This is a genomic window from Streptomyces sp. CA2R106, from assembly GCF_037034245.1.
In the GTDB taxonomy this organism is placed as follows: Bacteria; Actinomycetota; Actinomycetes; order Streptomycetales; family Streptomycetaceae; genus Actinacidiphila.
In genome coordinates this window covers 1-56853 of sequence record NZ_JBAGKC010000011.1, presented here as the reverse complement: position 1 = coordinate 56853, position 56853 = coordinate 1, and the positions used below count along the sequence as shown (strand labels likewise).

The following is a 56853-nucleotide window of genomic DNA, read 5'->3' as shown; positions in this document are numbered from 1 at the left end:
CACGAAGATGTAGTCGCCCGGCGAGGTGCGCAGCCGCACCTCCTGCGGCGTGTCGCCGGAGTCGTCGACGAAGACGAACTCCGGGTGCCCGCTGACCACGTGGATCGCGGTCTCCGAGGCGCCGTGGTGGTGGTCGGAGGAGGCGGTCGACGGCGCCACGTGCGTCTGGCCCATCCACAGCTTCTCCGAGCCGACCGTCTTCCCGCTGATCGCGGCGAACCGGCGCATCCCGCCGGTCTGCGCGGTGTCGCCGTCGAGTTCGCCGGCGCGGACGTGGTGCAGGCGGGCCCGCAGCGGCGAGGTCGGGGATGCGGCCGGGGCGTCGGGCAGATGGGGGTGGAAACCTTCACCGGGCTGGGTCGGCGGCGTACTCATGGCTCCGGACGCTAGGCGGCCGCCGAAAAGGATGTCAAGAGGTGTCCATTACGCTTCACCTGCGGCAATGTTCCCGCAATGGTCGGGACACGGCGGGGAGACCCGTAGCGCGGGGGGATCGGGCATGATGAGGACATGCATATCTCCGCGAAGGCGGACTACGCCACGCGCGCCCTCCTGGAACTCGCCAGCGAGCCCGCGCGCCCGCTCAGTTGCGAGGCCATCGCCTCGGCACAGGAGATCCCGTTCCGGTTCCTGAAGTCCGTGGTGGCCGAGTTGCGAAGAGCCGGGCTGGTGCGCAGCCAGCGCGGCTGCGAGGGCGGCTACTGGCTGGGCCGGGCCGCGGAGGAGATCACGCTCCTGGACGTCGTGCGCGCCGTCGACGGCGAGCTGATCACCCTGCGCGGGGAGCCGCTGGCGGGCCTGGCCTACCCCGGCCCCGCGGCCGGGCTCACCGCGGTCTGGCGGCAGGTCGAGGCCGAGGCCGCCGCGGTGCTCGGCGGCGTCACCGTCCACACGCTGCTGGCCTCGGCGAAGGGCGGGCGGCCGGACGGGAAGCGCGCGGCGTGACGCCCCCGCGGGCGGCGGTGCGCACCGGCGGGGCCCCGGGCGCGGGTGGCGTGGCCGGTGCCGAGGCGGGTGCTGAGGCCGGTGTCGTGGCCGGTGCCGAGATGGGTGCTGAGGCCGGTGTCGTGGCCGGTGTCGAGGTCGTGGAGTACACCGACCCGCTGTGCCCGTGGTCGTGGGGCGCCGAGCCGGTGCTGCGGCGGCTGCGGGCCGAGTCGGCGGGGCGGGTGCGGTGGCGGCGGGTGTACGCGGTGATGTTCGACCACGACGACGACCCGCCGCCCGACCCCGCCGCCGAGACGGCCTGGTACACGCGCTACGTCGCGGGCGTGACCGAGCACACCGGGGCACCGTGCGCGGCCCGGCTCAGCCGGGTGGCGGCCAGTTCGTGGCCGGCCTCGCTGGTGGCCGAGGCGGCCGCGCGCCAGGGCGCGGAGGTGGGCGAGGCGGTGCTGCGGCGGCTGCGCGAGACGGTGTTCGTGCTCGGCGAGCCGGCCGACACCCTGCCGCTCGCGCTGGCCGCGGCGCGCGGGGTGCCCGGCCTCGACCCGCGCCGGCTGGCGGCCGACGCCGCCTCGCCGCAGGTGCTGCGGCAGGTGCGCGCGGACCGCGAGGAGGCCCGGCGCCCGGTGCCGGAGGTGCTGGCCGGGCAGACCGGCTCGCCCCACCCCGGCCGGGCCAAGGAGACCGCCGACGGCGGCCACCGCTACGCCCTGCCGACGCTGCTGCTGCGGGCGCCGGCCGGCCACCGAGCCGTGCCCGGCTGGCGGTCGTACGAGGAGTACGCCGCGGCCTTCGACGCCGTGCGCCCGGGCCTGCTGGCCGGCGCGGCGCGCCTGCCCGCCGCGGCGGCGCTGGAGCGCTACCGCAGCCTGACCGACCCCGAGCGGCTGCTGCTGGCCGAGGGGTCCTGGCCGCCGCCGGGCGCGGTGCGGGTGCCGACCGGCAACGGCCCGCTGTGGCTGCACCCGGCCGAGGCGGCGCAGCACCCGGCCGCACCCGGGACGGCCGGTCCGCCGGTTCCGCCCGGTCCGCCGAATGAGACATCAAAAGGTGTCCATTGACAGCCGCTCGCCGTACCCCACAAGATGTGCAGCATGCTTTCGACGCACCCTGGTGTGGTGTGCCGCTACGTGGACCTGCGGCGCACGTGCAGCGCCCTCTGTCGCTGACCACCGGTCACCGACCGTCCACCGGCGCCTGACCGCCCCCCGCGGCACCGGCCCCTCCTTCACGCCGCCCAGCGGCACCGCCGCCGCTCCGCGCCCTTGACGCCCTTCCCCGCCCGGCCCGCCCTCGTGCGACCCGCGCCCTGACCGACCCTCCCGGCAGCCCCCGGGAATCCCGGATTCCTCCGGATTCCCTCTGGGGCAAGCGGAGTCGGCGGTGCGCGGCCCGGCCGACCGATGCCCCGCGCCGTACCGGCGTGCCCGTGCCGTACCGGCGTGCCCGCGCCGACCCGCCCTCCGCCCTGCCGCTCCCGCCTGCCCAGACCGGGCTGGAGTGCGTCGACAGAAAGTACGAGATGTCCATACGTATCGCGCTTCGCCGTACCCCGGCCGGCCCGAGCCGCCGCCCCGGCCGCACCCGGCTCACCGCGCTGTCCGCCGTGCTTGTCACCACCGCGGGCCTCTCGCTCACCGCCTGCGGCGGCCAGTCCGCGTCCGCGGGCGGCGCCGGCACGCTGAAGTGGGCCTCGTCCTCCTTCCCGAGCCACTGGGACCCGGTGGTCAGCGGCAGCGGCGCCCAGTTCCGCGAACTCGCCCTCGTCTACGCCTCCTTGACCCGCACCGACGACACCGGCAAGGCCGTGCCCGACCTCGCCAAGAGCTGGCAGTACAACGCCAAGGGCGACCAGGTCACCTTCCACCTGCGGCCGAACCTCAAGTTCAGCGACGGCACCGCGCTGGACGCGACCGCCGTCAAGGACGCCATCGAGCGGGCCAAGACGCAGAAGAACTCCGCCCTGTTCGGCGACCTGACGTCCATCAGATCCGTGGACGCCGACGGGCTCGACGTCGTCGTCCACCTCACCCAGGTCGACTACCAGATCCCGCAACTGCTCGGCGAGCGCGTCCTCCAGGTCGCCAGCCCCAAGGCCGCGGCGAACCCGGGGAAGCTGGACCAGAGCCCGGTCGGCGCGGGGCCGTTCACCGTCACCCAACTGGTGCCCGGCACCAAGGTGCTGCTGAAGAAGAACCCCGACTACTGGGACGCGAAGGACATCCACATCGACAACGTGGAGCTGACCTCCGCGCCGGACGCGGCCACCGTCGTCTCCGGCCTCCAGACCGGCGTCTACAACTTCGCCGACATCGAGGCCAGCCAGGCCGACGCCGCCAAGAAGGCCGGCCTGGACGTGTTCGTGCAGCCCGGCTTCAACGCCGAGAACATCAGCCTGAACATCAACAAGGCGCCGTTCACGAACTCCAAGGTCGTCGACGCGGTCCGCTACGCCGTCAACCGGCAGGAGTTCGTCGACAAGCTGACCTTCGGCTACGGCTCCGCCACCGACCAGCCCTTCCCCAAGGGCTACGTCGCCTACGACCCGAAGTCCGCCGACCTCTACCCCTACGACCCGGCGAAGTCCAGGCAACTGCTCGCCGAGGCGGGCTACAAGCCCGGCGCGATCAAGCTGACCCTGGACATCCCCGCCGCCGACCCGCAGGCCGAGATCGTCCAGTCCCAACTGGCCAAGGTCGGCATCACCGTCACCATCAAGGTGGACAAGAACTGGGCCACGCCCTTCTTCGCCAAGGACCTCACCTTCTCCCTGTACGGCACCACCGGCCGCGACTCCGCGCTCCAGACGCTCACCGCGCACTTCGGCCCGAACGGCCCGCTGAACCTCAGCACCCCCTACGAGCCGGCCGGGTTCGAGGCGGCCGTGGCCAAGGTCCGGCAGACCAGCATCGACGCACCCGACTACGCACAGGTCCTCCAGGCCGCCACCCGCGCCGGGCTGAAGAGCGAGGCGCTGGTCTTCACCTACTCCGCGCCGAACCTCTTCGCCAAGAGCAAGTCGGTCTCCAACCTGCCCAAGAACCCCGGCCACATCGACTGGACCGGCGTGACCATCGGCAACTGACGCCCACCCCGCACAGAGAGGGGGCCACCCCATGACGACGACAACGACCACGGCGGCGCCAGCCGCCCCCGCCCCCGCCTCGGCGGCCGCGGCCAGGACCCGCCACGCGCTGGTCCGGGTCCTGGCCACCGTCGCCCGGTCCGCCGCGATCTTCGTACCGGTCTTCCTGGTCGCGACGTTCGTGACGTTCGCGCTGCGCTCGCTGAGCGGGCTCAGCCCGGCCCGCATCCAGCTGGGCGAGGACGCGACCCCCGAGGCGATCCACCGGGTCGAGGCCCAATGGGGCCTGGACCGGCCCTTCCTGGTGCAGTACGGGCACTGGTTCAGCGGTGTGCTGCACGGCCAACTCGGCACCAGCTGGACCAACGGCGCCGACATCTCCACCCTCATCGGCCTCGGCCTGGGCGTGAGCCTGTCGGTGGCGACCTTCGCGCTGGTCATCGGCGTCTGCGCCGGCTTCCTGCTCGGCACCGCCGCCGCACTGCGCCACACCACCTGGATCGACCGCGCGATCACCGGTTTCGTCACCCTCATCTCGGTGATGCCCGCGTTCGTGGTCGGCATCGTGCTGGTGGAGGTCTTCGCGGTCGGGCTGCACCTGTTCCCCGCGGCCGGCTACGTGCCCGCCGCGCAGGGCCTGACCCCGTGGCTGGAGCACATCACGCTGCCCGCGATCGCCCTGAGCTTCGACGTGGTCGCCGACGTGGCCCGGCAGTTGCGCACCAGCCTCATCGCCGCCTACCGGGAGAACTACGTCATCGGCGCGATGGTGCGCGGGCTCAGCCCCCGGCGGATCTTCTTCCGCCATGTGCTGCGCAACGGCCTCGGGCCCGCGCTGGCCACCCTCGGGCTGAAGTTCCCCGCGCTGGTCGGCGCCTCCGTGGTCACCGAGTGGGTCTTCGGCCTCCAGGGCTTCGGGCGGTTCGCCAACGACTCGGCCCAGTCCGGCGACGTGCCCGCCGTGCAGGGCGTCCTGGTGGTGTCGATCGTCCTCGTCGTCGTCTTCAACCTGATCGTCAACCTGGTGCTGGCCCGTGTGACGCCGGCGTCCCAGCGGGGGGTGTGAGCGATGTTCCGCCGCGTACTGTCGCTGCCGACCGGCCGGATCGCCCTCGCGATCCTCACCCTGATCGCCCTGCTGGCCGCCTTCGGCCCGCTGCTGGCCCCGCACCCGCCGCTCGCCACCAGCGCCCACACCCTCGCGCCCGCCTCCGGCGCCCACTGGCTGGGCACCGACTACCTCGGCCGGGACGTGCTCAGCCGGCTGCTCGACGGCTCCCGGGTCAGCGTGCTCGGCTCCCTCGAAGTGGCCGGCACCGCCCTGGTGGTCGGGGTGGTCCCCGGCATCCTGTCGGTCTACCTCGGCCGGGTCTTCGAATGGGTCACGCTGCGCGTGGTCGACACGCTGGTGGCGCTGCCGTTCCTGCTCTTCGCCGTCGCGGTGATCGCCCTGCTCGGCAACGGCATCACCCAGGCCATGCTGGTCACCGGGGTGCTCGTCTCCCCGCTGTTCTACCGCGTCGCGCGCGCCGCCACCCTGACCGTCGCCCGCTCCCCGTACGTGGAGGCGGCGCTCATCTCCGGTGCCTCCGTGGGCTGGGTGGTCCGCCGCCACGTGTGGACCAAGGTGCTCCCGCCGATCGCGGTCGCGCTCGCCCAGACCATCGGCGTCGGCTTCGTCATCGTCTCCAGCCTCACCTTCCTCGGCATCGGGGTGCAGCCGCCCAAGCCCACCTGGGGCGGGCTGCTCGCCTCCGACCTCGGCTACCTCAGCTACCAGCCGTGGGCGCCGCTGGCCCCCGCGCTGCTGATCATGGCCACCGTCTGGGCGAGCAACCTGCTCGCCGACGCGATCCGCGACGTCTCCGGCGAGGCGGGCCGCGCCCTGGTCAACCACCGCAAGGTCCGCGCCGGGCGGCGCGACCGGACCGCAACCGCACCGGCCGGAGGCACCTCATGACGGCACCGTCGAAGAACCCGGCCGCGCCCGCGGAGGTGGCCGGGCCCGGCCCCAGGACCGGGGCCGACCCCGCGGACGACGCCGGCCGCACCGCGGAGACGGCGGACACCGCGAACACCGCGAACACCGCGGAGACGGCTGAGACGGCTGAGACGGCGGCCGTGCTGAAGGTCACCGACCTGCACATCACCGACCGGGTCGGCGACCGCGAGATCGTGCACGGCGTCAGCTTCACCCTCACCCCCGGCAAGGCCGTGGGCGTGGTGGGGGAGTCCGGCAGCGGCAAGACCCTCACCTGCCGTGCCGCGCTCGGCATCCTGCCCCCGCACTTCGAGATCTCCGGCGGCTCGGTCGAGATCGCCGGCACCGACACCGCCGCACTCACCGCCCCGCAGTGGACTGCGCTGCGCGGCGCCACCATCAGCGCCGTCTTCCAGGACCCGGCCTCCTACCTCAACCCGTCGATCAAGGTGGGCCCGCAGATCGCCGAGGTGCTGCGGGCCAAGAAGGGCCTGGGGCGCCGCCCGGCCCGGCAGCGCGCCCTGGAACTGCTGCGTGCGGTCCACCTGCGCGACCCCGGACTCGTCTACGGCCAGTACACCTACGAGCTGTCCGGCGGGATGCTCCAGCGCGTCCTGATCGCGGCGGCGATCGCGGCCGGCCCGCGCGTGCTCATCGCCGACGAGGCCACCACCGCGCTCGACGTCACCGTGCAGGCCGAGATCCTCGACCTCCTGACCGACCTGCGCGAAAGCACCGGCCTGGCGCTGGTCGTGGTCTCCCACGACCTGGCCGTGGTGGCCCAGATGTGCGACGAGGTGCTGGTCATGCGGCAGGGCGAGGTCGTCGAGCACGGCCCGACCCGCCAGGTGCTGCACCACCCGCGGCACCCCTACACCCGGCTGCTCGTCGCCGAGCACGAGCAGTACGGACTCGACCGGTTCCGTTCCGCGGCGGCCGGGGAGCCGGCCCCCGCCGCCACCGAACCGGCGGACCCCGAGGAGACGTCATGACGCCCGCCGCAGCCACCCCCGCAGGCACCCCCGCCGACGCCGATGCCGCCGCCACCCCCGCCCCGCGCGGCCCCGTGCTCGCCGTCGAAGGGCTCGACGTCCACTACGGCCACCGCCGCCGGCGGCGGCGCGCCCTGAGCGGAGTGTCGCTGAGCGTCGCGGCCGGCGAGACCGTGGGCGTCATCGGCGAGACCGGCTCCGGCAAGTCCACCCTCGCCCGCGCCGTCCTCGGCCTGGTCCGCACCTCGGCGGGCAGCATCACCGTGGGCGGCGAGGACGTCACCGGGTACGGCGCCGCGAAGTGGCGGGCGCTGCGCCGCCGCGGCGTGGTGCAGTACGTCTTCCAGGACCCGCTGCGCAGCCTCGACCCGGACCTGACCGTCGCCGACTCGCTCACCGAGCCGCTGCTGCTTCGCGGCGTCCCGCGCGCCGAGGCGGCGACGCGGGCCCGCGCCTTCCTCACCCGGGTCCGGCTGGACGAGGAGCTGCTCGACCGGCTGCCCGGCGAGCTGTCCGGCGGCCAGCGCCAGCGCGTCGCGGTCGCCCGGGCCCTGGTCACCGGGCCCGAACTGGTCATCCTCGACGAGCCGGTGAGCGCCCTGGACTCCGCCAACCGGGTCCAGGTGCTGGAGATCCTCAAGGAACTGCGCGCCACCGGCGTGGCCATCGTGCTGATCTCCCACGACCTCGGCTCCGTCGCCGGGATCGCCGACCGCATCGCCGTGCTCTACCGCGGCGAACTGGTGGAGGACGGCCCCGCCCGCGAGGTCATCGACACTCCACAGCACCCCTACACGCGGTTGCTGGTCAGCTCCGCGCCCACCCTGCACACCGCCCCCGCCGACCGGGCCGAACGCGACGCGCTGCGCGCCCTGCTGAACGCCTGACCGCTGCCGTAACGGCCCACGCCGCACCTCGACGAGCCCCGTCGCACCCCCGACGAACCGCCGCACCCGGCCTCCGGGCGGCGCCGACCCACGGAGAGAGCCATGCCCCGCAAGATCCACCTCGCCCTGCACCCCTACGGCGTCGGCGGCCCCGGCCAGCACGGCCTGTGGAAGGACCCGAGCGTCGCGAAGAACGCCAGCATCGACATCAACTACTACATCCGGCAGGCGCAGGCCGCCGAACACGCCCTGTTCGACGCCCTGTTCATCGTGGACAGCCAGTTCATCAACGCCACCTACCCGGCGCACTACCTCAACCGGCTGGAGCCGCTGACCCTGCTGTCCGCGGTCGCCACCCACACCCGGCACGTCGGCCTGGTGGGCACCGCCAGCTCGACGTACAACTCGCCCTTCAACCTCGCCCGCCGCTTCGCCTCGCTCGACCACATCAGCGGCGGCCGCGCCGGGTGGAACGTGGTGACCAGCTTCGACACCGGCGCCTCGCGGAACTTCGGCCTGGAGGAGCACCTCGACTACGCCACCCGCTACGGCCGCGCGCTGGAGTTCGTGCAGGTCGCCCGCGGGCTGTGGGACTCCTACGAGGACGACGCCTTCCCCGCCGACGTCGAGGGCAACGTCTTCCTCGACCCGGACAAGCTGCACGCGCTCGACCACGTCGGCGAGCACCTGCGGGTGGCCGGACCGCTCAACCTCTCGCGCTCCCCGCAGGGCCAGCCGGTGATCTTCCAGGCCGGGGTCTCGCCGGAGGGCCGTGACCTGGCCGCACAGGTCGCCGAGGGCATCTACGCGCCCGGCGGCGGCCTCGAGCAGGCCAAGGAGTACTACGCCGACATCAAGCAGCGCACCGCCGCCTACGGCCGCGACCCGGAGCACATCAAGATCTTCATCCACGGCAGCCCGATCGTGGCCGGCACGGAGGAGGCCGCCCGGCGCCGCGAGCGGGAGATCTTCGAGGAGGACGACGACTTCGACCGCAACCTCGCGCTGCTCGGCCGCTCCTTCGGGGCGTACGACTTCAGCGTGCACGACCTGGACGCCCCCTTCCCGGACGTCGCGCACCTGGCCGAGCGCGGTGGCCGCACCGGCGCGGCCGGCATCATCGCGCGGGCTGCCGAACAAAACCTGACGTTGCGTCAAGTCGCCAACTCCATCCGGGAGTTCCGCCGCTCGCCGTTCGTCGGGACCCCGCAGGGCGTCGCCGACAGCATCGAGGAGTGGTTCCACGCGGGCACCTTCGACGGCATCAACCTCGCCTTCCGCACCGAGGCCGAACTCGCCGCCTTCGTGGACGGCGTGGTGCCGATCCTCCAGCAGCGCGGGCTGTTCCGCACCGAGTACGAGGCCGACACCCTGCGCGGCAACCTCGGCCTGCCGATCCCGGCCAACCGCTACACGCGCGAGCGCCAGCTCGTGAACGACTGAGGCCGGCCGATGACTGCCACGTCCACCGCCACCTCCGCCTCCCCAGCCGCCGCCGAAGAGCTGTTGTCCCCGACCGGCGGGCGCGACGTGCACACCGTCCGCTTCCCGGTCGCCACACCCCCCGCCGCCGTCGACGTGCTGATCGTCGGCGGCGGCCCGACCGGCCTGGCCGCGGCGGTCGAACTGACCTCCCGCGGGGTGCGGGTGGCCGTCGTCGAGCGGGCCCGCACCGCCACGCTGGTCCGGGCCGGTGCGATGGGCCACACCCCGCGCGTGGTCGAACACCTGCGCCGCTGGGGGCTGCTGCAACGGGTCCGCGACGCGTGGACCTTCCCGCCGGAGTGGAACCAGGGCATCCGGCTGGTCACCTCGCTGGCCGGCCACGAACTGGTGCCGGTGCCCCGCCCCCAGTTCCGCGCTACGCCCGGCACCCGCCCCGCGGGCCCCTCAGCGGACGAGGCGCTGCGCCGCCCGCAGACCGTCCTCCAGCACGTCTTCCTCGAGCACCTCCGCGAGCGCGGGGTGAGCGTGGCCGGCGGGTGGGAGCTGCGGGCGCTGCGGCAGGACGCGGACGGGGTGGACGCCGAGGTCACCGGCACGGGCACGGGCACCGGCACCGGCACCGGCTCCGGCACCGGCGAACAGCGGGTGATCCGGGCCCGCTACGTGCTGGCCGCCGACGGCGGCCGCAGCACCACCCGCACCCTGGCCGGCATCGAGCGCGAGGGGGAGCACGCCACCGAGAAGCGGCTGCGGCTGATCGTGCGCACCGGCGACATCACCGACCGGGTCGGCCCCGCGCCCAGCGGCACCAACATCGTCTTCAACCCGCACGCGTCCGGCTTCCTCGCCGCCGTGAGCACCCGCGAGTGGCGGGTGTACGCGGGGCCGTACCCGCTGCACCACGAACCCACCGAGGACGAGTTGCTGGCCACCGCCCGGGCCGCCTTCGGCTTCGACGCGGAGCTGGAACTGGTGTCGGCCACGACCTTCTACCACGCCACCCGGATCGCCCGGACCTTCCGCGCCGGCCGGGTGCTGCTCGTGGGCGACGCCGCCCATGTGCGCACCCCGGGCGGCAACCTCGGCGAAGGCATCGGCGACGTGGTGAACCTCGGCTGGAAGCTCGCCGCCGTCCTCGGCGGCCAGGCGCCGCCCGAACTGCTCGACTCCTACGACCAGGAGCGCCGCCGCCACAACCACCGCGTCGCCGACCACGCGCTGGAGCGGGCCCGCAGGGCCCAGGCCACCCTGGCCGACATCCGCGCCGGCGGCATCCCCGACGACGCCGACCTCGGCCCCGCGGCCACCGCCCGCCGCGCCGAGATCGGCGCCCGCCTGCGCCGGGAGCGGACCGGCGCGGACGGCGTCACCTTCGACGAGCGGTACGACGACTCGGCCGTCGTCTGGTACGAGCCGGACCAGCTCGCCACCGAACCCGCCTGGCGCCCGGACGTCTACACCGACGACCCGCGCCCCGGCCACCGGGCGCCCGACGGGATCGTGGACCCCTACGGCGGCACCCTCCACGACCGGATCGGCACCTCCTTCGCCCTGCTGGTCCTCACCGAGGACCGCGCCGTCGAGCGGGACTTCGCCGCACAGGCGGCGGCGCGGGCCCTGCCGTTCACGGTGGTCCACCTCACCGACCCGGCCGCCCGCGCGCTGTACGGCACGGCGAACGTGCTGGTCCGCCCGGACCAGCACGTCGCCTGGCGCGGTGCGCGCCTGCCGGCCGGCGGCGCGGCCGCGGTCCTGGACCGGGTACTGGGCGCGGGCGGTTAGCCGCGCGGGGGCGGACCCGTACCGACCGCTGCGGGCCCGCCCCCGCAAAGGGCTCCCCCGACCGTCCGCGCCGCGCGGGAGGGAGCGGCGGGCTCTGCGAGAATCGACCTGCCGCCGCACCCTGGGAGGAACCACGTGCCACCTGCATCGCAGCCGCTGCGGAAGCTGGGCTTCCTGACGATCGGGCTCTTCGACGAGGCCGACCCGCGCGCCGGCCACGAAACGACGCTCCGCATCATCGAGTTGGGCGAGCAGCTGGGCTTCGACAGCGCCTGGGTGCGCCACCGGCACCTCCAGTACGGCATCTCCTCGCCGGTGGCGGTGCTCGCCGCGGCCTCGCAGCGCACCCGCCGGATCGAGTTGGGCACCGCGGTGATCCCGCTCGGCTGGGAGAACCCGCTGCGCCTGGCGGAGGACCTGGCCACTGTGGACCTGCTGTCCGGCGGCCGGCTCAACCCGGGGGTCAGCGTCGGGCCGCCCGCCCGGTACGACCAGGTCAAGGACGCCCTCTACCCGGACACCGCCGACGCCGAGGACTTCGGGTACGAGCGGGTGCGGCGGCTGCTGTCCTTCGTCCGCGGCGAACCGGCGACAGCGACCGCCGCGACCGAGGGCTTCGAGGTGTTCTCGCCGCGCGTCCAGCCGCACTCCGCCGGGCTCGCCGAGCGGATGTGGTACGGCGGCGCCAGCCTGCGGTCGGCCCGCTGGGCCGGTGAGCAGGGCATCAACTTCCTGACCAGCAGCGTCATCAAGGCCGAGGAGCCGCAGGCGGACGCATCCGGGACCGGCACCGGCACGACCGCGCAACCGGACGCGGCCGCGGAGCCTGACGGCGGCGCGGCCGCGGCCACCGCCCGGTTCGCCGCGCTCCAGCAGGCGCAGATCCGCGCGTTCCGCGCCCACCACCCGGCAGGCGACCGGGCCCGGGTCTCCCAGGGGCTCGTGGTCATCCCCACCGACAGCGCGACCCCCGAACAGCGCGCCAGGTACGAGGAGTTCGCCCGCAAGCGGCTGCCGCGCACCGCCACCCCGCAGGGTCCCGGGCGGCTGCTGTTCGCGCCCGACCTGGTCGGCGGGTCCAGCGAGATCGCCGAGGCGCTGCACGCGCACGCCGGGTTCCGCGAGGTCGACGAGGTCGCCTTCGCGCTGCCCTTCACCTTCGAGCACGCCGACTACGTCCAGATCCTCACCGACATCGCCACCCGCCTCGGCCCCGCCCTGGGCTGGCGCCCCGCCGCGTCCTGAACCGGCGGGCCGCGACCTACTGCGCCGACCCGCGGCGCGGGGGCGCCGGCCGACCGCGGCCGGCCGGCGCCCCCGTACGGGTGGCGGTGCGTCAGTCCTGGTGGACGATGTTCGTGCCCGGGCCGCCGGACAGGAAGTCCGTGTCGGGGCCGCCGTAGAGCTGGTCGTCGCCGCTGTTCCCGTACAGGGTGTCGGCGCCGCTGTTGCCGTAGAGGACGTCGTCGCCCTTGCCGCCGTACAGGTAGTCGTCGCCCTTCCCGCCGTAGAGGTGGTCGTTGTCGTCGCCCCCGTACAGGTCCTGGCGGCCGTCGCCCCCGTACAGGTAGTCGTTGCCCGCGCCGCCGTCGGCGGCGGTGCCGCTGCCGTCGGCGTAGATCGTGTCGTTGCCGTTGTTGCCCTGCGCGATGGCGCCCGCGGAGGTGTGGATGACGTCGTTGCCGTCGTCGCCGCGCACCACCGAGTACCTGCCGGCGGTGAGCTGGTCGTCGCCGGTGCCGCCGTCGATGTCGTTGCCCTGCACCGATCCGGTCTCGGTGTAGGTGTCCTTGCCCGCGCCCAGGTCGATCCCGGCGAAGTAGTACGTCTGGCCGGTGGTGTTGTCGTACGCGGCGGTGTCGTCCTCGTCGCCGAGGTCGACGTTCAGGGCCGCGTACGGGTCCTGGCTGTCCAGGGTGGTGACGGTGCAGGAGACCTTGGTGTGGTCGGTGCCGCTGGGATACGTGCAGCCGTCGCCCGCGGTGATCGTGACGTCGTCGTCGATCACGTAGGTGATCTCGGTGGAGCCCGCGGCCTGGGTGGCGGTGATCGTCACCTTGTTGACCTGGCCCGCGGCGGCCGTGTAGTCGATCGCGTGGTCGGACGGGCTGAAGGCGGCGGTGGCCGGCGCCGCCGCGCTCGCCGGCCCGGCGGCGAGGAACGTGGCGGCCAGGCCGCTACCGAGTGTGAGCGTCAGTGCCGACGCGGTACGCAGCGCCCGGCGGCCGGAGAAAGGGGAGGACATCGCACAACCTCACTGGTGGGTATCGGTGGCTTACGGGTGCTTGTGACTCACCGAGTTCGCGGTTGGTTGTATGCGGCCTGCTCGTGAATGCGGCGCCGGGTGCGGTGCGCGGGGCTGCGGAAACCCGGTGAACTGGGGTGTTGTGCGGGGCATTTACCGGTCGGCGCATTGTGTTAAGGCGTAATTGGGCGGGAATTCATCGGCGGCGGCGGGCTGTGCGGATGAATTCGGGTGTGGACATGGGCGATCGGCGGACGTGTTCGGCGGGGGCGGGGTGCGGGAAAAGGCGCGCGCGGGCAACTCGGCTCATCCGGCGGCGTGGTGACTTTCGGTCACTGTTACGCGTCGTCGCGGGGAGCCGTGGTGGCCGTCGGGGCCGTCGTGTTGGCGGTGTTCGCCGTGTCCGCGACCTCCGCCGCCTGGCGGCGCCGGCCCTCGGCGACCGCGGCGGCGACGAACGACGCGACCAGCGGCCGCTGGTCGAGCTGCGACCAGGCGACGACGAGCCGGCTCGGGGGCGCGTCGACCACCGGCACGCACACCAGCCCCGGGTAGACGGGGCCGACGAGCGAGCGCGGCAGCACCGCGATGGTCCGGCCGAGCAGGATCATCTGCACCAGCTGCGGCACATCCGCGATCTCCGGCCCGGCGGCGGAGCGGTCGGGTTCGCCGGGCACCCCCGGCCACGGCACCCCCTTCCAGCGCGGCAGCGGCTCGCCCGCGAGGTCGGCCCCCCGCACCTCGGCGCGCCCGGCCAGCCGGTGGCCGCGGGGCAGCAGCGCGACCCGCCCCTCCACGTACAGCGTCTCGCTGGCGAGCCCGGTCAGGTCGTCGAACGGCGCGTACAGCAGGGCCAGGTCCGCCCGGCCGTCGCGTACGTGGTCGGCGCGGTCGGTGGCGCCGCCGAACACGACCTCCACCCGGCGCGCGTCGGGCTGCTCGGCGTACCCGGCGAGGATGCCGGAGAGCAGGTTGGCGTCGCCGCCGGGCTTGATCACCAGCCGCAGCCGGGTGCGGGCGTCGCCCGCCCGGCGGGCGGCCTCGGCCGCGGCGCCGACCGCGGTGAGCGCGTGGCGGCCGTGCCGCAGCAGCGCCTCGCCCGCCGGGGTCAGCGCCACGTGGCGGCTGGAGCGGACCAGCAACTGCACGCCGAGCCGCGCCTCGACCCGCCGGACCGCCTTCGACAGCGCCGGCTGCGCGATGGACAGGCGGGCCGCGGCCCGGCCGAAGTGCAGTTCCTCGGCGACCGCGACGACGTACTCGAGTTCCCGTGTCTCCAGCTCGATCATGCCTCCAGGTTATCGCCGAAGAACCGATCGATCTTGGACTTCCGCCGTCGGCCGGAGTTCGATGGACCACATGATCCAGCACACGATGATCGTCTCGTTCAACGACCCCGTACCCGACGCCGACCTGGACCAGTTCCTGGCGGACATGGAAGAGCTGATGCGTGCCTCCGGGCAGCTGAAGGGCTTCGCGGCCCGGCACAACATCCGCGTACCCGCCGACGACCACAGTCCGGTCTTCGCGGCCACCGCGATCGTGCGGTTCGAGCTCGCCGACGTCGAAGCGCTCAACGCCGCCTTCCAGGCGCCGGGGCTGGAGGACCTGATCGGGCGCTGGCAGGCGCGCTACCCGTACCGGGTCGTCTGGGCCAACCACGAGCCGCTGGACTGACGGCGGGCGGCCGTCCTCAGCGGGCGGGGACGGCAGGCCGCGGGGGCCGGGGCGCGATCGGCGTCGCGGCCCCCGCGGTGTCCGCCCGGCCCGGCGTCCTACGGCCCGGCGTCGTACGGGTCCGGGCCGGGACGCGGGGAGGCGCGGTGCGGCCCGGGCCCGTACGGGCGCCGGTTCCTACCGGGTCGGGACCCCGGCGAGCACTTCGGCCGCCGCCACGCCGGACGCCGCGGTGGCGCCGTGGGTGAAGACCCGGACCGCGCCCGCGCGGGAGTCGTCCGGCAGCCCCATCTCCACGACGACGGCGTCCGGGCGCGCGGCGGTGAGGTCCGCCAGCGCCCGGCCCATCCACTTGTTGCGCGCGGCGTCCCGGACGACGACGACCAGCGGGCGGCCCACGGCGGGGGCGAGGGCGTGCTCGTCGAGGACCTCGGGCCGGTCGGCGAGCTGCTGCGGGTGGACCCGGACGAAGGTGGTTCCGGGCAGCCGTTCGCGCAGCGGCACGGCGACGCCCCAGGGGGTCTCCTTGCCGATCGCGAGGTTGGTGGCCGGCACCAGCTCCACCACGTGCGGCGCGGCGGGCAGCGGCAGCGCGCCCTGCGCCGGGCCGGCGACCCGGACGGCGCGGCGGGCGGCGGCGTAGCCGATGTCGCGGCTGACCGGGTCGACCGGCACGGACCGGGACAGCCCGCTCGACCAGCCGGCGAACTCCCGTACCCGGCCGGAGGCTTCGGCGAGCCGGTCGGCGGCCAGGGCGCCGGTGCGGACCGCGTCGGCGAGCGCGCCGGCGAGCAGCTCGAAGGTGTCCTCGCCGGCGTGCTCACCGCCCACGCAGATGGCGTCGGCCCCGGCGGCGATCGCGCGTACGGTCGCGCCGTCGATGCCGTACCGGTCGGTGACCGCGCCCATCTCGATCGCGTCGGTGACGATCAGGCCGTCGAAGCCGAGTTCCGCGCGCAGCAGGTCTTCCAGGATGCGCCGGCTGAGGGTCGCCGGGACGTGCGGGTCGTACGCGGGCACCAGCAGGTGGCCGCTCATGACCGCGCGCACGCCCGCGTCGATCGCGGCGCGGAAGGGCGGCAGCGCCTGGGCGGCGATGGTGTCCGGGTCCGCTTCGTAGCTCGGCAGGCCGTGGTGGGAGTCGACGGCGACGTCGCCGTGGCCGGGGAAGTGCTTGGCGCACGCGGCCACCCCGCCGGACTGGAGGCCGCGCACCCAGGCGGCGGCGTGCCGGGCCACCCGGTCGGGCTCGACGCCGAAGGACCGGACGCCGATGATCGGGTTGTCCGGGTTGGAGTTGACGTCCACACTGGGCGCGTAGTCCAAGGTCACCCCGGCGGCGTGCAGTTCGCGGGCGAGGTCCCGGGAGACGGCCTCGGTCAGCTCCGTGTCGTCGACGGCGCCGAGGGCGAAGCTGCCCGGCCGGGTGGAGCCGGTGGCGGACTCGATCCGGGTGACGTCGCCGGCCTCCTCGTCGATCGCGATGATCAACGACGGGTTCGCGGCGCGCAGTTGGGCGGTCAGCCGGGCGACCTGCTCGGGCGAGGCGATGTTGCGGGAGAAGAGCACGACCGACGACAGGCCGTCAGCGATGGCCCGCAGCACCCAGTCGGGCGCCTCCGTGCCGACGAACCCCGGCTGGAGGACGGAGAGCGCGAGCGCTCGCAACTCGTTGCTCTGCTTGCTGGTGGACACCAACTTGCTGGCGGGCATCAACGGGGCCTTTCGCGTGGGGCCGACGCACCGACCGCATCCGGCGGGTGATTGGTACAGACCAACGGATACTGGCTCAGCCGTTCGGGGGTGTCAAGGAGATGAGTGAGCGCCGCCCGTCCTCACTTCGGGTGCGGGGGTGATCGCGGAACGCGACCAAAGTGCGAGGTGGGGCGCGGATATTCACCAAGCGGCCGGTTGACAGCTCCAGTTGGTCTAGTCCAACTTAGGAGAGCGCGAGTTCAGCGAGCGGCACCCGTTGCACAAGTGACGACGGATGCGCGGATCGACTGGCGAAGCACCGGCCCACCCCGGCATCCGTGCTGCCCTGTCCCGCTGGACCCGCACAGTCGAAAGGCCCACGTGTGCACCCCCCATCGCGCGGCGGACCGCTCAGGAACTTCCACCCTTGGAGCGACTGTTTTGATGGCGCCTCAGAGCCCGTTCCGGGCATCATCGGAGAACCCGTACTACAGCTCGGACGGCGAGATCTACAGCGCCGCCGTGCCGCTGCGCGACATCCGCAAGACGCAGAAGCTGCGCGTGCTGTCCGACGAGGACTTCGCCTTCTGGCAGAAGTACGGCTACGTGGTGGTCGAGCAGGCGATCCCCGCGGCCGCCGCGCAGGAACTGCTCGACTTCGCCTGGGACTTCCAGGGCCTGGACCCGAAGCGGCCCGAGACCTGGTACGAGGAGCGGGAGTTCCGCTCCGACCTCGACCGTGAGCTGCACATCTACGGCTTCGTCGAGGCCTACCAGCACCAGCTGATCTGGAACAGCCGCCAGGCGCAGCGGGTCTACGACGCGTTCGTGGACGTCTGGGACTGCGAGGAGCTGTGGGTCACCCTGGACCGGCTCAACCTCAACCCGCCGAACATCAAGAACCGCGACCGCGCGCTCATCGCGCCCACCGAGCGCGGCTTCGACATCCGGCTGCACTGGGACATCGACAGCACCCTCGAGGTGCTGCCGCAGCGCGTGCAGGGCATCATCGCGCTCGCCGACACCGGGCCCGACCAGGGCGGCTTCCAGTGCTGCCCGGAGCTCTTCCACAGGTTCGACCAATGGAAGACGACGCAGCCGGAGGACCGCGACCCGATCCGGCCCGACATCGACACCGACCAGTACCCGGTCATCCGGCCGGAGCTGCGCGCCGGCGACCTGCTGATCTGGAACGGCGCGCTGGCGCACGGCGTGGCGCCCAACACCTCGGCCGACGGCGTCCGCGCCGCGCAGTACCTGTCGATGATGCCCGCGCTGGAGAGCCACGAGGAGCTGCGCCGCTCCCGGATCGAGTCCTGGCGCACCCTCAGCACGCCGGAGTGGAACGCGACGCTCGTCGGCGACGCCGACAAGCACGAGTCGCTGCGCTACGGCCCGGCCGAACTCACCGAGCTGGGCGAGAAGCTGCTCGGGCTGCGGTCCTGGCACCCGAAGGGCACCGCAGCTGGTGCCGTGGCCGGTGCCGCGACCAATGGTGCGACCGGTGGCGCCGAGGACCGTGCCGACCACGCCGCCGCGGTGGCGGCCGGGGAGTCCGGAGAGTAGCGATGCGCCGAATCTGCCTTGCGCTGCCCACCAACAGATCCTGCCTGCCGGCGATCTCCGCACTGCACGACGAAGCGGTGTACGCCGTCACCCACTTCGACGTCGAAGTGCATGTGCTGGTCCTCGACTCCTGCGGGCCGCGGGAGTTCGGGCAGCACGCGGCAGCCGTCCGCGCGCTGCCCGCGACGGCCGGTGTCGTCACCCACCACGTCGGGGAGGCGGAGCAGCGGGAGTTCCTGCGGGAGGTGATCGCCGCCTCGGACGCGGACAAGCCCGAGGTGCTGCTCGACCTGATGCTCCCGGCGGCGCTGTCCTACGGCGCCTGCACCAACCGCGCGTTCCTCGTCGCGGCGGCGCTCGGCTGCACCTCGGTGCACCGGCGGGACTCCGACAGCAGGTACCAGGTCGTCGCCGGAACGGCCGGGCCGCACGGGGCGATCACCGAGCCCGGCGCGGACGGCGGGCGGTCGCTGACGGCGTACCCGATCCACCACGAACTGCTCACCCTCGGCCGGCGCGCCGCCGACGCGGCCGGCTCCGTCACCACCGCGGACCTCGACCCGCGGCACGCCGGCAAGCCGGTGTCGATGGTGGGCGCCTCCTTCGTCGGCGAGATGTCCGTGGACATCGCGGAGATGCGCGCGATCGACGCCGACGCCTACCGCGAAGTCGTCGGCCTGTGGGCACCCTTCGACTGGAGCGCGGAGCAGAAGGCGGAGTTCGCCGACGACTCCTTCCGGGGCGCGGGCACCGAGCAGTTCACCGCCGACCACTCGCTGCTCACCCATGTCGACCCCATGCGCGTGGACATGTGCAACATCGCCTTCCACGGCGTGCAGGAGGCGGTGCCGCTGCTCCCGGCGACCGACACCATCGGCAGCGACTACTTCCTCATCCACCTGGTGCACGACGCGACGCTGCCCGGTGTGCTGCACAACCGGAACATCGTCAACTTCTACACCCCCGAGCGCCGGACCGGCCCCGGGTTCACCGCCTACCAGACCCGGTTCGCGAAGTTCTTCCTGTCGATGCTCTACCTGAACTTCGTCTACGACCGGATGGAGCGGGCCGGCGAGGCACTTCTCGACGACCGGCACCAGGTCAGGACCGAGGCGGTCGTCGAACTGCTGTGGGAGAGCAGCCGGCTGGACCAGACCGAGAACGTCCGGCGGCTCGAGGTGCTGGACCGCGCCTACCGCCGGCTCGGCGGCAGGTACGCGGAGTTCGCGGACGTGCTGGCCGCCGGCCGGGCCCGGCTGCTCGACGAGGCCAGGCGCGACATCGAGGAGTTCGCGGTGCTCACCGAGGTCTGGCCGGCGCTGGTGCGCGGCGCGAGAACCACCGGACCGGCCCTGCTCCAGCGGCAGCCGGACTGACGTCGGTGATCTACGACGAGACGCTGCTCGCCGCACTGGCGGCGGCCGACGAGGACCGGATCGTCTTCGACCTGAGCGGCATCGAGGACCGCTACGCGTCCCTGCTGGCCGAACTGCCCGGCGTCGCCGTGCGGTTCGCCCTCAAGGCGTGCCCGGTGGACGAGGTGCTGGACTGCCTGGCCCGCAAGGGCAGCGGGGTGGACGCCGCGAGCGTGCCGGAGATCGAGCAGGCGCTGCGCGCGGGCGTGCCCCCGGAACGCATCCACTACGGCAACACGATCAAGTCCGACCCGGACATCGCGCGGGCCCACCGGCTCGGCATCCGGGACTTCGCGACCGACAGCCCGCAGGACGTCGCCGCGCTGGCCCGGCACGCGCCGGGCGCCCGGGTCTTCTGCCGGCTGGCGACCGACGGCGGCGGCGCGCTGTGGGGGCTGAGCCGGAAGTTCGGCTGCTCGGCGCGCGACGCGGTGGCCGTGCTGGAGCAGGCCCGCGCCGCGGGCCTGGTGCCGGCCGGGCTGTCCGTGCACGTCGGGTCCCAGCAGATGACCGCCGGGGCGTGGCGCCGGGCGTTCGACCAACTCACCGAGGTCATCGCCGAGCTGGCCGGGAACGGGATACGGCTGCGGTACGTCGACATCGGCGGCGGCCTGCCCGCGCTGGGCTACCTCGACGAGCGCGGCGAGGTGCTCGACCCGCCGCTGGACAAGATGTTCGCGGTGATCCGGGAGGGCATGCAGCGCTGCCGGGACGTGGGCGGCCCGCTGGAGTTCGTGGTCGAGCCCGGCCGCTACCTCGTGGCAGACCACGGCGCGGTCCGGGCGCACGTGGTGCGGATGTCGCTGCGGCACACCGCGGCGGGCGAGCCGCACCACTGGCTCTACCTGAGCTGCGGGAAGTTCAACGGCCTGTACGAGATGGACGCGTTGCAGTACCGGCTGGTCTTCCCCGGCAGGCGAGGCGGCCCGTACGTCCAGGCGACCGTCGCGGGCCCCACCTGCGACAGCGACGACGCGTACCCGGGCGGCCACCGGCCGGTCCAGGTACCCGCGGGGATCGCGTCGGGCGACCCGGTGTGGGTGCTGTCCAGCGGCGCCTACGCGGTCAGCTACATGACGCAGGGCTTCAACGGCTTCGGCCCGCTGCCGTGGACGTGCGTACGGCGGGCGGAGGACGGGCGCCCGGCGGAAGGCGCGGTGCAGGGTGCGGGTGTGGAGCCGGCGGCAGGGCCGGGTGCGGGGGCAGGGGCGGAGCCGGGTGCAGGGACGGGCGGCGGATGAGCGGCGACGCGGCCGGCGTGCGGGTCCGGCGGATCGCCCCGGGGGACTGGGACGCGATCGTGGACCTGGAGGCCGGCACGTACGCGGCCGCGGGCCTGTCCGAGGGGCGGGCGGCGCTGGAGTCCAAGGCGCGGGTCTCCCCGGACACGTGCTTCGCCCTGGAGTGGGCGGCGGGCGGGCCGGGGCAGCGGGGTCCGTCGGGCGGGCCGCGGCAGCCGGGCGGGCCGGGGCCGCGGCTGGCCGGCTACCTGCTGGCACTGCCCTACCCGGAGGGCGCCTACCCGGGCCTCGCCGACCGCGAGAGCGCCGCACACGCCTCGCGCCACCTGCACTTGCACGACATGGTGATCGCCGAGCACGCCCGCGGCCGCGGCCTCGGCCGGCGGCTGCTCGGCCGGCTCACCGCGGCCGCCCCCGCCCAGGGCTACGACCGGATCTCGCTGATCGCGGTCGCCGGCAGCCACACCTTCTGGTCCGCCAACGGCTTCACCACCCGCCCCGGCGCGGTGGACGTCCACGGCTACGGCCCGGACGCCGTGTACATGACGATGCCGCTGCCGCACCGGACACCGGCCCGAGACGAAGTGGGATGAGCCCGATGCTGCGCGTTCACGATCCGTTCCGCCGCGGCCAGACGGCCACGGCCGCACTGTTCTTCTCGCTGGGCTTCCAGTACGCGACCTGGGCGGCGCGGCTGCCCGCGATCAAGTCGCACCTGGACCTGACCGCCGCCGAGGTCGGCCTGCTGCTGATGGCCACCGGCATCGGCGCGGTGGCGACCTTCCCGGTGGTGGCCGTGCTGATGCGGCGGCTGGGCTCGCGCACCCTCGCGCTCGGCTCCGCCGCGTGCCTGGCACTGCTGCTCCTGGCGATGTCGGCGCTGCCGGACTACCCGGTGGCGCTGCTGGTCATGCTCTGCGACGGCGCCCTGGTCGGCGCGCTGAACGTGTCGATGAACGCGCAGGGCGCGGCGCTCGAGGCCGTCCACGAGCGCAACGCGATGGCGCGGCTGCACGCCGTCTTCAGCGGCGGCTCGCTCGTCGCGGCGCTGCTGGCGTCGGCGATGAACTCCCTGACGTCCACGCTGGTCGTCCACTTCGCGGTCGCCGCCGCCCTGATCCTGCTGCTGCTCGGCCTCGCCCGGGACGGCCTGCTCACCCGGGACCAGCAGCCGGCGGAGAAGACGGAGCCGGGCGAGCAGGGGAAGCCGGGGGAGAACGGGGAACCGGGGGCGCGCCCGCGCGGACGGCGGTGGATCCTGCCGTCGCGCGTGACGCTGTGGCTGGGCGCCGCGATGGTGTTCGGCACGGTGACCGAGGGCGCCATGAACGACTGGTCCGCCCTGTACATGAAGGACGTCGCCAAGGCGTCGGCCGAACTGGCGCCCATGGGGATCGCGGTCGTGTCGGTGATGATGGTGCTCGCCCGGGTCTTCGCCGACTCCTGGCGCAGCCGCTGGGGCGACGGCCCCATCGTCCGCGGCGGCAGCGCGCTCGCGGCCGTCGGCCTCGCGCTGGCGCTGCTCAGCGGGGGAGTGGCGCCCGCGCTGATCGGCTTCGCGTGCGTGGGCCTGGGCATCGCGTCGGTCACCCCCTGCGTGTACGTGGCCGCCGCGAAGAACGGCTCCGACGCGCTCACCGTGGTGGCCACCATGGGGACCACCGGGCTGCTCGCCGGGCCGCCGCTGATCGGCTTCATCGCCAACGCCAGCGGGCTGGTCTGGGCGCTCGGCGTGGTCGCGGCGACCGCGATGCTGGTGTCCGTGTGCGCCACCCGCATCCGCTGGACCCCGGTCGCGGCCGAGCCGGAGACCGTTGCCGAGGCGGGCGTACCGGCCGGCTCCGCCTGAGCGCGGCGGCCACCGTACGGGCACGGCGGTTCGCCGCCGTACGCCCGTTCCCGCCCGCCCGGCGGCCCGACCTTTCACGGCGGTGCGGCTCGTCGCGCTAGCCTGATCGCGCTGCCGGCGGTCCGGTACGCGGGCGGGGAAGCGAGAGAGGGCAGGGGGCGAGCGCGGTGCAGGGTCCGGGTCGACGGGTGCCGCTGCCGCTGGCCGACGACCACGAGAGCTGGCGGACCGTGCGCGCCGAGCGCACCGTCCTTGCCGTCGCGCACAACGTCACCTCGGCGACCCGCCTGCTCGACCTGCTCGCCCTCTTCGACGGTGACCGGCGGGTCGAGACCGTCTTCACCTGCCCCGGCTCCTCGGCGCTGGACGGCGGCACCCTCGAACTGCTCCAGCACCGCGGTGCGCTCCTGGTGGGCTGGGAGGAGGCCAAGCGGCGGAAGTTCGACCTGGCCATCGCCACCAGCCGCGGCGGCGACCTCTACCACCTGCACGCCCCCCTGATCGGCACCCCGCACGGCGCCGGCTACAACAAACTCCTCGGCGGCGGCAGCGAGGCGTTCGGCCTCACCCGGGAGTGGCTGATGCATGACGGCCGCGTGGTGCCGTCCGCGATCGTGCTGTCCCACGACGAGCAGCGCGCCCGGCTCGCCGCGGGCTGCCCCGAGGCGCTGCCGCTCAGCCGGGTGGCCGGCGACCCCTGCTTCGACGAACTGGCCGCGAGCGCCCCCTTCCGGCCCGACTACCGGCACGCGCTGGGCGTCCGGCCCGGCCAGAAGCTCCTCGTGGTCTCCTCCACCTGGGGCAAGGACGCGCTGCTGGACGCCGACGACCCGGAACACGACACGCTGCGCCGGGCCCTGGCGGAGCTGCCGGCCGACGAGTACCGCGTGCTCGCCGCGATCCACCCCAACGCCTACTACGGCCACGGCGCGTGGCAACTGCACTCCTGGCTCGCCCCGCTGCTCGCCTGCGGGCTGCTGCTGCCGCGCCCCGACACGCAGACGTGGAAGGCCGCGCTGGTCGCCGCGGACGCGCTGTGCGGCGACGGCGGATCGGTCACGCAGTACGGCGTGTCCCTCGGCCTGCCCACCGTCCTCGGCGCCTTCGCCGACAGCCGCAGCGCGCCCGGCTCGCCCATGGCGCGGCTCGCCCGGGCGGTGCCCAGGCTCTCCCCGCACCGCCCGCTGCCGGCCCAACTGAAGGACGCCGCCCGCCGCCAGGCCGCCGACCGCGAACTGCCCTACCTGCGCTCCCTGGTCACCTCCCGCCCGGGGCAGGCCGCCGCCCTGCTGCGCGCCCTGTTCTACGAGCGGCTCGGGCTGCCCGAACCGGCCGCACCGGCCACCACCCGCGCCGTGCCCGTCCCCACCGGCGAAGGGGCGGCCGGGCACCTCGCACCGCGCCACTCACCCGTCCTGCCGCCCATGTACGTCACCGTGCCCCCCGACGGCACCCCCGCCGTCGTCCGCCGCTACCACGCCGCCCTCCAACGCCCCAGCCAGGAAGCCCACCTCGCGGACGCCCACCTCGTGGCCGACATCGACGACCCCGACACGCGCTGGCCCCGCGCCGCCGACGTCCTGGTCGTGCCCGCGCGCCGCGCGGCCGCCGCGGCGCAGGCCGCCGCCCGCTTCCCGGGGTGCGCGCTGGTCGCCACGGAAGAACCCGACGGGGGATGCGTGGCGCTGCTGACCCGCAGCGGCGCCCGGGTGCGCGCGACCTGGTCCGGGCCGCGCCCCTGGTGGGCCTGTGCGGCCCTGGCGGCCTCGGTCGTCTTCGACCGGGCGCTGTGCGGCACCCGCCCACCCGCGCAGGTGCCCGTCACCATCGGCGCGGACGCGCCACCCGCGCTCCTCACCCTCACCGTGCTCTGAACCGCGCCGCGCGTCCGGGCCGCACATCCCGTGCGGCTCCCGGCCCGCGGCACCGGTGGTGCGTCAGACGCCGTCCGGCCCCTCGCCCTGTCCCCGGCTCCGCCCCGGGTCCGGGTGGTCGGCCAGGCGCTGTTCCGCCTCGGCGGCCCGGGCGCTGTTGGCCGCGCGGAACAGCTCCGCCGCCTCCGCCCAGTCCCCGCGGGCCCGCCCCGCCTCGCCCCGGGCGTGCAGCAGATCGCCCCGGGAGAGCAGCACGCCCGCGCGCTGGTAGCCGTGCCGGGGACCGCCCAGGCCCCCCACCGCCGTGGCGAACGCCGCCAGCGCCTCGTCGGTCCGCCCCGCCGCCACCAGCACCTCGGCCATCCGCGCGCTCGCCTTGGCCGCGTTGAACCGGTCCGGCCGCGGCGGCGCCAGGAACTCCTGACGGGCCGTCACCAAAACCGCCTCCGCATCGGCATACCGACCCAGCCGCCCCAGCACCGGCCCGCGGTGCAGTGCGATCAGCGCCCAGCCGCGCGGGTGGTCCACGCCCTCCAGCGCCGCCACCGCCGCGTCGAACCGCGCCAGCGCCTGCTCCGGGCGGCCGAGCCCGTCCTCCAGCTTCCCCAGGCCCTCCAGCACGCTGGACCAGGTGCGCCGCCACCCCTCGGCCTCCCGCGCCGGCGTCTCCGGGCGCGCCAGCGCCGGGCCGACCAGCTCCAGCGCCTGCCCGAACGCGCCGCGGGCCGCCTCGGGATCACCGGGACCCGACCGGTCGAGGTGCGCGAACCCCAGGCCGTACTGCATCCGGGCCAGCATCAGCAGGTCGCCGCGCTCCAGCGACTCCAGCGCCGCCCGGCACCCCAGGTCGTACACCTCGATCCAGTCCGAGTGGAACCCGCAGCGCAGATAGAACGTCCACAGGCCCTGCGCCAGCCGGCACGTCGCGTCATAGAACCACGGGTCGCGCGCCCCGGCCTCGTAGGCGGCCCGCACCGCGGCCCGCAGGACCTCCCGGCGCCGGGTCAGCGCCTCCACCAGGACGTCCTGCGCCTCCGCCGCCAGCGGCTCGTACCGGGCGTAGGCGCCCGGCGGGTCGTGCCGGTAGCGCGGCGACAGCCCGGCGTCGGTCCGCTCCGCCAGGTCCACGTAGTACCCGACGCCGCGCCGCCGCGCCGCCTCCCGCTCGGCCGCCGGCAGGTCCGCCCGCGCCCGCTCGGCCGCGTGCGCGTGCACCAGCCCGCTGATCACCCGGTACATCCCGCCGTCGACCCGTTCGACCAGGCTGGAGTCCCGCAGGGTGCGCAGCGCCTTCGCCCGGGTGCGGCCACCCAGGTCCGGCGCCATCGCCGCCACCACGTCCTCGTCGAACTCCGCCGTCGGGTGCAGCCCCAGATACCGGTACACCTCCGCCGCCTCCGGGTGCCGGCGGCACAGCTCCCGGTACCCGGCGTCGAAGATCTCCGCGCCACTGCGCTCGTCCACGTCGAAGGCTCCCAACCTGATCCCCGGGCGGCGGTCCGACAGCGCCGTGGCGAACTCGCCGATGCCGTACGGCTGGTCGAAGCGCATCTGCGCCCCGGCGATCCGCACCAGCAGCGGGTTGCCCTCGCAGACGCTGACCGCCTTGTCGATCTCCGCCTCGTGCGACGTCGCGTACGGGGCGAGCCGGCCGGAGCTGATCAGCAGCCGCCGGCTGTACTCGGGCAGCAGCGGCCCGACCTTGAACGCCGCCGCGTGCAGGTCCGACACGAGGCTGCGCATCAGCTCCCTGCCGGTCACCACCACCACGCCCAGCGACGAACCGGGCAGCAGGTGGCGGGCCAGCGACGCCAGCGCGACATCCTCCAGCAGCACGAACACCGGGCCCTCGGCGGTGAGCTGCTGGAACTTCGCCACCTTCGCCGCCAGTTCCGACGGCACCTCCTCCACCGGCACGTGCAGCAGCCGGAACCACGTGTCGAGCACCGCGGCCGGGTCCGGCGGCGCCCCGTCGGCGTCCCGGGCCAGCACCGCGGACAGCTGCGGACCCGCGCCGAAGGTGTCCCGGTGCCGGAGCAGCCACTGCCGGGCCAGCGTGGTGAGCCCGATGCCGCGCGGCCCGTACAGGAACAGCAGCGTCGGCCCCGCCGCACCGCGGCCCGCCTCCCACGCGGCGTCCATGCCCCGCAGTTCCGCCTCGTGGTTCTCGAAGTCCGACACGGCGGACACCGGAATCCGGGGGAGCCGGCGGGCCCGGGCGTCGCGCGTGGCCGCGAGCAACTCCCGCACCTCGGCGGCCAGCGACGTCTGCTCGGCGGCGAGCGTGCCGAGCGTCTCGCGCAGGGCCTCCTCCACCCGCTCCCGCGCCTCGGCCGGCGAACCGGCCGCGCTCGCCGCCCGGGCGTCCTCCAGGTCGCCGAGCACCCGCGCGTCACCGTCGCCGCCCCGCAGCCGGAGCAACGCGGCCAGTCGCGGCTTCACCGCGGACCAGGCGTCGCTGAGCACCTCCCCGGCGAGATTCGTCAGCAACGACGCGATCTCCGGTTCCAACACGCCCAGCCCCCTCGGTTCGCCCAGTCGTGACCGACTGCCCGTACCCCGTCACCGTACGGTGTCGGCGCCGCCCACCTCCAGACGGCCGAGCCGGCGAGATCGAGCGCCGCGCAGGACGCGCCACGCACGCGGGCGGGACAAGGCCCCGGGCCGAGCGCCCTTTCCCGGCTTACCGGTTGCGGCCCGCGACCGCCCAGGAGGCCGCCGCTATACCGCCGGCCACCGCGAACACCGCCGGCCAGGCGCCGACCTTCTTCGCCAGCGGGTGCGACCCCGCGAACGCCACCACATAGGCCCCCGTCAGAACCGCCGCCTGCGTGGCCCCGCTGCTGCGCCGCCACTCGCGCGCCGCCACCACACCGGCTGCGGCCAGCGCCGCGCCGCCCAGCTCGCGCCGCCTGGTCCAGCGGGCCACTCCATAGCCCCCGATCAGTCCGGCTGCCGCCACGGCACCCGCGTTCACCCCGGCCATCACGTCCTCCTTCGCCCCGCGCCACGCCCGCGACCCGCGCCGCGGACCCCCCTTGATCTCGACTCCCCGAGACTAACCCTCGGCCCCTCCACCCCGTCGGCGGCCCGGTGGAAACCTGTGGACAACCCGTATCCGCCCTGGTCACACAGCTGGCCACCCGCCTGCCACGTGCCTGCGACCTACCCGGCCACGGACCGCGCCGCCCGCTGTGCGCACCGTGCGCGAAGCGGCCGCCGCCCCCCGCGGCAGCGCCGCCGAGGGAATGGATTTGGCGAGCGGGCATCCACCCCGTAAAGTGGTGTTCACCGACGCGGGGTGGAGCAGCTCGGTAGCTCGCTGGGCTCATAACCCAGAGGTCGCAGGTTCAAATCCTGTCCCCGCTACGAAACGAAGGGCCCGGCACAGTGTGCCGGGCCCTTCGCGCATGCCGACATGGCCGACGCGGCCTGCGCGGCCTACCCGTCCCCGTCTCCGGTGCGCCGCCGGGTCCCGACCGGCGGGCCGGGCGGCACGTCGCGGCCCGGCTGGTAGCGGGACCCCTGCCGTATCCGGTGCACGACGACGAGGACGTCCGCCACCGCGATCAGCGCGACGAACGCGCACACCCCCGCCCAGCCCGGCTCGCCCGCGAACGCGAACCCCACCGCGGCCCCGACGCCCCAGACCAGGCCGAGCAGCGCCAGCGCCAGCCGCAGCCGCAGCGCGCTGCGCGCCTTCGTCGGCTCGTATCCGGTCCTGGTGTTCCCGAACAACCCCGGGCGCACGGAGTTCCGCGGGCCCCCGGTCGTTCCCGGCCTCCCGGTCGTTCCCGGCCTCCCGGTCGTCCCCGGGCCGCCGGACGCCCCCGGGGTCCCGGAGTTCCGTGAAGCGGAGGTTCTGGACATGTGCCCGCCTCCTCGAAGAGCGCTCCACCCCTTCCCTTCCAGGGTCCACCCATCGGGCCCCCGCCGGAAAACCCACACCGGCCGGCCGGGTCGGCGCGTAAGGTGCGGCAGCATGGTGGCGACGAGGGACCGCGGTGCCGTGACCGTCAGGGCGTACGAACCCGCGGACGCCGAGGCGGTGTGCGCGCTGTTGCGCGCCGAGGAGCCCCAGCAGGTCGCCACCCCGCGCAGCGTGCACGCGCAGGCGGTGGCCATGCCCGCACGGCAGCACTGCCGGCTGCTGGTGGCGCTGCTGGACGGGCGGATCGCCGGCTGCGCGCGGACCGGGCTGTTCGCCGACGCCAAGGACGCGGGCGCGGCCTTCGTGAACATCAACGTCGCCGCCGCCGACCGCGGGCGCGGCGCCGGCCGGGCGCTGCTGGCCGCCGCCGAGACGCACCTCGACGCGGTCGGCGCGACCACCTGCTACGCGTGGGCGCACCCCGAGCCCGGGTCCGAGAACTTCGCGACCGCGCACGGCTACCGGCCCGGCCGCGAGGCGCGCTTCATGCGGCTCGACCTGGGCCCGCGCAGCCCGCTGCCGGCCCGCCCGCGGCTGCCGCGCGGCGTGTTGCTGCTGCCCGCGGTCGCCTGGGAGCGCGACCCGCGGCCGCTGTGGCGCACGGACGTGGAGTGCTTCCGCGACGAGCCGGGCGACGTGGCCGCCGACCACCTCAGCTACACCGACTGGCGCACCCTGAACTGGGACCGCCCCGACTTCGACGCCGACCTGACCACGGTCGCCGTGGTGGACGGCGAGGTCGCCGGGCTGGTCATCGCGCAGACCGACGGCGAGCGGCACTACGCCTCCGGCGGCACCGGAATCCGGCGTGCCTTCCGTGGCCGCGGCCTGGCCAAGGCCGCCAAGGCGCACTCCCTGCACCTGGCCCGCGCGAAGGGCTACCGCGAGGCCAGCACCACCAACGACGACGGCAACGCGCCCATGCTCGCGGTCAACATCTGGCTCGGGTACCAACTCATCGGATCGGAACGGCGGTACATACGTGACCTCTCCCCAGGACGCCCCGCGTGACCTGCCCTGGTCGCAGGCGCAGTGGCTCAACCCGCCGCAGGACACGGCCACCGACGGCACCGACCTGCTGGTCACCGCCCGCGCGGGCAGCGACTTCTGGCGCACCACGAGCTACGGCTTCGTCCGCGACGACGGCCACGCCCTGCTCACCGGACTCCCGCCCGGTACCGCCGTCGAGGTCGGCTTCCGGGCCGACTTCACCGAGTTGTACGACCAGGCCGGCGCCCTGGTGCGGGTGGACGCCTCGACCTGGATCAAGGCGGGCGTCGAGGTGTCCGACGGCCACCCCCAACTCGGCGCGGTCGTCACCCACGGCACCTCCGACTGGTCGCTCGCGCCGGTGCCCGAGTGGGCGGGCCACGAGGTGACGATCCGGGTCAGCCGCTCCGGCGACGCGGTCACCGTACGGGCCCGCCGTGCGGCCGAACCCTGGCGGATGGTGCGGCTGTCCTACCTCGACCCGGCGGCCGAGGCGAGCGCCGGCCTGTTCTGCTGCAGCCCCGAACGGGACGGGCTGACCGTACGGTTCACCCGGCTGGCCACCGGCCCGGCGGACACGTCCCTGCACTGACGCGAGGCGCGCGGGCGAGGTACGTGCGTGCGGGATCGCCGCCGTACGCGGCCTCAGGGCCCGGGCCGCAGCACCGTGTCCAGGGTGCGCGACCACTGCCGGACGATCCCGGCCCGGCGCGCCGAGTCGTCGCTGAGCAGGTTCGCCAGGCCCAGGCCGCGCGCCATGTCCAAGGTGCCCTGCACGGTCTCGCGTACGCCCGGCACCGACTCGTCGGCCGCCAGGAACTCCACCGCCAACTGGTGCGCCTCCCGCCCGATGCGGGCCTCCAGCGCGGCGACCCGGGGCCGCAGCGCCGGCTCGTCGGTGGCGGCCACCCACAGGTGCAGGGCGGCGCGGAACAGCGGCCCGGTGTGCACGTCGACGAGCATGTCCACCACCGCGTACGTACGGTCCTGGCCATGCCCGGGCAGGGCGCGGGCGCGTTCGCGGACGGCGGCGAGCCACTCCTCGGCCATGTGCGCGATGGCCGCGGTGAACAGCTCCTCGCGGGTGCGGAAGTGGTGCTGGGCGGCGCCGCGGGTCACCCCGGCCCGCGCGCACACCACGGCCACGGTGCTGCCGGACCAGCCGCGTTCGGCCAGGCACGCGACGGCGGCGGCCAGGATGCGCTGCCGGGTGGCGCGCGCCCGGTCCTGCTTGGGTTCGCGGTCGGCGGCTGCCGGGTCGGTCACAACGCCCATGGCGGGTCCCGTCGTTCGAGGAAGGCGCGCATGCCCTCGGCGGCGTCGGCGGACGCGAAGAGCCGGCCGCTGAGGTCGGCCATCGCGTCGGTGCCGGCGGCGAGCGCCGCCAGCAGCGCCGCCGCGGTCAACTCCTTGGTCGCGGAGAGGCCCTGCGGAGCGGCGGCCCGCAACCCGGCGAGGATACCCTCCAGTTCCTCGTCCCGCGCGGTGACCAGCCCGGTCCTGATCGCCTCCGCGGTGCCGAAGCGCTCGCCGGTCAGGAAGTAGCGGGCCATGGCGCGCCGGTCGGCCGCGGCCAGCACCGGGATCGAGGCGACCGCGGGGGCCAGGCCGAGCCGGGACTCGGTGAAGGCGAAGTCGGCGGCGCCGGTCGCCACGGAGATGTCGCACGCGGCCAGCAGCCCCAGCCCGCCGGCCCGCACATGCCCGCGCACCCGCGCCACCACCGGCTTGGGCAGGGCCGCCATCTGCCGCATCAGCGCGGCCAGTCGGGCCGGTCCCTGCCGGGCCCGGCGGTCGGCGAGGTCGGCGCCGGAGCAGAAGGTGGTGCCGGTGTGGGTGAGCAGCACCGCGCGGACCGCGCCGTCCGCACCGGCCTGCTCGAACTCCGCCGCCAGCCCGTCGAGCAGGTCGGCGGACAGCGCGTTGCGGTTGTGCGGCGAGTCGAGGGTCACGACGGCGATGCCCCGGTCGAGGTGCCGGTGGACCAGCGGCGCGGTTGCAGCCACGTGCGGACTCCTGTCGGTCGGGAGGGGGTACGGGTACGGTTCCGGCGGGTACGGCTACGGTTCCGGCGGCGACGACTGCGGGTACGACCGCGGATACGCCTGCGGTTCCGGCGCCACGGGTCCGATCACGGCGCTACGGGCCCGGGGTCAGTACGACTTGGGCAGGCCGAGCGTGTGGTGCGAGACGAAGTTCAGGATCATCTCGCGGCTGACCGGCGCGATGCGGCCCACCCGGGAGGCGGTGAGCAGCGTCGCGAGCCCGTACTCGGCCGTCAGACCGTTCCCGCCGAGGGTGTGCACGGCCTGGTCGACGGCCTTCGCCCCGGCCTCCGCGGCGGCGTACTTCGCCATGTTGGCGGCCTCGCCGGCGCCCATGTCGTCGCCGGCGTCGTACAAATGCGCGGCCTTCTGCATCATCAACCGGGCGAGTTCCAGCTCGATGTGGGCCTGCGCGAGGGGGTGCGCGATCGCCTGGTGCGCGCCGATCGGGGCCTGCCAGACCTGCCGGGTGCGGGCGTACTCCACCGCCTGGGACAGGGCGTAGCGGCCCATCCCGATGGAGAAGGCGGCGGTCATCACGCGTTCGGGGTTGAGCCCGGCGAAGAGCTGGAGCAGCCCGGCGTCCTCGTCGCCGACCAGGGCGTCGGCGGGCAGCGCCACGTCGTCCAGGAAGAGCTGGAACTGCTTCTCGGGAGCGGCGACCTCCATGTCGATCTGCCGGAACTCGAAGCCGGGGGTGCCGCGTTCGACGATGAACAGGCAGGGCTTGAGCTTCCCGGTGCGGGCGTCCGCGGTGCGGCCGACGACCAGCGTCGCGTCGGCGATGTCCACCCCGGAGATGAACACCTTGCGGCCGGACAGCAGCCAGCCGCCGGTGTCCGGGTCGCGGCGCGCGGTGGTGGAGATGCGGTGGGAGTTGGAGCCGGCGTCCGGCTCGGTGATGGCGAACGCCATCCGCCGCGAGCCGTCGGCCAGGCCGGGCAGCCAGCGCTCCTTCTGCGCCCGGGTGCCGAACCGGGCGATCACGGTGCCGCAGATCGCGGGCGAGACCACGAGCAGCAGCAGCGGGCTTCCGGCGGCGCCCAACTCCTCCAGCACGATCGCGAGTTCGGCCAGTCCCTGGCCGCCGCCGCCGTACTCCTCGGGCAGGTTCACCCCGAGGTAGCCGAGCGCGCCGGCCTCCTGCCACAGCTCCTCCGGCTGCCGGCCGGCGCGGACGGTGTCGGTGAAGTAGGTCCGGCCGTAGCGGCGGCCGAGCGCGCCGACGGCGGTGCGCAGCGCGCGCCGTTCCTCGCTCTCCAGCAGTGCCCGGTCGAAGGTGGGTGCTTCGGTGTCGCCCATGTCGCTCTTCCTCCCGTTGCGTTGGCGGTGCGTCCGGTGTGCGCGGTGCGGGGGGCCGGCGGACCTGGGGGTCATGGCTCCTGGGACGGGGTGTCGGCGTCCGCCGTGACGACGGCCAGTACGGCGCCCGGTTCGACCTGGCGGCCCACCACGGCGGTGAGTTCGGCGAGGGTGCCCGCCGCGGGCGCGGTGACCACGTGCTCCATCTTCATCGCCTCCAGCCACAGCAGCGGTTCGCCGCGGGCCACCCGGTCGCCCGGCGCGAACCGGCCCAGCCGGACCACGGTGCCGGGCATCGGCGCCCGCAGCGAGCCGGGCGCGACCTGCTCGGCCGGGTCGGGGAAGCGCGGCAGCGCGACCAGCGAGGTGCCGCCGTCCGGCCCGTCGACGAACACCTGCTCGCCGTAGCGGGCCACCTCCGACGTCCGCCGCACACCGTCGACTTCGAGCACCACCCGGTCCGGTGCGGCGGACACCACCACGACGCCGTCGTGGCCCTCGGCCCGCAGGCCGTCGCGGGTCAGGCGGTAGCGGACCTCGTACTCGGTGCCGGAGGGCACGGCGCGGTAGCGCTTGAGCTGGGGCTGCGACGGGAGGTTGCGCCAGCCGCCGAGCCGGGCGGCGACCGGTGCCGCGCGGGCCGGGGGAGCGGGGGCGGCGGTGCGTGCGGCCGCGTCGGCGAGCGCGGCGGCCAGCGCGGCCGTCCGCTCCACCTCACCGTCCTCGCCGCCGTCGCTGTCGCTGTCCGCGGCTGCGGTCAGTGCGGTCAACTCCCTCTCCAGCCAGCCGGTGTCGAACCGTACGGCGGCGAAGTCGGGATGGCGCAGGACCGCCACCAGGAGCCGCCGGTTGGTGGGCGGGCCGTGGAGGCGGGCCTCGTGCAGGGCGCGGGCCAAGCGGCGGACCGCCTCGGCGCGGGTCGGCGCCCAGGCGACGGCCTTCGCGAGCATCGGGTCGTAGTGCACCCCGACGGTGTCGCCCGCGGTCACCCCCGAGTCCAGCCGCAGACCCGTCTCCCGTCCCGGCGGGAGCGCGAACCGCGCGTCCACGCCCGGCAGTTCGAGCCGGTGGACCGCGCCGGTCTGCGGCTGCCAGCCACGCGCCGGGTCCTCCGCGTACAGCCGCGCCTCGACCGCGTGGCCGCGCGGCGCCGGCGGCTCGGGCGGCAGCGCGGCGCCCTCGGCGATCCTGATCTGCCACGCCACCAGGTCCACGCCGAAGACGCACTCGGTGACCGGGTGCTCCACCTGGAGGCGGGTGTTCATCTCCAGGAAGTACGGCCGGCCATCCGCGCCGACCAGGAACTCCACGGTGCCCGCGCCCTCGTAGCCGATCGCGCGGGCCGCCCGGGCGGCGGCGTCGTGCAGGGCGGTGCGTACGGTCGCGGGCAGGCCGGGCGCCGGGGTCTCCTCGACCACCTTCTGGTGCCGCCGCTGCACCGAGCAGTCCCGCTCACCCAGCACCCACACGGTGCCGTGCGCGTCGGCCAGCACCTGTGCCTCGATGTGCCGCGCGCCTTCCGCGTACGGCTCGACGAACACCTCGCCGTCGCCGAAGGCCGCCGCGGCCTCCGCCCGGGCCGCCGCCAACTCGTCTTCGAGCGCGGCGAGTTCACGGACGACCCGCATACCGCGGCCGCCTCCGCCCGCGGCGGCCTTCACCAGCACCGGCAGGTCGGCCGGGCCGACCCGGGCCGGGTCGAGCGCGGCGAACAGCGGCACCCCGGCCGCCGCCATCAGCTCCTTCGCCCGCGTCTTGGAGCCCATCGCGGCCACGGCCCGCGGCGACGGGCCGATCCAGGTCAGCCCCGCCTCCTGCACGGCCGCCGCGAACGACGCGCTCTCGGACAGGAATCCGTACCCCGGGTGCACCGCGTCCGCGCCCGCCGCCAGCGCCGCGGCGACCACCGCCTCCCCGCGCAGGTAGGTGTCCGCGGCCGCGTCGCCCGGCAGCCGCACCGCGCCGTCCGCCTCCCGTACGTGGGCGGCGCCCGCGTCCGGGTCGGAGTACACCGCCACGGTGCCGATGCCCAGGGTGCGGCAGGTGCGCAGCACCCGGCGGGCGATCTCCCCGCGGTTGGCCACCAGGACGGTGCGGACGGGCGCCCGTTCGGCCGGGTGGACGGGTCCGCCTCCGGCCGGGTGGACGGGCTCGGGTTCGGCCGGGTGGACGGGCCTGCCTTCGGCCGGGTGCGCGGCCTGTTCGGTCACCGGGTCCAACTCCCCACGATCCTGACGCCGTTGAGCACCTTCGACATCGCTCACCTCTCACATCCGGAAGACGCCGAAGCCGCCCCGCGCGCCCTCGACCGGGGCGTTGTGGATGGCGGACAGGCACAGGGCCAGCACAGTGCGGGTGTCCCGCGGGTCGATCACGCCGTCGTCGTACAGCCGCCCGGACAGGAACATCGGCAGCGACTCGGCCTCGATCTGCTGCTCGACCATGGCCCGCAGCGCCGCGTCGGCCTCCTCGTCGTACGGCCGGCCCTTCGCGGCGGCGGACTGGCGGGCGACGATCGACAGCACCCCGGCGAGCTGCGCGGGCCCCATCACCGCGGACTTCGCGCTGGGCCAGGAGAAGAGGAAGCGCGGGTCGTAGGCGCGGCCGCACATGCCGTAGTGGCCGGCGCCGTAACTCGCGCCCATCAGCAGCGAGATGTGCGGCACCCGGGAGTTCGAGACGGCGTTGATCATCATCGCGCCGTGCTTGATGATGCCGCCCTCCTCGTACGCGCGGCCGACCATGTAGCCGGTGGTGTTGTGGAGGAACAGCAGCGGGATGTCCCGCTGGTTGGCCAACTGGATGAACTGCGCGGCCTTCTGGGACTCCGCGCTGAACAGCACGCCCTGGGCGTTGGCGAGGATGCCGACCGGGTAGCCGTGCACCCGCGCCCAACCGGTCGCCAGGCTCGGCCCGTACAGCGGCTTGAACTCGTCGAAGTCCGAGCCGTCCACCACCCGGGCGATCACCTCGCGCGGGTCGAACGGGGTGCGCAGGTCGCCCGGCACGATGCCGAGCAGCTCCTCCTCGTCGAACAGCGGCGGGCACGGGTCCGGTTGCGGATCGGGGCCCTGCTTGCGCCAGTTGAGGCGGGCGACCACCCGGCGGGCGGTGCGCAGCGCGTCCGGCTCGTCCAGCGCGAAGTAGTCGGCGAGGCCGGAGACCCGCGCGTGCATGTCGGCGCCGCCCAGCGACTCGTCGTCGCTCTCCTCGCCGGTCGCCATCTTCACCAGCGGCGGCCCGCCGAGGAACACCTTCGCGCGCTCCTTGACCATGATCACGTGGTCGGACATGCCCGGGACGTACGCCCCGCCGGCCGTGGAGTTGCCGAACACCACCGCGACGGTGGGGATGCCGGCCGCCGACAGCCGGGTCAGGTCGCGGAAGAGGGCGCCGCCGGGGATGAAGATCTCCTTCTGGCTGGGCAGGTCCGCGCCGCCGGACTCCACCAGGCTGATCAGCGGGAGCCGGTTGGCGAGCGCGATCTCGTCGGCCCGCAGCGCCTTGCGCAGCGTCCACGGGTTGCTCGAACCGCCGCGTACCGTCGGGTCGTTGGCGCTCACCAGGCACTCCACGCCCTCGACCACGCCGATCCCGGTCACCAGCGACGCGCCGGTGGTGTAGTCGCTGCCCCAGCCGGCCAGCGGCGACAGCTCCAGGAACGGCGTGTCCGGGTCGAGCAGCAGCTCGATCCGCTCGCGCGCGGTCAACTTGCCGCGGCGCCGGTGCCGTTCGGCGTACTTTGGGCCGCCCCCGGCCAGCGCCTCCTGGTGGGCGGCCTCGACCTCCGCCAGCCGCTCCAGCATCGCCGCGCGCCGCTCGTCGTACTCCGTGCCCTGCACGGTGCCCCGTACCGCGTTCATGCCGCACCGCCGTCCGCCGCCGGCGCCCGCCCCGCGCCGGGCGGCCCCGCGAACGCCTGCGCCACCGACAGCCACCGGTCCGCGTCCGGGCCCTGCGCCCGCACCGCCGTGTCGTCGCGGTGCCGCCGCCGGACCGCCAGCAGGCAGAAGTCCAGGGCGGGGCCGGTCACCCGCTGCGCCGCGTCCGGCGGCCCGTACGTCCACAACCCGCCGTCCGGCGCGGCCAGTTCGACCCGGAACTCCTCCGCCGGCGGCGCCATCCCGTGCACCGCGAAGGCGTAGTCCCGCGCGCGCACCGCGATCCGCGCCACATGCCGCAGCCGCGCGGTCGGCGCCCGCCGCACCCCGAACGTGTCGGCGACGTCCTCGCCGTGCGCCCAGGTCTCCATCAGCCGGCCCGTCGCCACCGACGCGGTGCTCATCGGCGGCCCGTACCAGGGGAAGCGCGCTCCCGGCGGCGCCGCGCCCAGCGCCTCCAGCAGCGCGTCCCGGCCCGCCCGCCAGCGCGCCAGCAACCGCGCGTACGGCTCGGCCGCGCCCGCGGCCGCGCCCTTGTCCACCGACGCGGCCAACTCCCCGAGGTCGCCGCCGAGTTCCGCGGTGAACCCGTCCGGGTCCCGCACCGCCAGCAGCGCCCGCCCGTCCGTCCACGCCAGGTGCGCGACCTGGTGCGCCACCGTCCACCCGGCAGCAGGCGTCCCCGCCGCCCACCCCTCCGCCCCGAGCGGCGCGACCAGCGCGTCCAGCGCCTCGCCCTCCGCCCGCAGGTCCTCCAACACGGCCTGTACCGCCCGCACTTCGACCACGGCCACCCCTCGCAGACCCCGCCCCGGACCGGACATGTGACAGCTCCCCCGAGCGTGCCAGCCCCCCATAAAACATTCAAGCACGCATGCATGTTTTTCGCCCCGGACCGCGGGATGCCGCGCGCACCCCGTGCAAGTTCGCGCAAGGCTGTGTGGCGGCCGGGCGAACGGGAGCAGGACAGCGGTGCAGCTGTGCGCGGAGGCCTTCGCCGCGGCTTGGCAGCGCGCGGTTCCGCATGCCGACTGCAAGATCGGCTGAGGCGGGCACAGCCGCAGTGGTGTCCCCGTCTTCCGGTGCCCCGTCCTCAAGCGTCCAGGGCGCGCGCCACGCGCTTGGCCGGCGTCTGCGGGAGATCCGGAAGGAGCCGGGTCTCACCGGCAGAGAGCCGGCCAGGCGCGCCGGCCGGCACGAGCCCCTCCGCACCCGCCTCCTCAGCCGGACCCTGCCCGGCTGATCCATGACACCCTCAGCGGCAGGCGCCGACAGCGGACGGGGCCGGGGAGGGGTGGTCGTGGGGGTGCGGGGGGTGCTGTTCGATGTGGACGGGACGTTGTTCGACTACGCGGGGGCCGAGGCCGCCGGGCTCCGGGCGCATCTCGGGGCGGAGCCGGTGGCGGGGGTGGGGTCGGCGGGGGAGGCGCTGGTGCGGTGGCGGGAGCTGATGGCCGAGGAGTACGGGCGGTTCCTGGCCGGGGAAGTGGGGTTCGCCGAGCAGCAGCGGGCGCGGGTGCGGCGGTTCCTGGGGCGGCCGGGGCTGTCCGACGAGGAGGCCTCGGCGTGGTTCGGCCGGTACGCGGAGCGGCGGGACCTGGCCGGGGCGGCCTTCGCGGACGCCGAACCGGTGCTGCGGCGGCTCGCCGCGGACTACCGGCTCGGGGTGGTCTCGAACGCGGGCGCCGAGGGCCAGCGCCACAAGCTCGCCGCGGTCGGCCTGCTGCCCTACCTGCGCGGGGCGTTCGTCTGCTGTGACGAGTACGGCGCCGCCAAGCCCGCGGCCGGGATCTTCCACGCCGCCTGCGCCGCCCTGGGCCTGCCGCCCGGGCAGGTCGCGTACGTCGGCGACGACTACACCGCGGACGCGCTGGGCGCGCGCGACGCGGGCCTGCGGTCGTACTGGCTGTGCCGCGGCGAGCAGCGGCCGGGCGCCGCCGGGCCCGCCTCCGGCGTCCACGTCCTGCGCACCCTGCACGCCCTGCCGGCGGCGCTGGCCGCGCTCGCTGCGCCGACCGGCCCGCACCCCCGCAGGGGCGAAAAGGGCGCGATCCGGGGGCGGGGGAGCGGGTAGAGTCCGCGGTCTGATGAGCGCGACACTTGTAGCGAAGAACCTCGCGGCCGGGCACGGCGACCGGGCACTGTTCAGCGGCCTCGACCTGGTGGTCGCCGGAGGCGACGTGGTGGGGCTGGTGGGGGCCAACGGCGCCGGCAAGTCCACGCTGCTGCGGCTGCTCGCCGGACTCGGCACCCCCGAGGAGGGCTCGGTGCGGCGCTCGCCCGCCACCGCGAACATCGGGTACCTGCCGCAGGAACCCGACCGCAGGGAGGGCGAGACCGTACGGGCGTTCCTGGCCCGCCGCACCGGCGTCGCGGCCGCGCAGGCCGCGCTGGACGCCGCCACCCAGGCGCTGGTCGACGAGGCGCCCGGCGCCGACGACGCCTACGCCGAGAGCCTGGACCGCTGGCTGGACCTCGGCGGCGCCGACCTGGACGAGCGGGCCGAGGAGGCCGCGGGCTCCCTCGGCCTCGGGGTGGACCTCGACACGCAGATGCGGGCGCTGTCCGGCGGCCAGGCCGCCCGCGCCGGGCTCGCCTCGCTCCTGCTCAGCCGCTACGACGTCTTCCTCCTCGACGAGCCCACCAACGACCTGGACCTGGCCGGCCTGGAACGCCTGGAGAAGTTCGTCACCGGCCTGCGCGCCGGCACCGTCCTGGTCAGCCACGACCGCGAGTTCCTGGCCCGCACCGTCAACCGCGTCGTCGAACTCGACCTCGCCCAGCAGCAGGTGGCCAGTTACGGCGGCGGCTACGCGGCCTACCTGGAGGAGCGGGAGACCGCCCGCCGCCACGCCCGCGAGGAGTACGACGAGTACGCCGACACGAAGGCGGGCCTGGAGGCCCGGGCCCGGATGCAGCGCGGCTGGATGGACAAGGGCCTGCGCAACGCCGTCCGCAAGCAGCCCGACAACGACAAGATCGCCCGCAAGGCGCGCACCGAGGGCAGCGAGAAGCAGGCCGCCAAGGCCCGCCAGACCGACCGGATGATCGAGCGGCTGGAGGTCGTGGAGGAGCCCCGCAAGGAGTGGGAGCTGCGGATGGAGATCGCCGCCGCGCCCCGTTCCGGCGCCGTGGTCGCCACCCTGCGGCAGGCCCGGGTCCGGCGCGGCGACTTCACCTTCGGGCCGGTCGACCTCCAGATCGACTGGGCGGACCGGGTGGCGATCACCGGCGCCAACGGCGCGGGCAAGTCCACCCTGCTCGCCGCCCTCCTCGGGCGGCTCCCGCTGGACGAGGGCCACGCCTCGCTCGGCCCGGGCGTGGTGGTCGGCGAGATCGACCAGGCCCGCGGGCTCTTCCGCGGCGACGCCACCCTGCTCGACGCCTTCCGGGTGCCCGCGCCCGACCTCGAGCCCGCCGAGATCCGCACCCTGCTTGCCAAGTTCGGCCTCAAGGCCGCGCACGTGCTGCGCCCGGCCGCCACGCTCTCCCCGGGCGAGCGCACCCGCGCCGCCCTCGCCCTGCTCCAGGCCCGCGGCGTGAACCTCCTGGTCCTCGACGAGCCCACCAACCACCTCGACCTGCCCGCGATCGAGCAGTTGGAGTCCGCGCTCGCCTCCTACGAGGGCACGCTCCTGCTCGTCACCCACGACCGCCGCATGCTGGAGGCGGTGCACACCACCCGCCGGATCGAGGTCGACGGCGGCCGCGTCACGGAAGCCTGACCCCCGGCCCGCCGACCGGACGCAAGCGGCGGGCGGGGACCGCGGCGGGTCACCAACTCGGCATCACCGCCGCGGGGTAGCGCGAACCGGCCGCGCCGTGCGGCAGGATCTGCCGGATCTCGGCCAGGTCGGCCGCGGTCAGCTCGACCGCGGCCGCCGCGGTGTTCTCCGCCACCCGGCGCGGGCTGCGGGTGCCCGGGATCGGCACGATGTCCGGGCCCTGGGCCAGCAGCCAGGCCAGTGCGAGCTGCGTCACCGTGGCGCCCTTGCGCTCCGCGAGGGCGCCCAGCGCCCGGACCGCGGCCGCGTTGCGCTCGTAGTTGCCCGGCTGCCAGCGGTCGTCCCAGCTGCGCATGTCGTCCGCCGGGTAGTCCGCGGCCGGCTTCCACGCGCTGGTGAGGAACCCGCGGCCCAGCGGGGAGTACGGCACGAAGCCGATGCCCAGCTCGCGCACCACCGGCAGTACGTCGGCCTCCACGGCCCGCTCGAAGAGCGAGTACTCCGTCTGGAGGACCGACACCGGGTGCTCCGCGTGCGCGCGCCGGATGGTCTCCGGGCCCGCCTCGCTGAGCCCGAGGAAGCGCACCTTGCCTTCGGCGATCAGCTCGCCGACCGTGCCGGCCACGTCCTCGATGGGGACGTCCGGGTCGACCCGGTGCTGGTAGAGCACGTCGATGCGGTCCGTGCCGAGGTGGCGCAGGCTGTTCTCGGCGACCTCGCGGATGTGCTCGGGCCGGCTGTCCAGCGCGGTGCCGTACCGCTGTGGGTCGCTGAGGTCGAAGCCGAACTTGGTGGCGAGCACCACCTCGTCGCGGAAGCCCCGCACCGCGTCGCCGAGCAGGCGCTCGTTGGAGCCGTCGCCGGTGTTGTACAGCTCGGCGGTGTCGAAGAGGGTGACGCCGAGCTCCCACGCCCGGCGGATGGTCGCGGCGCCGTCCGCCGCGTCGCCGCCCGGGCCGTACGCCATCGTCATGCCCATGGTGCCGAGCCCGATCGCGCCGACCTGAAGGCCCTGCGTGCCGAGCCGGCGCTGAGGCAGCCGTCCGCTGCCGGAGCTGCCGGAGCTGTCGGAGTTGCCGGGGGAGCCCGCCGGGTTGCCCGTGCCGTTCATCTGGTCCTGGCCGCGCACGTCGCCCGTGCCGGCCTTGTCGCTGTGTGCCATACCTCCACGCTAGGAAGACACCCGCTGCGCCGCATGGGGCGCTGATCGCATATTCTTGCCTGATCCTCTCAAGCAGGGGGCGCTCGTACGACGGCGCAGGAGCCCGGCATGGACCAACTCGCGGCGGCGATCGCCCGCCACAGCGCAGGCGGCTACGGCAGCGCAGGCAGTGGCGGCAGTCCGGACGGCGTCGGCAGCGGGGGCGACACGCAGGTGCCGCGCCTGACCCTCGTCGCCCTCGACGAGCCCGTACCCCCGGCGGACCTGCTCTACGAGCCGATGATCTGCTTCATCGCCGAAGGCGCCAAGCACTCCGCCGCGGGCGAGCGCAGCTGGCGCACCCGGCGCGGCGAGATGTTCCTCAACGCCCTGGTGCTGCCGGTCACGGTCGTCTTCGAACGCCTCCCGTACCGCGCCGCGGTGATGCGGCTGGACGGCGGCGTGCTCGCGGACCTGCTGCTGGAACTGGACGGCGCCGGCGGGCCGCCGCCCCCGCCGGTGCCCGCCGCCTTCGAGGGGCAGGTCTCCGCGCCGATGACCCCGCAGGTCGTGGACGCGGTCACCCGCTGGGTGCGACTGCTGGACACCCCCGGCGACATCCGCGCGCTCGCCCCCAGAGTCGAGGCGGAGATCCTCTACCGGCTGCTCGGCAGCCCGCTCGGCCCGATGCTGCGCCGGCTGGCCACGGCCGGCACGGCCGCCGCCAGGGTGCGCGCGGCCGCCGCGTGGATCAGCGCGCACTTCCGCGAACCGCTCACCGTGGAGGCGGTCGCCGCCGTCGCGCACATGAGCCCCGCCACGCTGCACCGGCACTTCAAGGCGGCCACCGGCATGGGGCCGCTGCGCTTCCAGAAGGACCTGCGGCTCCAGGAGGCCCGCCGCCGCCTGGTGTCCGGCGACGCCACCGCTGCCATGGTCGCCGAGGCGGTCGGCTACGCCAGCGCCACCCAGTTCAGCCGCGAGTACCGCCGCCGCTACGGCCTGCCGCCCGCGCGTGACGCGGTCCGGCTGCGCGCCCGCATGGCCGCGCCCGCCCCGCCCCGCCCCGGCACCTGACGGGCACCTGACGGCCAGGACGGCCCCGGACGGCCCCGGACATGGTCACGTGGTCCGGGTCGCCTCGCAGGCGACCCGGACCACGTGGTCTACGGTGCGGCGGACCGCGGTGGGTTCAGACGGTCAGCTGACGTTGACCGCCGTGTCGTCCAGCAGGAAGGACGTGGCGAGCGAGGAGTCCTCGGCGCCGGTGAACTTCAGCGTGAAGGTCTTGCCGATCTGCGAGGACACGTCGATCGTCTTCAGCACGTAGCCGCTGGAGGCGTTGACGTTGGAGTACGTGGCGAGGGTGGTGGAACCGGCCGCGACGGTGAACTTGTCGTAGGCGGTCGAGCCGCTCTCGTCGGTGCTGATGTAGACGTAGAAGCTCAGGCTCGCGCTGGTGCAGGTCGACGGGATGGTCACCGACTGGGAGAGCGTGTCGGTGTGGGTGGAGCCGTAGCCGTCGAACCACGCCTTGTACGAGCCGCTGTGCGCCGGGGCGTCGGTGCTGCTGTCGATGACGCCGGAGGACGCGGTCCACCCGGTGGCACCGGACTCGAAGCCCGGGTTGGTCAGGAGCTGCGTGGCGGTGCAGCCGGTGCCGCCGCCGGAGGTGCTGACCGTCCAGGTGAAGGAGGTCGAGCCGGTGGCGCCGGTGCCGTCGGTGGCGGTGACCGTCACGGACGAGGTGCCCGCGGTGGTCGGGGTGCCGGAGATCAGGCCGGAGGAGCTGATCGACAGGCCGGCCGGCAGGCCGGACGCGCTGTAGCTGAGGGTCTGGCCGGAGGCGGAGTCGCTGCCGCTGATCTGGAGGCTCACCGCGGTGCCGGTCTTGGTGCTCTGGCTGCCGGGGTTGGTGACCGTCACGGTGTTGCCGCCGGTGGAGGTGCCGTTGGTGAAGGCGGCCGTGCCCTTGGGCGTGCCGAGGCCGGTCGGGCCGTCGTAGCCGGTGCCCGCGGTGCACAGGTAGCTGCCGCTGCAGCTGCCGTTGGAGCCGCTGGTCACGTCGTTGAGCGAGCTGGTGTGGGCGTAGGGGTAGGACGCCGGGGTGGTGCCGGAGGCCGGGGTGCCGGCCAGCGCGTAGACCGAGGCGATGATCGGCGACGAGGCGCTGGTGCCGCCGTAGACCTGCCAGCCGCTGGCGCCGTAGGAGTCGTAGACGGCCAGGCCGGTGGCCGGGTCGGCGACCGCGGAGACGTCGGCGATGGTGCGCTTGGAGCAGCCGGTGTCGGTCTGCCAGGTGGGCTTGGCGTCGTAGGACGAGCAGCCGGAGCCGGTGCCCTCGCTGCTGGAGGTGTTCCAGACCGACTCGGTCCAGCCGCGGGTGGTGCCGCTGGCGCGGCTGAGCGCGGTGCCGCCGACGGCGGTGACGTACTTCGACGCCGCCGGGTACTCCGCGCCGTAGCCCTCGTCACCGGAGCTGACGGTGATCGCGACGCCGGGGTGGTTGAAGTACGAGGTGTCGTACGACGTGTCCGAGGAGGACTCGCTGCCGCCGTAGCTGTTGGAGACGTACTTCGCGCCCAGCGACACCGCGGTGTTCACGGCGGTGCCCAGGTTGGTCATGCTCGCGCTGGTCGCCTCGACGAGCAGGATGTGGCACTGCGGGCAGACCGCGCTGACCATGTCGAGGTCGAGCGAGATCTCGCCGGCCCAGCCGGAGTCCGCGCTCGGCAGCGAGGTGGTGCTGCCGCTCTGGCCGACCTTCTTGAAGCAGCCGTTGGCCGTGGTGCAGGACGCCAGCCCGTACTGCGAGCGGTAGGTGGCGAGGTCCGCCTCGGCGTTGGGGTCGTCGTAGGCGTCGACGATCGCCACGGTCTGGCCGGAGCCGCCGCTCGGCAGCGCGTAGGCGCTGGCCAGGTCGGTGGGGCCGTAGCCGGACGGGGTGGCGTTCGGCGTGATGCCGAGGTGGTGCGCGACGTCGGTACGGGCCAGCCCCATGCACGACATCTGGCCGTCGGCCGGCGACGCGCACAGGTGCTGGACGTCCTTGCCCGCGGAGGGGCCGGTGGCGGCGGTGCCGTTGCTGTTCGCGGCGGCGGCCGTGGTGGTGGCGGGCGCCGCGGTGGCGGCGGTGGCGGCGTACATGCCGCCGGTCACGAGCGCGCCCGCGGCGAGGGCCGCGACGGCCGTGCGCCGGAAGGCCCGTCTGAACGGGCCGGTACTGAGCTGCAAGGAACTGCCCTCCATGGGGGGTGTATCGGGCGGACGAGGGCGGCCAGGGCGGATATGTCAAGAGCATGACAACGAACGCCGCGGCGTCGCCTCGACTTCAACGTGGCGCACGTTCACTGGTGGGGCGGAGGTGCGGGGGGTGCGTGGAACTCCGGCGGCCCGAGGGCCCTGGGTGGGGCGAGTGACGCGTGTACAACTCGTGGAACACATGGAGCATGTGTCAACTCGCGTTCACTGACACCCCGTTGAGTGGTGACCAGATGAAGGTAGTGAGGACTATCGTCAAGGAACTACCGGGTGTTGGTAAAGGATTGCTCTTGACTTGACCCCGGGGTGCCACGGGACCGGCACCCGGAGCCACCGGATCGCTTCCGCGGGACGATCTTTGGCGTATACGGTCGGGACTCATGGAGACGGAGGACGGACCGGTCGGCGACCTGGTCGCGCTGGGGCTGGCGCGCTACGAGGCCCGCGTCTACCTCGCCCTGGTCCGCCGCGAGTCCTACACCGCCGCGGAGGTCGCCCGCGAGGCGGACGTGCCCCGGCAGCGGGTCTACGACGTGCTCGACGCGCTGGTCAGGCGGCGGCTGGCGACCACCAGGCCCGGCCGGGTCGCCACCTTCTCCGCGGTCGCGCCCGAACTCGCCGTCGCCCGGCTGATGGCCCACCAGCGCGAGACGCTGGAACGGCTGGACCGGATGTCCTCCGCGCTCACCTCAGCGCTGCTGCCGGTGTGGACCGAGGGGCGCACCCAGACGGTGCCGATGGACTACGTGGAGATCCTGCGCGACCCGAAGTCCATCGCCGAGGCGTTCGCCGACATCCAGGCGCAGGCCCGGCACGAGCTGCTGAGCTTCTGCAAGCCGCCGTTCGTCTCCTCCCCGACCAACGCCACCGGCATCAAGGTCGTACGGCGGATGCGCCGCTCCGGCGGCACGGTCCGGGCGATCTACACCAACGAAGCGCTGGACGACCGCGAAGTGCTGGAGAACGTGCGGAGGTTCGGCGCCGCGGGCGAGGAGAGCCGGTTCGCGGCCGAGCTGCCGCTGAAGCTGGTGGTGGCCGACGCGTCGCTGGTGCTGTGCGACATGCCCGACCCGGTGGCCGGCACCGACGCGACCACCGCGCTCTACATCGAGCACCCCGCGCTCGCCGCGTGCCTGCGGATGGCCTTTCTCACGGTGTGGGAGAGCGCGCGGTCCGCGGCGACCGACCCGGCCTGACCGCCCCCGCCCGACCGCCCCGCCCGACCGCCCCGCGCGGCGCCACGCACCCGGCGGCCGGGCGCCAACGCCGGACGCGCCCAGGTCCGGGAGCTACAGTGACGGCGTGGCCGTGTTCCTGCTGGGCGTGGGTGCCGCCTGCTGCCTGGGTCTGGGATTCGTGTTGCAGCAGCGCGCGGCCGCCCGTGCCCCGCGGTCGGACATCCTGACCTTCCGGCTGCTGCTCGACCTGATCCGGATGCCCGACTGGCTGATGGGCGTCGGCTTCATGGTCGCCGGGCAGGTGCTCAGCGCCGTCGCGCTCACCCATGGCGAGGTCTCGCTCGTCGAGCCGCTCACCGCGACCAACCTGCTCTTCGCGATGGCGCTGTCGCGCTGGCTGACCCGGCAGCCCCTGGGGTGGAGCGGCTGGGGCGGGGTGGCGCTGCTCGCGCTCGGGGTGACCGCCTTCATCGTCGCCGGGCAGCCGCACGGCGGCGGGCACGTCGCGAGCGCGCTGCGGCACTGGCTGGTCTTCGGGATCGTGGCCGGGCTGGCGGTGCTGGTCACCCTCTACGCCAAGGGGTTGCAGCCGTCCTCGGAGGCCACCTTCCTCGCGCTCGCCGCCGGACTGATCTACGGGTTGCAGGACGCGCTCACCCGGATCTGCGGGTCCATCGCGGAGGACGACGGGGTCGCGCAGCTCCTGGTGAGCTGGCAGCCCTACGGTGTGCTCGTCATCGGGATCACCGGGATACTGCTGGTCCAGTCGGCGTTCGAGGCGGCGCCGCTGCGGATGTCGCTGCCCGCGCTCACCGCGGCGCAGCCGCTGGCCGGGATCGCGTGCGGGATCGGGTTCCTCGGGGACCAGATCCGGGTCACGCCGCTGGCGCTCGCCTTCCAGGCGGCCGGGCTGGCGGCGGTGGTCGTCGGGGTGCTGCTGCTCGGGCGGCACCCGGCGATGCCGCAGGGGCCGCAGCGACGCGAGCGCCGAGGCGCAACGCGGGTCGCGTAGCGGGCCGCCCGCCCCCGCCGCGCCGGGTTTCCGGCGGCGGGCCGGTTCGTGGGGCGGTCGCGCGGTACGGGCTCGGGCCGGTATTCGGGCTCACCGGTGGTGTCGGCTGGGCGCGCAGTTCCCCGCGCCCCTTCGGCTTCGCGCCGTTCTGGCTGGGTGGGGTTTCCGGCCGCGGGCCGGTTGGTGGCTGGGCGCGCAGTTCCCCGCGCCCCTGGGGTGCCGTTTGGTCAGGGGGTCCAGGTGAAGGTGGGGGTGCGGCCGGTGAGGAAGGCGGTGGCGCCCTCGTCGGTGTCGGGGGTGGTGGCGGCCTGGTGGGCCCAGTAGGCGGCGCGTTCGGGGGTGGGCGGGCCGGCGGCGAACTCCTTGGCCGCGGTCTGGGTGAGCCGGGAGCGGGTGGTCAGGGTGGCGGCGAAGGCGCGGACACGGGCGTCGAGGTGGTCGGCGTCGGGCAGCACCTCGTCGACCAGGCCGGTGCGCAGCGCCCGCTCGTCGTCGATCAGCTCGGCGGAGAACAGCAGGTACTTCGCGGTGGCGGGACCGGCGACGGCGACCAGGCGCCGGGTGGAGGAGGCGGCGTAGACGATGCCGAGCCGGGCCGGCGTCACCCCGAAGCGCGCCCCCCGCGCGGCGAACCGCAGGTCGCAGGCGACCGCCAGCTGGCAGCCGCCGCCGACGCAGAAGCCGCGGACCGCGGCCACCGTGGGCTTCGGGAAGGCGGCGAGGGCCTCCTCGGCGGCGAGCGCGGCCTCCTGCACCGCCTGCCGCCCCTCGGCGTCGGTCAGCTCGCCGATGTCGGCGCCCGCGCTGAACGCCTCGCCCTCGCCGGTGAGCACCAGCACCCGTACGCCGGGGTCGGCGGCGAGCCCGGCCAGCACCCGGGGCAGCGCCAGCCACATGCCGAGCGTCATGGCGTTGCGCCGGGCGGGGTTGCTGATCGCGACGGTGGCGACGCCGCCCTCGGTGCTCACCAGCAGGCCGGGGCCGAACCGGGACGTCATCTGCTATTCGCTCCTTCGATCGGTGCACATGCACCGACCAGGTGCAGCCGGTCGATCCTAACCACGCGTGTCGCCCCGGCCTCGACCGCCCCAACCACGCACCCGGCGGTCGGAAGGGGCGCCCCCGGCGATCCCCGCCGGTCCGACCCGGTCGGGAAACGCGCAAAGTCGCGGATTTGCGGTCTCCCGCATGTGCGGGTCGCAAGGGCGCGGACACTCGACGGGTGAGGTCGATTCTCCCGGTCCCCCCGGTGCGCCCGTTTTCCCCGGCGCGCGCGGCGGGCATGTCGGCAGGCCCTGTCGGACGAGGTCACGCGAAAGCGATGGTGGGTGCGGTCATGGAGGTCCGCGGGAGTGTCCCGCTCGGTCAGGCCCCGATCCCTGCTCCGGTGCCGGTGCCCCGGCCGTACGAGGGGGTCTGGCGGTTCACCGCCCCCACGGTCGACGCCTCGGTGCCCGAGGTGCGGCACGGCGTACGCGCGCTGGTGCGGGAACAGGGCGTCCCCATCGACGACGACATGCTCTTCGGCCTGCTGCTGATCGTCTCCGAGCTGGTCACCAACGCGGTGAAGCACGCCGCGGTGCTCTCCGCGGAGTTCGCGGTGGAGCTCGCGGTGGGGCCGGAGTGGATCAGGATCGCGGTGGAGGACAACCACCCGTACCGGCCGAAGGCGCTGGAGGCCGACCACGGGCGCACCGGCGGGCGCGGCCTGGTGCTGGTCAAGACGATCACCGACGAGGCGGGCGGCTCCTGCGACATCGCCAAGACCCCGACCGGCGGGAAGGTGGTCTGGGCCGCGCTCCCGCTGCGCGCGCCCCGGTACTGACCGCCACGGCAGCCGCAGGGCCGCAGGCCGGGCGGTGCAGGAACGGTACGGCAAGGGCGCGGCCGGGGACTCCCGGCCGCGCCCTTCCACGCGTCGCGGCGCCGCGCGGGGCGCCGTACGGCGGCTCTACCAGCCCGCGGCCGCCCCGGTCACCTCGCGGACGGCCGGCAGCGCCGCGTCCAGCACCGTCTGGAACCACGCCGAGAACGGGCCCTCCGTACGCAGCTTCGCCAGCTCCTCCGGGGTGACGAAGACGGTCTCGCCGATCTCCGCCGGGTCCGGCCGCAGCGGGGCGCGGACCACGCCGACGTAGAGGTGGTTGTACTCCTGCTCGACCAGGCCCGAGGCCGGGTCCGGGTGGTTGTAGCGGACGGTGCCCGCCTCGCGCATGAGCACGGGGGCGACGCCCAGCTCCTCGGCGGTGCGCCGGGCCGCGGCCACGAACGGCTGCTCGTCGGGGTAGGGGTGCCCGCAGCAGGTGTTGGACCACACGCCGGGGGAGTGGTACTTGCTCAGGGCCCGGCGCTGGAGCAGCAGCCGGCCCTCGTCGTCGAAGAGGAAGACCGAGAACGCCCGGTGCAGCCGGCCGGGTGCGAGGTGTGCCGACAGCTTCTCCGCCGTGCCGATGGTGACGCCGTCCTCGTCGACGAGTTCGAGCATGATCGGTTCTTCGACCCCGGTCGGGGCCGCCACGGGGGAGGGGGAGCCGGGTCGGGCGGTGGCAGGACTGGTGGGCATTTCCATCCTTCGCGTTCGACGACGAGTTCTTAGTCTGCCGCACGTCCGGCGCGCCGCCGCGCGCGCACCGCCCTGGCCGTACCGGCGTGCGGAAGGCCCGCGGGGGTCAGCCGGCGGTGGCGGGCGCCGCTGCCCGCCGGCGGGAGGCCGTCACGCTGAGGTGGAGGGCCGTCACCGGCACATGCCTGGTTCGTGCGCGGCGTGCCCGGCCGGTTCGAGCTGGAAGGTGCAGTGCGCCACGTCGAAGTGCGCGCCGAGGCAGCCCTGGAGGTCGTGCAGCATCTTCTCGTACCCCACCGCGTCCAGGACGTCCTGGCTGACCACCACGTGCGCGGACAGCACCGGCAGGCCCGAGGTGATGGTCCAGGCGTGCAGGTCGTGCAGCCCCTCGACGCCCGCCAGCCCCTCGATGTGGCGGCGCACCTGCCGCATGTCCACCCCGCGCGGCGCCGCCTCCAGCAGCACGTCCAGCGCCTCCCGCATCAGCTGCCAGGTGCGCGGCACGATCAGCACGCCGATCAGCAGCGAGGCCACCGCGTCGGCCTGCCGCCAGCCGCTGACCAGGTAGACCGCGGCGGCGGCCACCACCGCGAGCGACCCGAACGCGTCGGAGAGCACCTCCAGGAAGGCGGCGCGCACGTTGAGGCTCTCCTTCTGCCCGGCCATCAGCACCACCAGCGACACCGAGTTCGCCACCAGGCCGATCACACCGAAGACGATGGTCGGCCCGCCGTCGATGCCGTGCGGGGTGATCAGGCGGCGGATGCCCTCGTAGAAGATGAAGACGCCGACGGCGAGCAGCAGCAGGGCGTTGAGCCCGGCGGCCAGGATCTCCGCGCGGGCGTAGCCGAAGGTGCGGCGCTCGCTCGGCGGACGGGCCGCGACATGGACGGCGAGCAGCGCCATCGCCAGGCCGACCGCGTCGGTGGCCATGTGGCCCGCGTCGGCGAGCAGCGCGAGCGAGCCGGTGAGCAGGCTGCCGGCCACCTCGGTGGCCAGGACCAGCAGCGTGATCGACAGCGCGATCCGCAGCCGGCCGCGGTGCGCCCCGCCCGCGGTCGCCAGGCCGTGGCTGTGCCCGTGCCCGTGCCCGTGCCCATGACCGTGCCCGCGGCCCTGGGCCTGGCCGTCGCCGCCTGCGGCCCCCTGGCCCGGTCCGTGGTGGTGGCCGATCCCTGCCCCCATCGGCGGGGCCCCCTTCCGCATCTCCCGGTGTCCGCTGAACGCCCGCTCGCGTGGTCCGGCGGCCAGTCAACACCGGTTACCCACCGTGGGCAAGCCGATACTGGAGACCGTTGTCATGTGCGGTGACCTGCGGTGGTGAGGTGACCCTCAGCTGTCGCGGAGGGTCACCCGAAAGGGTGGCGGAAGGCGGGTCCGCCCCAATGTTGTGGCAGGCGACCGGAATCGAGGATGATGATCACACCGGACGGGCCAAGTTCAGGCGAACACGCAGTGAACGACTGCCGACCCGCATCCGATAACCTCGCCGTCGTGTTTCCGGCCCGCAGCCGCCCGCCGCGGCCACGTCGGTGCGCCTTCGTACGTATTCAGGGAGTGGGTTCCTCTGCCGACCGCAATTCTCACCGGCCCGCCCGCCGCCGGGACGCCGTCGCCGCTCGCGGACGACCTGCGGGCCCTGGGATTCCAGGTGGTCGAGGCCGACGGGCCGCAGGCCGTGGCCGCGCACGTCGCCGACGCGCCGCCCGCCGAGCGCGTCGCGGTCGTCGACCGCCGCTTCCGCGGCCACCGCCACGCCCTGCGCCTGGCGCTGACCGACCCCCGCTTCGACGCCGGCGCCGTGCCCGGCGCGCTCGCCGTGCAGGCCGCCGCCCGGCCCGCGCTGACCCGGGCGCTCGGCGCGCTGGCCGGCGAGGGCGCCGCAGGCCGCTCCGCAGCGCCCGGCGGCGCCACCGCCACCGTCGCCTCCGGCGCCGTCCTCGCCGACGCGCTCGCCGAGGAGCTCGGCCGCCAGGGCGCCGAACCGTACCGGCCCGAACTGGGCGTGCTGGTCGCCAGGGTGGCCCGCACCCCGCAGGAGCAGGCCGCCGCGGCCGACGCCGTCGCCGACGTCGACGAGGAAGCGGTCCGGCTGCGCAGCGCGGTCAAGTCCCGCGACGGCTTCTTCACCACCCACTTCATCAGCCCGTACTCCCGCTACATCGCGCGCTGGTGCGCCCGGCGCGGCCTGACCCCCAACCAGGTCACCACCGCCTCGCTGCTGGTCGCGCTGATCGCCGCCGGGTGCGCGGCCACCGGCACCCGCGCCGGCTACGTCGCCGCGGGCGTGCTGCTGCTCGCCTCGTTCGTCCTGGACTGCACCGACGGCCAGCTCGCCCGCTACTCGCTCCAGTACTCCACCCTCGGCGCCTGGCTCGACGCGACCTTCGACCGCGCCAAGGAGTACGCCTACTACGCGGGCCTGGCGCTGGGCGCGGCCCGCGGCGGCCACGACGACGTGTGGGCCCTCGCGCTGGGCGCGATGGTGCTCCAGACCTGCCGGCACGTCGTGGACTTCGCCTTCAACGAGGCCAACCACGACGCCGCCGCCAACACCAGCCCCACCGCCGCCCTGTCCGGGCGGCTGGACAGCGTCGGCTGGACGGTGTGGGTGCGCCGGATGATCGTGCTGCCGATCGGCGAGCGCTGGTTCCTCATCGCGGTCCTCACCGCCGCCACCACCCCCCGGATCACCTTCGTGGTGCTGCTGATCGGCTGCGGCCTGGCCGCCTGCTACACCACCGCCGGCCGGGTGCTGCGCTCCCTGACCAGGAAGGCCCAGCGCACCGACCGCGCCGCCCGGGCGCTCGCCGACCTCGCCGACAGCGGCCCGCTCGCCGAAGCGGTGGCGCGCGCCACCGCGCCGCTCGCGCGCCGGCTGCCCGCCGTCGCGCCGCCGCTGCTCGCCGCGATCGGCGCCGGCGCCCTGACCGCGACCGCGGCGCTGGCCGCCCGCGGCTCCTGGTGGGTCGTCGCGGCCGCCGCGCTCTACGTCGTGACCAGCGGGATATCCGTCGCCCGCCCGCTGAAGGGCGCGCTGGACTGGCTGGTCCCGCCGTTCTTCCGGGCCGGCGAGTACGGCGCCGTGCTGGCACTGGCGGCCGTCTCCGAGGTGAACGGGGCGTTGCCCGCCGCCTTCGGGCTGGTGGCCGCGGTCGCCTACCATCACTACGACACGGTGTACCGCATCCGCGGCGGCACCGGGGCCCCGCCCCGCGCACTGGTGCGGGCGGCGGGCGGCCACGAGGGCCGGGCGCTGCTGGTGGCCGTGCTGTCGGCGGCCCTGGTCGCGGGCGCGCACCGGCACGGCTTCACCGTCGCGCTGACGGTGCTCGCCGCCGTACTCGCGCTGCTGGTCCTCACCGAGAGCATCCGCTTCTGGGTGTCCTCGGGGGCACCCGCCGTACACGACGAGTCAGGAGAACCCACATGATCGGCCTGGTGCTGGCGGCAGGCGCAGGACGGCGCCTGCGGCCGTACACGGACACGCTGCCGAAGGCGCTGGTGCCGGTCGGGCCGGACGGCGCGGCGGACGGCCCCACCGTGCTCGACCTCACGCTGGGCAACTTCGCGGCGGTCGGCCTCACCCGCGCCGCGGTGGTCGTCGGCTACCGCAAGGAGGCGGTGTACGCCCGCAAGGAGGCCCTGGAGGCCCGCTACGGCGTCGAGCTGACCCTCATCGACAACGACAAGGCCGAGGAGTGGAACAACGCCTACTCCCTGTGGTGCGCGCGCGACGTGCTCCACGAGGGAGTGATTCTGGCCAACGGCGACACCGTCCACCCGGTCTCCGTCGAGCAGACCCTGCTGGCCGCCCGCGGTGACGGCCGCCGGGTCATCCTCGCGCTGGACACCGTCAAGAAGCTCGCCGACGAGGAGATGAAGGTCGTCGCCGAGCCCGGCCGCGGGGTGCGCCGGATCACCAAGCTGATGGACCCGGCCGAGGCCACCGGCGAGTACATCGGCGTCACCCTCATCGAGGCCGACGCCGCCGCCGACCTCGCCGACGCGCTCAAGGCCACCTACGAGCGCGACCCCGACCTGTACTACGAGGACGGCTACCAGGAAATGGTCCACCGCGGCCACACCCTGGACGTGGCGCCGGTCGGCGACATCCCCTGGGTCGAGATCGACAACCACGCCGACCTCGCCCGCGGACGGGAGATCGCGTGCCAGTACTGACCCGGCTGATCCCCTCGCCGGTCGTCGTCGACATCCGCGGCGGCGCCCTCGCCGACCTCTCCCAGCTCCTGGCCGACGAGCGGATCTCGCCGTCCGGCAAGATCGCCATAGCCGTCAGCGACGGCTCCGGCACCCGCCTGAGCGAGCGGCTGGCCCCCGAACTGCCGGGCGCCGCCTGGTTCCCGGTGGCCGGCGGCACCATCGACGCCGCCGTCAAGCTCGCCGACGCCATGCGCGGCGAGCGCTACGACGCGGTGGTCGCGCTGGGCGGCGGGAAGATCATCGACGCCGCGAAGTACGCCGCGGCCCGGGTCGGGCTGCCGCTGGTCGCGGTCGCCACCAACCTCTCGCACGACGGCATCTGCTCGCCGGTCTCCACCCTCGACAACGACAACGGCCGCGGCTCGTACGGCGTGCCCGGCCCGATCGCGGTCGTCATCGACCTGGACGTCATCCGCGAGGCCCCGGACCGCTACCTGCGGGCCGGCATCGGCGACGCGGTCTCCAACCTCTCCGCCCTCGCCGACTGGGAGCTGTCGCACCGCGAGACCGGCGAGCGGATCGACGGCCTGGCCGCGGCGATGGCGCGCGGCGCGGGCGAGGCGGTGCTGCGCCACCCCGGCACCGTCGCCGACGACGCCTTCCTCGTCACCCTCGCCGAGGGCCTGGTACTCACCGGCATCGCCATGTCCATCAGCGGCGACTCCCGGCCCTCCTCCGGCGCCTGCCACGAGATCAGCCACGCCTTCGACCTGCTCCACCCGCAGCGCGCCGCCGCGCACGGCGAGCAGGTCGGCATCGGCGCCGCCTTCGCGACCTACCTGCGCGGCGCCCGCGAGCAGTCCGCGCTGATCGCCGCCACCCTGCGCCGGCACGGACTGCCGGTGCTGTCCGAGGAGATCGGCTTCTCCGCGCAGGAGTTCGTCGAGGCGGTGCGCTACGCACCGCGGACCCGCCCCGGGCGCTACACGATTCTGGAACACCTCGACCTGTCCGCCACCGACATCAGGGACGCGTACGCCGACTATGCCAAAACCATCAGTAGCTGAGCTGCGCCCCGTCGTTCACCCGGCGGGCGTCAAGGACCGGCGCAGCGGCGAGCACTGGGCCGGCCGGCTGTACATGCGCGAGGTGTCGCTGCGCATCGACCGCCACCTGGTGAACACCCGCGTCACGCCCAACCAGCTGACCTACCTGATGACCGTGTGCGGCGCGCTCGCCGCACCGGCCCTGCTGGTGCCCGGCATAGCCGGCGCCGTGCTCGGCGTGGTCGCCGTCCAGCTCTACCTGCTGCTGGACTGCGTCGACGGCGAGATCGCCCGCTGGAAGAAGCAGTACTCGCTGGCCGGCGTCTACCTCGACCGGGTGGGCGCCTACCTGACGGACGCGGCCGTGCTGGTCGGCTTCGGCATGCGCGCCGCCGACATCTTCGGCAGCGGCCGGATCGACTGGCTGTGGGCGTTCCTCGGCACCCTGGCCGCGCTCGGCGCGGTGCTGATCAAGGCCGAGACCGACCTGGTCGGCGTGGCCCGGCACCAGACCGGGCGGCCGCCGGTCCAGGAGTCGGCCTCCGAGCTGCGCTCGTCCGGGATGGCGCTGGCCCGCCGTGCCGCGTCCGCGCTCCAGTTCCACCGCCTGGTGCTCGGCATCGAGGCGTCGCTGCTCATCCTGGTGCTGGCCGTGATCGACCAGGTCCGCGGCGACCTGTTCTTCACCCGGCTCGGCGTGGCGGTGCTGGCCGCCATCGCCCTGCTCCAGACCCTGCTCCACCTCGTCTCCGTCCTCGCGTCGAGCAGGCTGAAGTGACCGCCCCGCTGACGGTCGGCGCCGTCATCATCACCATGGGCACCCGCCCGGCCGAGCTCCAGGACCTGCTCGATTCCGTCGCCAAGCAGCAGGGCGCCCCGGTGGAGGTGGCGCTCGTCGGCAACGGCTCGCCGCTGCCGGTGATGGAGCGCGAGCACCTGCGCACCGCCGAGCTGCCGGAGAACCTCGGCATCCCCGGCGGCCGCAACGTCGGCGTCGAGCTGTTCGGCCCCGGCGGCCGCGACGTGGACATCGTGATGTACCTCGACGACGACGGCCTGCTGCCCGGCGACGACACCGCCGAGCTGGTCCGCAGGGCCTTCGAGCAGGACCCCGAGCTGGGCATCATCAGCTTCCGGATCGCCGACCCGCAGACCGGTGAGACCCAGCGCCGGCACGTGCCGCGGCTGCGCGCGTCCGACCCGATGCGCAACTCCCGGGTCACCACCTTCCTCGGCGGTGCCAGCGCGGTGCGCACCGAGGTGCTCCGGCAGGTCGGCGGGCTGCCCGAGCAGTTCTTCTACGCGCACGAGGAGACGGATCTGGCCTGGCGGGCGCTGGACGCCGGCTGGATGATCGACTACCGCTCCGACCTGGTGCTGCTGCACCCGGCCACCTCGCCGGCCCGGCACGCGGTCTACCACCGGCTGGTGGCCAGAAACCGCGTGTGGCTGGCCCGGCGCAACTTGCCCTGGCCCCTGGTGCCGGTGTATCTCGGCGTATGGATGGCGCTCACCTTGGTGCGCAGGCCGTCGGGCAGCGCCTTGCGCGCGTGGTTCGGCGGCTTCCGGGAGGGTTGGGCCACTTCGTGCGGACCCCGGCGCCCGATGCGCTGGCGTACGGTGTGGCGGTTGACCCGGCTGGGCCGACCCCCGATCATCTGACAAGCTCGGATCTGAGAGCATCAGGCGCAGTCGGGAACCCCCTGCACCCGGCGCGCATCTTGAGGACGAAAGTGTCAACTGTGAGTGATACAACGCACAATGGCGCGGTCGCCGTCGGCGCCTCGCCGGTGCCCTCGGCCTTCGACGACGGCCTCAGCGCCGCCGAACTCGCCGCCAAGTACGGTCTGTCGGTCAGTGGTGCTCGGCCGGGGTTGTTGGCCTACACGCGGCAGTTGTGGGGTCGGCGACATTTCATCAACGAGTTCGCGAAA

At 74.5% G+C, this 56853-nt stretch carries 48 protein-coding genes, 1 tRNA gene and 1 pseudogene (1 of these 50 only partly in view); 32 read left to right on the top strand and 18 right to left on the bottom strand.

Features of this window, described 5'->3' with window-relative positions:
* Positions 1-375, bottom strand: the 5' portion of a protein-coding gene (locus WA788_RS18440; RefSeq protein ID WP_335978623.1) for a cupin domain-containing protein. Its footprint begins 147 nt before the window's first position; only the first 375 of its 522 coding nucleotides appear in the window; it begins with the start codon at positions 373-375; its stop codon lies beyond the left edge, outside the window.
* A 135-nt stretch (positions 376-510) separates the two neighbouring features.
* Here WA788_RS18440 and WA788_RS18435 point away from each other — a divergent pair, with 135 nt between their 5' ends.
* The 10 genes from WA788_RS18435 (at position 511) to WA788_RS18390 (ending at position 12363) form a co-directional block, all read left to right on the top strand.
* Positions 511-945, top strand: coding sequence for an RrF2 family transcriptional regulator (locus WA788_RS18435; protein WP_335978621.1), 435 nt, complete (start codon positions 511-513; stop codon positions 943-945).
* Positions 946-1046: 101 nt separating this feature from the next.
* Positions 1047-2006 carry a DsbA family oxidoreductase gene (locus WA788_RS18430; RefSeq protein ID WP_335978830.1) on the top strand — a complete coding sequence of 320 codons (960 nt, stop codon included), beginning with the start codon at positions 1047-1049 and terminating at the stop codon, positions 2004-2006.
* A gap of 461 nt (positions 2007-2467) precedes the next feature.
* A complete protein-coding gene (locus tag WA788_RS18425; protein ID WP_335978828.1) occupies positions 2468-4030 on the top strand; it encodes an ABC transporter substrate-binding protein in 1563 nt (520 codons plus the stop codon).
* Between the two features lie 31 nt (positions 4031-4061).
* Positions 4062-5096 carry an ABC transporter permease gene (locus WA788_RS18420; RefSeq protein WP_335978619.1) on the top strand — a complete coding sequence of 345 codons (1035 nt, stop codon included), beginning with the start codon at positions 4062-4064 and terminating at the stop codon, positions 5094-5096.
* Positions 5097-5099: 3 nt separating this feature from the next.
* Positions 5100-5990 carry an ABC transporter permease gene (locus tag WA788_RS18415; RefSeq protein WP_335978617.1) on the top strand — a complete coding sequence of 297 codons (891 nt, stop codon included), beginning with the start codon at positions 5100-5102 and terminating at the stop codon, positions 5988-5990.
* On the top strand, positions 5987-7003 hold the full coding sequence (locus tag WA788_RS18410) for an ABC transporter ATP-binding protein (protein ID WP_335978615.1): 1017 nt from the start codon (positions 5987-5989) through the stop codon (positions 7001-7003). Before WA788_RS18415 ends, WA788_RS18410 begins: the two co-directional genes overlap by 4 nt.
* The gene (locus tag WA788_RS18405; protein WP_335978613.1) at positions 7000-7890 is read left to right on the top strand and encodes an ABC transporter ATP-binding protein; all 891 of its coding nucleotides are present in this window, start codon (positions 7000-7002) and stop codon (positions 7888-7890) included. The genes WA788_RS18410 and WA788_RS18405 overlap by 4 nt, the downstream gene beginning before the upstream one ends.
* Before the next feature lie 102 nt (positions 7891-7992).
* Positions 7993-9333, top strand: coding sequence for an NtaA/DmoA family FMN-dependent monooxygenase (locus tag WA788_RS18400; protein WP_335978611.1), 1341 nt, complete (start codon positions 7993-7995; stop codon positions 9331-9333).
* Between the two features lie 9 nt (positions 9334-9342).
* Complete coding sequence (locus WA788_RS18395) at positions 9343-11118, top strand: FAD-dependent monooxygenase (protein ID WP_335978609.1); 1776 nt, start codon at positions 9343-9345, stop codon at positions 11116-11118.
* 135 nt (positions 11119-11253) lie between these two features.
* Complete coding sequence (locus WA788_RS18390) at positions 11254-12363, top strand: LLM class flavin-dependent oxidoreductase (RefSeq protein WP_335978607.1); 1110 nt, start codon at positions 11254-11256, stop codon at positions 12361-12363.
* Between the two features lie 91 nt (positions 12364-12454).
* Here the strand turns inward: WA788_RS18390 and WA788_RS18385 are convergent, their stop codons facing one another.
* Both WA788_RS18385 and WA788_RS18380 read right to left on the bottom strand, forming a co-directional pair.
* Positions 12455-13363, bottom strand: a complete 909-nt coding sequence (locus tag WA788_RS18385) for a calcium-binding protein (protein WP_335978605.1) — start codon at positions 13361-13363, stop codon at positions 12455-12457.
* A gap of 338 nt (positions 13364-13701) precedes the next feature.
* The gene (locus WA788_RS18380) at positions 13702-14652 is read right to left on the bottom strand and encodes a LysR family transcriptional regulator (protein WP_335978603.1); all 951 of its coding nucleotides are present in this window, start codon (positions 14650-14652) and stop codon (positions 13702-13704) included.
* A 70-nt stretch (positions 14653-14722) separates the two neighbouring features.
* On the opposite strand from WA788_RS18380, the gene WA788_RS18375 reads away from it, so the two are divergent.
* Positions 14723-15040 (top strand): hypothetical protein, encoded by a 318-nt coding sequence (locus tag WA788_RS18375; protein ID WP_335978601.1) that lies wholly within the window; start codon positions 14723-14725, stop codon positions 15038-15040.
* 177 nt (positions 15041-15217) lie between these two features.
* On the opposite strand, the gene WA788_RS18370 is transcribed toward WA788_RS18375, so the two are convergent.
* A complete protein-coding gene (locus WA788_RS18370) occupies positions 15218-16735 on the bottom strand; it encodes a glycoside hydrolase family 3 protein (RefSeq protein WP_335978826.1) in 1518 nt (505 codons plus the stop codon).
* A gap of 444 nt (positions 16736-17179) precedes the next feature.
* Between WA788_RS18370 and WA788_RS18365 the strand changes: the two genes are divergently transcribed.
* The 6 genes from WA788_RS18365 to WA788_RS18340 all read left to right on the top strand — a co-directional run bounded on the left by WA788_RS18365 (position 17180) and on the right by WA788_RS18340 (position 24680).
* Entirely contained in the window at positions 17180-18301 is a 1122-nt protein-coding gene (locus tag WA788_RS18365; RefSeq protein ID WP_335978600.1) for a phytanoyl-CoA dioxygenase family protein, read from the top strand.
* Between the two features lie 2 nt (positions 18302-18303).
* The gene (locus tag WA788_RS18360; RefSeq protein WP_335978599.1) at positions 18304-19677 is read left to right on the top strand and encodes a DUF6271 family protein; all 1374 of its coding nucleotides are present in this window, start codon (positions 18304-18306) and stop codon (positions 19675-19677) included.
* Between the two features lie 8 nt (positions 19678-19685).
* The gene (locus tag WA788_RS18355; protein ID WP_335978824.1) at positions 19686-20957 is read left to right on the top strand and encodes a type III PLP-dependent enzyme; all 1272 of its coding nucleotides are present in this window, start codon (positions 19686-19688) and stop codon (positions 20955-20957) included.
* On the top strand, positions 20954-21550 hold the full coding sequence (locus WA788_RS18350; protein WP_335978597.1) for a GNAT family N-acetyltransferase: 597 nt from the start codon (positions 20954-20956) through the stop codon (positions 21548-21550). The genes WA788_RS18355 and WA788_RS18350 overlap by 4 nt, the downstream gene beginning before the upstream one ends.
* A 5-nt stretch (positions 21551-21555) precedes the next feature.
* Positions 21556-22806, top strand: coding sequence for an MFS transporter (locus WA788_RS18345; protein WP_335978595.1), 1251 nt, complete (start codon positions 21556-21558; stop codon positions 22804-22806).
* Between the two features lie 188 nt (positions 22807-22994).
* Positions 22995-24680 (top strand): hypothetical protein, encoded by a 1686-nt coding sequence (locus WA788_RS18340; protein ID WP_335978593.1) that lies wholly within the window; start codon positions 22995-22997, stop codon positions 24678-24680.
* A 63-nt stretch (positions 24681-24743) separates the two neighbouring features.
* Here WA788_RS18340 and WA788_RS18335 read toward each other — a convergent pair whose 3' ends face one another.
* Together WA788_RS18335 and WA788_RS18330 are read right to left on the bottom strand one after the other, a co-directional pair.
* Positions 24744-27194, bottom strand: a complete 2451-nt coding sequence (locus WA788_RS18335; RefSeq protein WP_335978591.1) for a hypothetical protein — start codon at positions 27192-27194, stop codon at positions 24744-24746.
* Between the two features lie 169 nt (positions 27195-27363).
* Complete coding sequence (locus WA788_RS18330; protein ID WP_335978589.1) at positions 27364-27666, bottom strand: hypothetical protein; 303 nt, start codon at positions 27664-27666, stop codon at positions 27364-27366.
* 309 nt (positions 27667-27975) lie between these two features.
* Between WA788_RS18330 and WA788_RS18325 the strand changes: the two genes are divergently transcribed.
* A tRNA-Met gene (locus WA788_RS18325) sits at positions 27976-28049 on the top strand.
* 72 nt (positions 28050-28121) lie between these two features.
* Here WA788_RS18325 and WA788_RS18320 read toward each other — a convergent pair.
* On the bottom strand, positions 28122-28430 hold the full coding sequence (locus WA788_RS18320) for a DUF6343 family protein (protein WP_335978587.1): 309 nt from the start codon (positions 28428-28430) through the stop codon (positions 28122-28124).
* A gap of 232 nt (positions 28431-28662) precedes the next feature.
* Between WA788_RS18320 and WA788_RS18315 the strand changes: the two genes are divergently transcribed.
* Together WA788_RS18315 and WA788_RS18310 are read left to right on the top strand one after the other, a co-directional pair.
* Entirely contained in the window at positions 28663-29622 is a 960-nt protein-coding gene (locus tag WA788_RS18315) for a GNAT family N-acetyltransferase (RefSeq protein WP_335978585.1), read from the top strand.
* A complete protein-coding gene (locus tag WA788_RS18310) occupies positions 29594-30193 on the top strand; it encodes a DUF1349 domain-containing protein (RefSeq protein WP_335978583.1) in 600 nt (199 codons plus the stop codon). The genes WA788_RS18315 and WA788_RS18310 overlap by 29 nt, the downstream gene beginning before the upstream one ends.
* A 53-nt stretch (positions 30194-30246) precedes the next feature.
* On the opposite strand, the gene WA788_RS18305 is transcribed toward WA788_RS18310, so the two are convergent.
* The 6 genes from WA788_RS18305 to WA788_RS18280 form a co-directional block, all read right to left on the bottom strand.
* Entirely contained in the window at positions 30247-30876 is a 630-nt protein-coding gene (locus WA788_RS18305; protein ID WP_335978582.1) for a TetR/AcrR family transcriptional regulator, read from the bottom strand.
* A complete protein-coding gene (locus WA788_RS18300; RefSeq protein ID WP_335978581.1) occupies positions 30864-31607 on the bottom strand; it encodes an enoyl-CoA hydratase family protein in 744 nt (247 codons plus the stop codon). Before WA788_RS18300 ends, WA788_RS18305 begins: the two co-directional genes overlap by 13 nt.
* Before the next feature lie 147 nt (positions 31608-31754).
* Complete coding sequence (locus WA788_RS18295) at positions 31755-32948, bottom strand: acyl-CoA dehydrogenase family protein (RefSeq protein WP_335978580.1); 1194 nt, start codon at positions 32946-32948, stop codon at positions 31755-31757.
* 71 nt (positions 32949-33019) lie between these two features.
* On the bottom strand, positions 33020-35035 hold the full coding sequence (locus tag WA788_RS18290) for an acetyl/propionyl/methylcrotonyl-CoA carboxylase subunit alpha (protein WP_335978823.1): 2016 nt from the start codon (positions 35033-35035) through the stop codon (positions 33020-33022).
* Between the two features lie 180 nt (positions 35036-35215).
* Positions 35216-36811 (bottom strand): acyl-CoA carboxylase subunit beta, encoded by a 1596-nt coding sequence (locus tag WA788_RS18285; RefSeq protein WP_335978579.1) that lies wholly within the window; start codon positions 36809-36811, stop codon positions 35216-35218.
* Positions 36808-37608, bottom strand: a complete 801-nt coding sequence (locus tag WA788_RS18280) for a TIGR03084 family metal-binding protein (RefSeq protein WP_335978822.1) — start codon at positions 37606-37608, stop codon at positions 36808-36810. The genes WA788_RS18285 and WA788_RS18280 overlap by 4 nt, the downstream gene beginning before the upstream one ends.
* A 536-nt stretch (positions 37609-38144) precedes the next feature.
* Between WA788_RS18280 and WA788_RS18275 the strand changes: the two genes are divergently transcribed.
* Positions 38145-38903: an HAD family hydrolase gene (locus WA788_RS18275; protein ID WP_335978578.1), complete on the top strand. Its 759-nt coding sequence runs from the start codon at positions 38145-38147 to the stop codon at positions 38901-38903.
* A gap of 13 nt (positions 38904-38916) precedes the next feature.
* Entirely contained in the window at positions 38917-40554 is a 1638-nt protein-coding gene (locus tag WA788_RS18270; RefSeq protein ID WP_335978576.1) for an ABC-F family ATP-binding cassette domain-containing protein, read from the top strand.
* A 49-nt stretch (positions 40555-40603) separates the two neighbouring features.
* Here the strand turns inward: WA788_RS18270 and WA788_RS18265 are convergent, their stop codons facing one another.
* Positions 40604-41716, bottom strand: coding sequence for an aldo/keto reductase (locus tag WA788_RS18265; RefSeq protein ID WP_335978575.1), 1113 nt, complete (start codon positions 41714-41716; stop codon positions 40604-40606).
* A 108-nt stretch (positions 41717-41824) separates the two neighbouring features.
* Here WA788_RS18265 and WA788_RS18260 point away from each other — a divergent pair, with 108 nt between their 5' ends.
* Complete coding sequence (locus tag WA788_RS18260) at positions 41825-42772, top strand: AraC family transcriptional regulator (protein WP_335978574.1); 948 nt, start codon at positions 41825-41827, stop codon at positions 42770-42772.
* Between the two features lie 123 nt (positions 42773-42895).
* On the opposite strand, the gene WA788_RS18255 is transcribed toward WA788_RS18260, so the two are convergent.
* Positions 42896-44944, bottom strand: coding sequence for a putative Ig domain-containing protein (locus tag WA788_RS18255; RefSeq protein WP_335978572.1), 2049 nt, complete (start codon positions 44942-44944; stop codon positions 42896-42898).
* A gap of 392 nt (positions 44945-45336) precedes the next feature.
* On the opposite strand from WA788_RS18255, the gene WA788_RS18250 reads away from it, so the two are divergent.
* Both WA788_RS18250 and WA788_RS18245 read left to right on the top strand, forming a co-directional pair.
* Positions 45337-46152 carry a TrmB family transcriptional regulator gene (locus tag WA788_RS18250; protein ID WP_335978571.1) on the top strand — a complete coding sequence of 272 codons (816 nt, stop codon included), beginning with the start codon at positions 45337-45339 and terminating at the stop codon, positions 46150-46152.
* Between the two features lie 106 nt (positions 46153-46258).
* On the top strand, positions 46259-47146 hold the full coding sequence (locus WA788_RS18245; protein ID WP_335978569.1) for a DMT family transporter: 888 nt from the start codon (positions 46259-46261) through the stop codon (positions 47144-47146).
* Between the two features lie 227 nt (positions 47147-47373).
* Here WA788_RS18245 and WA788_RS18240 read toward each other — a convergent pair whose 3' ends face one another.
* Positions 47374-48144 (bottom strand): enoyl-CoA hydratase/isomerase family protein, encoded by a 771-nt coding sequence (locus WA788_RS18240; RefSeq protein WP_335978568.1) that lies wholly within the window; start codon positions 48142-48144, stop codon positions 47374-47376.
* 338 nt (positions 48145-48482) lie between these two features.
* On the opposite strand from WA788_RS18240, the gene WA788_RS18235 reads away from it, so the two are divergent.
* Positions 48483-48971, top strand: a complete 489-nt coding sequence (locus tag WA788_RS18235) for an ATP-binding protein (protein WP_335978566.1) — start codon at positions 48483-48485, stop codon at positions 48969-48971.
* A 126-nt stretch (positions 48972-49097) separates the two neighbouring features.
* Here the strand turns inward: WA788_RS18235 and idi are convergent, their stop codons facing one another.
* Positions 49098-49709: an isopentenyl-diphosphate Delta-isomerase gene (gene idi, locus WA788_RS18230; protein ID WP_335978565.1), complete on the bottom strand. Its 612-nt coding sequence runs from the start codon at positions 49707-49709 to the stop codon at positions 49098-49100.
* A gap of 171 nt (positions 49710-49880) precedes the next feature.
* Entirely contained in the window at positions 49881-50894 is a 1014-nt protein-coding gene (locus WA788_RS18225; protein ID WP_335978563.1) for a cation diffusion facilitator family transporter, read from the bottom strand.
* Between the two features lie 382 nt (positions 50895-51276).
* Here WA788_RS18225 and WA788_RS18220 point away from each other — a divergent pair, with 382 nt between their 5' ends.
* The 6 genes and pseudogenes from WA788_RS18220 to WA788_RS18195 all read left to right on the top strand — a co-directional run.
* Positions 51277-53142 (top strand): DUF5941 domain-containing protein, encoded by a 1866-nt coding sequence (locus WA788_RS18220; RefSeq protein WP_335978821.1) that lies wholly within the window; start codon positions 51277-51279, stop codon positions 53140-53142.
* Positions 53139-53891, top strand: a complete 753-nt coding sequence (locus tag WA788_RS18215) for a phosphocholine cytidylyltransferase family protein (RefSeq protein ID WP_335978561.1) — start codon at positions 53139-53141, stop codon at positions 53889-53891. Before WA788_RS18220 ends, WA788_RS18215 begins: the two co-directional genes overlap by 4 nt.
* Entirely contained in the window at positions 53879-54940 is a 1062-nt protein-coding gene (locus WA788_RS18210) for an iron-containing alcohol dehydrogenase family protein (protein ID WP_335978559.1), read from the top strand. The genes WA788_RS18215 and WA788_RS18210 overlap by 13 nt, the downstream gene beginning before the upstream one ends.
* Complete coding sequence (locus tag WA788_RS18205) at positions 54918-55697, top strand: CDP-alcohol phosphatidyltransferase family protein (RefSeq protein WP_335978556.1); 780 nt, start codon at positions 54918-54920, stop codon at positions 55695-55697. Before WA788_RS18210 ends, WA788_RS18205 begins: the two co-directional genes overlap by 23 nt.
* Positions 55698-55705: 8 nt before the next feature.
* A complete protein-coding gene (locus tag WA788_RS18200) occupies positions 55706-56581 on the top strand; it encodes a glycosyltransferase family 2 protein (RefSeq protein ID WP_335978819.1) in 876 nt (291 codons plus the stop codon).
* An 80-nt stretch (positions 56582-56661) separates the two neighbouring features.
* Positions 56662-56853 (top strand): annotated as a pseudogene (locus tag WA788_RS18195) (ABC transporter permease); the annotation flags it as partial.

What these genes read in the sequence shown, in the direction of transcription:
- WA788_RS18435 (WP_335978621.1), top strand. Translation starts at nt 511, where the DNA reads ATGCATATCTCCGCGAAGGCGGACTACGCCACGCGCGCCCTCCTGGAA.
- WA788_RS18430 (WP_335978830.1), top strand. Translation starts at nt 1,047, where the DNA reads ATGGGTGCTGAGGCCGGTGTCGTGGCCGGTGTCGAGGTCGTGGAGTAC.
- WA788_RS18425 (WP_335978828.1), top strand. Translation starts at nt 2,468, where the DNA reads ATGTCCATACGTATCGCGCTTCGCCGTACCCCGGCCGGCCCGAGCCGC.
- WA788_RS18420 (WP_335978619.1), top strand. Translation starts at nt 4,062, where the DNA reads ATGACGACGACAACGACCACGGCGGCGCCAGCCGCCCCCGCCCCCGCC.
- WA788_RS18415 (WP_335978617.1), top strand. Translation starts at nt 5,100, where the DNA reads ATGTTCCGCCGCGTACTGTCGCTGCCGACCGGCCGGATCGCCCTCGCG.
- WA788_RS18410 (WP_335978615.1), top strand. Translation starts at nt 5,987, where the DNA reads ATGACGGCACCGTCGAAGAACCCGGCCGCGCCCGCGGAGGTGGCCGGG.
- WA788_RS18405 (WP_335978613.1), top strand. Translation starts at nt 7,000, where the DNA reads ATGACGCCCGCCGCAGCCACCCCCGCAGGCACCCCCGCCGACGCCGAT.
- WA788_RS18400 (WP_335978611.1), top strand. Translation starts at nt 7,993, where the DNA reads ATGCCCCGCAAGATCCACCTCGCCCTGCACCCCTACGGCGTCGGCGGC.
- WA788_RS18395 (WP_335978609.1), top strand. Translation starts at nt 9,343, where the DNA reads ATGACTGCCACGTCCACCGCCACCTCCGCCTCCCCAGCCGCCGCCGAA.
- WA788_RS18385 (WP_335978605.1), bottom strand. Translation starts at nt 13,363, where the DNA reads ATGTCCTCCCCTTTCTCCGGCCGCCGGGCGCTGCGTACCGCGTCGGCA.
- WA788_RS18380 (WP_335978603.1), bottom strand. Translation starts at nt 14,652, where the DNA reads ATGATCGAGCTGGAGACACGGGAACTCGAGTACGTCGTCGCGGTCGCC.
- WA788_RS18375 (WP_335978601.1), top strand. Translation starts at nt 14,723, where the DNA reads ATGATCCAGCACACGATGATCGTCTCGTTCAACGACCCCGTACCCGAC.
- WA788_RS18365 (WP_335978600.1), top strand. Translation starts at nt 17,180, where the DNA reads ATGGCGCCTCAGAGCCCGTTCCGGGCATCATCGGAGAACCCGTACTAC.
- WA788_RS18360 (WP_335978599.1), top strand. Translation starts at nt 18,304, where the DNA reads ATGCGCCGAATCTGCCTTGCGCTGCCCACCAACAGATCCTGCCTGCCG.
- WA788_RS18350 (WP_335978597.1), top strand. Translation starts at nt 20,954, where the DNA reads ATGAGCGGCGACGCGGCCGGCGTGCGGGTCCGGCGGATCGCCCCGGGG.
- WA788_RS18345 (WP_335978595.1), top strand. Translation starts at nt 21,556, where the DNA reads ATGCTGCGCGTTCACGATCCGTTCCGCCGCGGCCAGACGGCCACGGCC.
- WA788_RS18330 (WP_335978589.1), bottom strand. Translation starts at nt 27,666, where the DNA reads ATGGCCGGGGTGAACGCGGGTGCCGTGGCGGCAGCCGGACTGATCGGG.
- WA788_RS18315 (WP_335978585.1), top strand. Translation starts at nt 28,663, where the DNA reads ATGGTGGCGACGAGGGACCGCGGTGCCGTGACCGTCAGGGCGTACGAA.
- WA788_RS18305 (WP_335978582.1), bottom strand. Translation starts at nt 30,876, where the DNA reads ATGGGCGTTGTGACCGACCCGGCAGCCGCCGACCGCGAACCCAAGCAG.
- WA788_RS18295 (WP_335978580.1), bottom strand. Translation starts at nt 32,948, where the DNA reads ATGGGCGACACCGAAGCACCCACCTTCGACCGGGCACTGCTGGAGAGC.
- WA788_RS18285 (WP_335978579.1), bottom strand. Translation starts at nt 36,811, where the DNA reads ATGAACGCGGTACGGGGCACCGTGCAGGGCACGGAGTACGACGAGCGG.
- WA788_RS18270 (WP_335978576.1), top strand. Translation starts at nt 38,917, where the DNA reads ATGAGCGCGACACTTGTAGCGAAGAACCTCGCGGCCGGGCACGGCGAC.
- WA788_RS18265 (WP_335978575.1), bottom strand. Translation starts at nt 41,716, where the DNA reads ATGGCACACAGCGACAAGGCCGGCACGGGCGACGTGCGCGGCCAGGAC.
- WA788_RS18260 (WP_335978574.1), top strand. Translation starts at nt 41,825, where the DNA reads ATGGACCAACTCGCGGCGGCGATCGCCCGCCACAGCGCAGGCGGCTAC.
- WA788_RS18255 (WP_335978572.1), bottom strand. Translation starts at nt 44,944, where the DNA reads ATGGAGGGCAGTTCCTTGCAGCTCAGTACCGGCCCGTTCAGACGGGCC.
- WA788_RS18250 (WP_335978571.1), top strand. Translation starts at nt 45,337, where the DNA reads ATGGAGACGGAGGACGGACCGGTCGGCGACCTGGTCGCGCTGGGGCTG.
- WA788_RS18240 (WP_335978568.1), bottom strand. Translation starts at nt 48,144, where the DNA reads ATGACGTCCCGGTTCGGCCCCGGCCTGCTGGTGAGCACCGAGGGCGGC.
- WA788_RS18235 (WP_335978566.1), top strand. Translation starts at nt 48,483, where the DNA reads ATGGAGGTCCGCGGGAGTGTCCCGCTCGGTCAGGCCCCGATCCCTGCT.
- idi (WP_335978565.1), bottom strand. Translation starts at nt 49,709, where the DNA reads ATGCCCACCAGTCCTGCCACCGCCCGACCCGGCTCCCCCTCCCCCGTG.
- WA788_RS18225 (WP_335978563.1), bottom strand. Translation starts at nt 50,894, where the DNA reads ATGGGGGCAGGGATCGGCCACCACCACGGACCGGGCCAGGGGGCCGCA.
- WA788_RS18215 (WP_335978561.1), top strand. Translation starts at nt 53,139, where the DNA reads ATGATCGGCCTGGTGCTGGCGGCAGGCGCAGGACGGCGCCTGCGGCCG.
- WA788_RS18205 (WP_335978556.1), top strand. Translation starts at nt 54,918, where the DNA reads ATGCCAAAACCATCAGTAGCTGAGCTGCGCCCCGTCGTTCACCCGGCG.